At 57.5% G+C, this 56,859-nt stretch carries 52 protein-coding genes (2 of these 52 cut by a window edge); 18 read left to right on the plus strand and 34 right to left on the minus strand.

What is annotated here, in order from left to right; all coding sequences use genetic code 11:
• The 7 genes from HUV30_RS15180 to queA all read right to left on the minus strand — a co-directional run.
• On the minus strand, window positions 1–419 hold the 5' portion of the coding sequence (locus tag HUV30_RS15180; RefSeq protein WP_174406351.1) for a CheR family methyltransferase. The gene continues 418 nt to the left of window position 1, outside the view; only the first 419 of its 837 coding nucleotides appear in the window; the start codon lies at window positions 417–419; its stop codon lies off the left edge, out of view.
• Between the two features lies 1 nt (window position 420).
• A complete protein-coding gene (locus HUV30_RS15185; protein WP_174406352.1) occupies window positions 421–4,629 on the minus strand; it encodes a response regulator in 4,209 nt (1,402 codons plus the stop codon).
• Window positions 4,630–4,978: 349 nt separating this feature from the next.
• Window positions 4,979–5,533, minus strand: coding sequence for a 2-oxoacid:ferredoxin oxidoreductase subunit gamma family protein (locus HUV30_RS15190; RefSeq protein WP_174406353.1), 555 nt, complete (start codon window positions 5,531–5,533; stop codon window positions 4,979–4,981).
• Window positions 5,533–6,321 (minus strand): thiamine pyrophosphate-dependent enzyme, encoded by a 789-nt coding sequence (locus HUV30_RS15195; protein WP_174406354.1) that lies wholly within the window; start codon window positions 6,319–6,321, stop codon window positions 5,533–5,535. The genes HUV30_RS15190 and HUV30_RS15195 overlap by 1 nt, the downstream gene beginning before the upstream one ends.
• Window positions 6,322–6,324: 3 nt before the next feature.
• The gene (locus HUV30_RS15200) at window positions 6,325–7,386 is read right to left on the minus strand and encodes a 3-methyl-2-oxobutanoate dehydrogenase subunit VorB (RefSeq protein ID WP_174406355.1); all 1,062 of its coding nucleotides are present in this window, start codon (window positions 7,384–7,386) and stop codon (window positions 6,325–6,327) included.
• 2 nt (window positions 7,387–7,388) lie between these two features.
• Entirely contained in the window at window positions 7,389–7,616 is a 228-nt protein-coding gene (locus HUV30_RS15205; RefSeq protein ID WP_174406356.1) for a 4Fe-4S dicluster domain-containing protein, read from the minus strand.
• Window positions 7,617–7,922: 306 nt separating this feature from the next.
• Window positions 7,923–9,059: a tRNA preQ1(34) S-adenosylmethionine ribosyltransferase-isomerase QueA gene (queA, locus tag HUV30_RS15210; RefSeq protein ID WP_174406357.1), complete on the minus strand. Its 1,137-nt coding sequence runs from the start codon at window positions 9,057–9,059 to the stop codon at window positions 7,923–7,925.
• Between the two features lie 163 nt (window positions 9,060–9,222).
• On the opposite strand from queA, the gene HUV30_RS15215 reads away from it, so the two are divergent.
• From HUV30_RS15215 to HUV30_RS15230, 4 genes are all read left to right on the plus strand, one after another.
• Window positions 9,223–9,789: a hypothetical protein gene (locus tag HUV30_RS15215; RefSeq protein WP_174406358.1), complete on the plus strand. Its 567-nt coding sequence runs from the start codon at window positions 9,223–9,225 to the stop codon at window positions 9,787–9,789.
• On the plus strand, window positions 9,789–10,997 hold the full coding sequence (coaBC, locus tag HUV30_RS15220) for a bifunctional phosphopantothenoylcysteine decarboxylase/phosphopantothenate--cysteine ligase CoaBC (protein ID WP_174406359.1): 1,209 nt from the start codon (window positions 9,789–9,791) through the stop codon (window positions 10,995–10,997). The genes HUV30_RS15215 and coaBC overlap by 1 nt, the downstream gene beginning before the upstream one ends.
• 185 nt (window positions 10,998–11,182) lie before the next feature.
• The gene (locus HUV30_RS15225) at window positions 11,183–11,905 is read left to right on the plus strand and encodes a hypothetical protein (protein WP_174406360.1); all 723 of its coding nucleotides are present in this window, start codon (window positions 11,183–11,185) and stop codon (window positions 11,903–11,905) included.
• A gap of 45 nt (window positions 11,906–11,950) precedes the next feature.
• Window positions 11,951–12,433, plus strand: coding sequence for a YbaK/EbsC family protein (locus HUV30_RS15230; RefSeq protein ID WP_174406361.1), 483 nt, complete (start codon window positions 11,951–11,953; stop codon window positions 12,431–12,433).
• A 214-nt stretch (window positions 12,434–12,647) separates the two neighbouring features.
• On the opposite strand, the gene HUV30_RS15235 is transcribed toward HUV30_RS15230, so the two are convergent.
• From HUV30_RS15235 to HUV30_RS15245, 4 genes are all read right to left on the minus strand, one after another.
• Window positions 12,648–12,989: a DHCW motif cupin fold protein gene (locus HUV30_RS15235; RefSeq protein WP_174406362.1), complete on the minus strand. Its 342-nt coding sequence runs from the start codon at window positions 12,987–12,989 to the stop codon at window positions 12,648–12,650.
• A gap of 77 nt (window positions 12,990–13,066) precedes the next feature.
• A complete protein-coding gene (locus HUV30_RS18480; protein WP_276512320.1) occupies window positions 13,067–13,189 on the minus strand; it encodes a hypothetical protein in 123 nt (40 codons plus the stop codon).
• Window positions 13,190–13,270: 81 nt separating this feature from the next.
• Window positions 13,271–13,966 (minus strand): HNH endonuclease, encoded by a 696-nt coding sequence (locus HUV30_RS15240; RefSeq protein ID WP_174406363.1) that lies wholly within the window; start codon window positions 13,964–13,966, stop codon window positions 13,271–13,273.
• A gap of 52 nt (window positions 13,967–14,018) precedes the next feature.
• Window positions 14,019–14,858 carry a carbon-nitrogen hydrolase family protein gene (locus HUV30_RS15245; RefSeq protein WP_174406364.1) on the minus strand — a complete coding sequence of 280 codons (840 nt, stop codon included), beginning with the start codon at window positions 14,856–14,858 and terminating at the stop codon, window positions 14,019–14,021.
• 445 nt (window positions 14,859–15,303) lie between these two features.
• Here HUV30_RS15245 and HUV30_RS15250 point away from each other — a divergent pair, with 445 nt between their 5' ends.
• From HUV30_RS15250 to HUV30_RS15260, 3 genes are all read left to right on the plus strand, one after another.
• On the plus strand, window positions 15,304–16,104 hold the full coding sequence (locus tag HUV30_RS15250) for a YkgJ family cysteine cluster protein (protein ID WP_174406365.1): 801 nt from the start codon (window positions 15,304–15,306) through the stop codon (window positions 16,102–16,104).
• A 36-nt stretch (window positions 16,105–16,140) separates the two neighbouring features.
• Entirely contained in the window at window positions 16,141–16,641 is a 501-nt protein-coding gene (locus tag HUV30_RS15255) for an adenylyltransferase/cytidyltransferase family protein (RefSeq protein WP_174406936.1), read from the plus strand.
• Window positions 16,642–16,774: 133 nt separating this feature from the next.
• Window positions 16,775–17,371, plus strand: coding sequence for a SagB/ThcOx family dehydrogenase (locus HUV30_RS15260; RefSeq protein ID WP_174406366.1), 597 nt, complete (start codon window positions 16,775–16,777; stop codon window positions 17,369–17,371).
• A gap of 127 nt (window positions 17,372–17,498) precedes the next feature.
• Here the strand turns inward: HUV30_RS15260 and HUV30_RS15265 are convergent, their stop codons facing one another.
• Window positions 17,499–18,704, minus strand: coding sequence for an FprA family A-type flavoprotein (locus HUV30_RS15265; RefSeq protein WP_174406367.1), 1,206 nt, complete (start codon window positions 18,702–18,704; stop codon window positions 17,499–17,501).
• A 274-nt stretch (window positions 18,705–18,978) separates the two neighbouring features.
• On the opposite strand from HUV30_RS15265, the gene HUV30_RS15270 reads away from it, so the two are divergent.
• Window positions 18,979–20,229 (plus strand): M48 family metallopeptidase, encoded by a 1,251-nt coding sequence (locus HUV30_RS15270; protein WP_174406368.1) that lies wholly within the window; start codon window positions 18,979–18,981, stop codon window positions 20,227–20,229.
• A gap of 44 nt (window positions 20,230–20,273) precedes the next feature.
• Here HUV30_RS15270 and HUV30_RS15275 read toward each other — a convergent pair whose 3' ends face one another.
• From HUV30_RS15275 to HUV30_RS15290, 4 genes are all read right to left on the minus strand, one after another.
• Window positions 20,274–20,657, minus strand: coding sequence for a response regulator (locus HUV30_RS15275; RefSeq protein ID WP_174406369.1), 384 nt, complete (start codon window positions 20,655–20,657; stop codon window positions 20,274–20,276).
• A gap of 181 nt (window positions 20,658–20,838) precedes the next feature.
• Window positions 20,839–21,255 carry a DUF309 domain-containing protein gene (locus tag HUV30_RS15280; RefSeq protein ID WP_174406370.1) on the minus strand — a complete coding sequence of 139 codons (417 nt, stop codon included), beginning with the start codon at window positions 21,253–21,255 and terminating at the stop codon, window positions 20,839–20,841.
• A gap of 33 nt (window positions 21,256–21,288) precedes the next feature.
• Entirely contained in the window at window positions 21,289–22,116 is an 828-nt protein-coding gene (locus tag HUV30_RS15285) for a TatD family hydrolase (protein ID WP_174406371.1), read from the minus strand.
• Window positions 22,117–22,588: 472 nt separating this feature from the next.
• Window positions 22,589–23,605 carry a glycosyltransferase family protein gene (locus HUV30_RS15290; RefSeq protein WP_174406372.1) on the minus strand — a complete coding sequence of 339 codons (1,017 nt, stop codon included), beginning with the start codon at window positions 23,603–23,605 and terminating at the stop codon, window positions 22,589–22,591.
• Between the two features lie 656 nt (window positions 23,606–24,261).
• Here HUV30_RS15290 and HUV30_RS15295 point away from each other — a divergent pair.
• Both HUV30_RS15295 and HUV30_RS15300 read left to right on the plus strand, forming a co-directional pair.
• Window positions 24,262–24,981 (plus strand): anaerobic ribonucleoside-triphosphate reductase activating protein, encoded by a 720-nt coding sequence (locus tag HUV30_RS15295; RefSeq protein WP_243452212.1) that lies wholly within the window; start codon window positions 24,262–24,264, stop codon window positions 24,979–24,981.
• Entirely contained in the window at window positions 24,881–26,926 is a 2,046-nt protein-coding gene (locus tag HUV30_RS15300; RefSeq protein ID WP_174406373.1) for a ribonucleoside triphosphate reductase, read from the plus strand. The genes HUV30_RS15295 and HUV30_RS15300 overlap by 101 nt, the downstream gene beginning before the upstream one ends.
• Window positions 26,927–27,273: 347 nt before the next feature.
• Here the strand turns inward: HUV30_RS15300 and HUV30_RS15305 are convergent, their stop codons facing one another.
• Together HUV30_RS15305 and HUV30_RS15310 are read right to left on the minus strand one after the other, a co-directional pair.
• Window positions 27,274–29,307 carry a methyl-accepting chemotaxis protein gene (locus tag HUV30_RS15305; RefSeq protein WP_174406374.1) on the minus strand — a complete coding sequence of 678 codons (2,034 nt, stop codon included), beginning with the start codon at window positions 29,305–29,307 and terminating at the stop codon, window positions 27,274–27,276.
• Between the two features lie 374 nt (window positions 29,308–29,681).
• Window positions 29,682–31,502 carry an ATP-binding protein gene (locus tag HUV30_RS15310; RefSeq protein ID WP_174406375.1) on the minus strand — a complete coding sequence of 607 codons (1,821 nt, stop codon included), beginning with the start codon at window positions 31,500–31,502 and terminating at the stop codon, window positions 29,682–29,684.
• Window positions 31,503–31,677: 175 nt separating this feature from the next.
• Between HUV30_RS15310 and HUV30_RS15315 the strand changes: the two genes are divergently transcribed.
• Both HUV30_RS15315 and HUV30_RS15320 read left to right on the plus strand, forming a co-directional pair.
• On the plus strand, window positions 31,678–32,913 hold the full coding sequence (locus tag HUV30_RS15315; protein ID WP_174406376.1) for an inorganic phosphate transporter: 1,236 nt from the start codon (window positions 31,678–31,680) through the stop codon (window positions 32,911–32,913).
• A 51-nt stretch (window positions 32,914–32,964) separates the two neighbouring features.
• Window positions 32,965–33,642, plus strand: coding sequence for a DUF47 domain-containing protein (locus tag HUV30_RS15320; RefSeq protein ID WP_174406377.1), 678 nt, complete (start codon window positions 32,965–32,967; stop codon window positions 33,640–33,642).
• A gap of 111 nt (window positions 33,643–33,753) precedes the next feature.
• On the opposite strand, the gene HUV30_RS15325 is transcribed toward HUV30_RS15320, so the two are convergent.
• Window positions 33,754–34,647: a hypothetical protein gene (locus tag HUV30_RS15325; RefSeq protein ID WP_174406378.1), complete on the minus strand. Its 894-nt coding sequence runs from the start codon at window positions 34,645–34,647 to the stop codon at window positions 33,754–33,756.
• 222 nt (window positions 34,648–34,869) lie between these two features.
• On the opposite strand from HUV30_RS15325, the gene HUV30_RS15330 reads away from it, so the two are divergent.
• Window positions 34,870–35,736, plus strand: coding sequence for a LysR family transcriptional regulator (locus HUV30_RS15330; RefSeq protein ID WP_174406379.1), 867 nt, complete (start codon window positions 34,870–34,872; stop codon window positions 35,734–35,736).
• 227 nt (window positions 35,737–35,963) lie between these two features.
• Here the strand turns inward: HUV30_RS15330 and nfsB are convergent, their stop codons facing one another.
• From nfsB to HUV30_RS15375, 9 genes are all read right to left on the minus strand, one after another.
• Window positions 35,964–36,620, minus strand: coding sequence for an oxygen-insensitive NAD(P)H nitroreductase (gene nfsB / locus HUV30_RS15335; protein WP_174406380.1), 657 nt, complete (start codon window positions 36,618–36,620; stop codon window positions 35,964–35,966).
• 353 nt (window positions 36,621–36,973) lie between these two features.
• Window positions 36,974–37,780 carry a tetratricopeptide repeat protein gene (locus HUV30_RS15340; protein ID WP_174406381.1) on the minus strand — a complete coding sequence of 269 codons (807 nt, stop codon included), beginning with the start codon at window positions 37,778–37,780 and terminating at the stop codon, window positions 36,974–36,976.
• Between the two features lie 66 nt (window positions 37,781–37,846).
• Window positions 37,847–38,971 (minus strand): glutamine-hydrolyzing carbamoyl-phosphate synthase small subunit, encoded by a 1,125-nt coding sequence (gene carA, locus HUV30_RS15345; RefSeq protein WP_174406382.1) that lies wholly within the window; start codon window positions 38,969–38,971, stop codon window positions 37,847–37,849.
• Entirely contained in the window at window positions 38,968–39,729 is a 762-nt protein-coding gene (gene kdsB, locus HUV30_RS15350; protein WP_174406383.1) for a 3-deoxy-manno-octulosonate cytidylyltransferase, read from the minus strand. Before kdsB ends, carA begins: the two co-directional genes overlap by 4 nt.
• A gap of 504 nt (window positions 39,730–40,233) precedes the next feature.
• On the minus strand, window positions 40,234–41,769 hold the full coding sequence (locus tag HUV30_RS15355; RefSeq protein WP_174406384.1) for a flagellar hook protein FlgE: 1,536 nt from the start codon (window positions 41,767–41,769) through the stop codon (window positions 40,234–40,236).
• Between the two features lie 183 nt (window positions 41,770–41,952).
• Window positions 41,953–42,159: a hypothetical protein gene (locus HUV30_RS15360; RefSeq protein ID WP_174406385.1), complete on the minus strand. Its 207-nt coding sequence runs from the start codon at window positions 42,157–42,159 to the stop codon at window positions 41,953–41,955.
• Window positions 42,160–42,382: 223 nt separating this feature from the next.
• Window positions 42,383–42,919 carry a periplasmic heavy metal sensor gene (locus HUV30_RS15365; RefSeq protein ID WP_174406386.1) on the minus strand — a complete coding sequence of 179 codons (537 nt, stop codon included), beginning with the start codon at window positions 42,917–42,919 and terminating at the stop codon, window positions 42,383–42,385.
• A gap of 28 nt (window positions 42,920–42,947) precedes the next feature.
• On the minus strand, window positions 42,948–43,220 hold the full coding sequence (locus tag HUV30_RS15370; RefSeq protein ID WP_174406387.1) for a hypothetical protein: 273 nt from the start codon (window positions 43,218–43,220) through the stop codon (window positions 42,948–42,950).
• Between the two features lie 77 nt (window positions 43,221–43,297).
• Window positions 43,298–43,570, minus strand: a complete 273-nt coding sequence (locus tag HUV30_RS15375) for a hypothetical protein (protein WP_174406388.1) — start codon at window positions 43,568–43,570, stop codon at window positions 43,298–43,300.
• Window positions 43,571–43,838: 268 nt separating this feature from the next.
• Here HUV30_RS15375 and HUV30_RS15380 point away from each other — a divergent pair, with 268 nt between their 5' ends.
• From HUV30_RS15380 to bla, 3 genes are all read left to right on the plus strand, one after another.
• Window positions 43,839–45,788: an ATP-binding protein gene (locus HUV30_RS15380; protein WP_174406389.1), complete on the plus strand. Its 1,950-nt coding sequence runs from the start codon at window positions 43,839–43,841 to the stop codon at window positions 45,786–45,788.
• A 2-nt stretch (window positions 45,789–45,790) separates the two neighbouring features.
• On the plus strand, window positions 45,791–47,155 hold the full coding sequence (locus HUV30_RS15385) for a sigma-54-dependent transcriptional regulator (RefSeq protein ID WP_174406390.1): 1,365 nt from the start codon (window positions 45,791–45,793) through the stop codon (window positions 47,153–47,155).
• 113 nt (window positions 47,156–47,268) lie between these two features.
• The gene (gene bla, locus HUV30_RS15390; RefSeq protein ID WP_243452213.1) at window positions 47,269–48,144 is read left to right on the plus strand and encodes a class A beta-lactamase; all 876 of its coding nucleotides are present in this window, start codon (window positions 47,269–47,271) and stop codon (window positions 48,142–48,144) included.
• 152 nt (window positions 48,145–48,296) lie between these two features.
• Here bla and HUV30_RS15395 read toward each other — a convergent pair whose 3' ends face one another.
• The gene (locus tag HUV30_RS15395; protein WP_174406392.1) at window positions 48,297–49,094 is read right to left on the minus strand and encodes a hypothetical protein; all 798 of its coding nucleotides are present in this window, start codon (window positions 49,092–49,094) and stop codon (window positions 48,297–48,299) included.
• Window positions 49,095–49,587: 493 nt separating this feature from the next.
• Here HUV30_RS15395 and HUV30_RS15400 point away from each other — a divergent pair, with 493 nt between their 5' ends.
• On the plus strand, window positions 49,588–51,771 hold the full coding sequence (locus HUV30_RS15400) for a glutamine synthetase III family protein (protein WP_174406393.1): 2,184 nt from the start codon (window positions 49,588–49,590) through the stop codon (window positions 51,769–51,771).
• A gap of 276 nt (window positions 51,772–52,047) precedes the next feature.
• Here HUV30_RS15400 and HUV30_RS15405 read toward each other — a convergent pair whose 3' ends face one another.
• The 5 genes from HUV30_RS15405 to HUV30_RS15425 form a co-directional block, all read right to left on the minus strand.
• Entirely contained in the window at window positions 52,048–52,674 is a 627-nt protein-coding gene (locus HUV30_RS15405) for a tetratricopeptide repeat protein (protein WP_174406394.1), read from the minus strand.
• Window positions 52,664–53,053: a hypothetical protein gene (locus tag HUV30_RS15410; RefSeq protein ID WP_174406395.1), complete on the minus strand. Its 390-nt coding sequence runs from the start codon at window positions 53,051–53,053 to the stop codon at window positions 52,664–52,666. The genes HUV30_RS15405 and HUV30_RS15410 overlap by 11 nt, the downstream gene beginning before the upstream one ends.
• Window positions 53,050–53,724 (minus strand): YkgJ family cysteine cluster protein, encoded by a 675-nt coding sequence (locus tag HUV30_RS15415; RefSeq protein ID WP_174406396.1) that lies wholly within the window; start codon window positions 53,722–53,724, stop codon window positions 53,050–53,052. Before HUV30_RS15415 ends, HUV30_RS15410 begins: the two co-directional genes overlap by 4 nt.
• Window positions 53,725–54,081: 357 nt before the next feature.
• Window positions 54,082–54,270: a ferredoxin gene (locus HUV30_RS15420; protein WP_174406397.1), complete on the minus strand. Its 189-nt coding sequence runs from the start codon at window positions 54,268–54,270 to the stop codon at window positions 54,082–54,084.
• Window positions 54,271–54,481: 211 nt separating this feature from the next.
• Window positions 54,482–55,861, minus strand: coding sequence for a trypsin-like peptidase domain-containing protein (locus tag HUV30_RS15425; RefSeq protein WP_174406398.1), 1,380 nt, complete (start codon window positions 55,859–55,861; stop codon window positions 54,482–54,484).
• A 204-nt stretch (window positions 55,862–56,065) separates the two neighbouring features.
• Between HUV30_RS15425 and cobT the strand changes: the two genes are divergently transcribed.
• Window positions 56,066–56,859: the 5' portion of a nicotinate-nucleotide--dimethylbenzimidazole phosphoribosyltransferase gene (gene cobT / locus HUV30_RS15430; protein ID WP_174406399.1), read on the plus strand. It continues 286 nt past the right edge of the window; the window shows 794 of its 1,080 coding nt (coding positions 1–794); its start codon is at window positions 56,066–56,068; its stop codon lies beyond the right edge, outside the window.

The raw sequence follows: 56,859 nt of genomic DNA on the forward strand, positions 1-56,859 counted from the left end.
TCCGTAGCGTAGATCTGCACGCGCTCGCGCATGCCTTCCTCTTCCAGCAGAATGCCCATGGAATAGACTTCCTGTCCTGCGGAACAGCCGGCATGCCATACCTTGATGAAGGGGTATGTGTGCAGGTGGGGCACAACGGATTGGCGCACTTTCTTGTAGAACCACGGGTCGCGGAACATTTCCGTCACATTGATGGAAAGGTCGAGCAACACTGTTTCGAAAAAGGATTCATCATAGATGATGTGGTGCATCATCTGCGCATAGCTGCTCAGCCCTTCAAGGGCGCGCCTGTGCTCAAGCCGGCGCTTGGTGTGTGCGCAAGCATAGTTTCTGAAGTCGTACCCGTACTTGCGGTAAATGGCTTCAAGCAGAAGTTCGATTTCCAGCCGTTCGTTGTCTATCCGTTCCGGGGTGCTCATATCAGTACAACCAGACTCTCAGCATGGAGAGCAGCTTTTCCGTATCCACGGGTTTGGCCAGATAGTCGCTGGCTCCCGCCTCTATGCATTTGCTTCTGTCACCCTTCATGGCCTTGGCGGTAAGCGCAATGATGGGCAGTTTGGCAAACGCGCGCTGTTTGCGGATTTCACGCATGGCTTCATAGCCGTCCATGACGGGCATCATGATGTCCATGAGCACGACATTGGGGCGCAGTCCTTCCTTGAGCTTATCCAGACACTCCTGCCCGTTGCGGGCAATGACCACCTGCATCTGCTTTTCTTCCAGCAGGCTGGAAAGGGCAAAGACGTTGCGCATGTCGTCGTCCACCAGCAGAACGGTCTTGTTGGTCAGAACGGCTTCTTTGTCGTGCACCTGCTTGAGCATGCGCCGTTTTTCTTCCGGCAGGTTGGCTTCAACCCGGTGGAGGAAGAGGGCGGATTCGTCAAGAAGGCGCTCTGGCGATTTTACGCCCTTGATGATGATGGTCTCGGCGTAGCGGTTGAGCTGCTTTTCTTCTTCGCGGGTCAGGTCGCGGCCCGTGTAGATGATGACGGGAACACGCACGGATGTTTCGCTCTGCCTGATCTGTTCGAGCAGGTCGAAGCCGGACATGTCCTCAAGGCCGAGGTCCAGAATCATGCAGTCGTATCCGCCGTTTTCCAGTTCGCGGAAGGCTTCTGCCCCGGTGGATACGGCCGTTGTGTGCACGTCGCCGTTGCCTATGAGTTCCTGAATGCTCTTGCGCTGGATGGGATCGTCTTCCACCAGCAGAAGCTTGCTCACGGGTTTGGAGATGACATGCTCAAGCTTGGCGAAGGTCTCTTCAATCTTTTCCATGCTCACGGGCTTGGTCAGGTAGCCTATGGCCCCCATGCGCATGGCGTCGAGAGAGCTGTCTGCCGCAGACATGAAGTGCACGGGAATGTGGCGCAGGTCAGGGTTGTCCTTGAGGCGCTCCATGACGGTCCAGCCGTCTATGCCGGGCAGGCCGATGTCGAGAATTATGGCGCTGGGCTTGTAATAATCCGCATAATGCAGGCCGGTTTCGCCGTCGCCCGCCACAAGGCACTTGAAGCCGCGCTCACGCGCAAAGTCGCGCATGATGCGCGCAAATTCCAGATTATCTTCGATGATGAGCAGGCTGCGTGCTTCGGGCTTGATGTCCTTGCGGTCATCTTCCAGATACCCGCTTTCGCAGGGGGGCATGACGTGCTTGTCCGGCACCGGCTTTCCGGGGCCGCTGACGGCGATTAGATTGAGCGAGGGGTTGCATTCAAGGGACTGGGAGGCCACAGCTCGCTGCTGGGGCGCAGCCGTGTCCTTGCCTGCATCCTTGGCAGCGGTTGCCGGTGCGGAGGCCGTAGCAGGGGGCGTGGCTGCGATGGAGGCAGCCATCTCGGAGAATCCGTCTTCGGCCTGCTCGCGGTACGTTTCCGGCAGAATAACCGTGAATGTACTGCCCTTGCCCTCTTCACTGTGCAGCGAAATGGTGCCGCCGAGCAGCTTTACCAGTTCGCGGGAGATGGAAAGGCCAAGTCCCGTACCACCGTACTTGCGGCTGGTGCCGCCATCTGCCTGCTGGAATGCCTGAAAAATGGCTTCCTGCTTTTCGCGGGCAATACCGATGCCTTCGTCCCTGACAATAAAGGCAATGCGCTGTTCGTCAGAGCCTTCGCCTGCAGGTGCGGGGCGCATGATATCGAGCGAAACGGACCCCTTGTGGGTGAACTTGAAGGCATTGGTCAGCAGATTGCGCAGCACCTGCTGCAGGCGTTGCGAATCCGTGGTGATGTTCTGCGGGGCGTTGCCGGAAACGCTGATACGGAAATCCAGCCCCTTGTCTTCGGCCACATTGGTAAACAGGCGTTGCAGATCGCCTACAATGTGGTCCACGGGCACGTTTTCCACCATCAGCTCAACCTTGCCGGCCTCGATCTTGGAAAGGTCGAGAATCTCGTTGATCAGGGTGAGCAGGTCGGAACCGGCGGAATGAATGGCCTTGGCAGAGTCTATCTGGCGTTCGCTCAGGTTGCCGTCTCTGTTATTGGCGAACAGCTGCGAGAGAATGAGAATGCTGTTCAGCGGCGTGCGCAGCTCGTGCGACATGTTGGCAAGAAATTCGGATTTGTACTTGCTGGCGATTTCCAGATCTTTAGCCTTCTGCCGCACCACATCCTGCGCCTTGACCAGCTCGGTATTCTTGGTACGGATGGCGTCCTTCTGCTCCTGCAGGGCCTTGGTGCGTTCTTCCAGCTCTTCGTTGGTAACGCGCAGTTCTTCCTGCTGCGCCTGCAGTTCGGCTTCGGATTCGCGCAGGGCCTTGGTCTGCTCTTCCAGTTCCTCGTTGGTAACGCGCAGCTCTTCCTGCTGTGCCTGCAGCTCGGACTGTGATTCCTGCAGGGCATGCGTCTGTTCTTCCAGCTCTACGTTGGCAATGCGCAGTTCTTCCTGCTGGCGCTGCGCCTGTTCAAACAGTTCGCGGATGAGCTGGCGGGAGCGTGCCGCGTTGAGCATGATGGCCACGTTGGCAATATTCTGCTCCACAAACTGGCGTTGCAGAGGGGTAAACGGCTGCAGCGAGCCGATGAGAACAACACCGAGGAGCATGTCTTCAAAGACCACGGGAATGGCCATAAAGTCGGTGGGAGTCGCCTCGCCTGCACCGTAGTTGATGCCGGGAACGGGGTTTGCTTTGTCAGGCACCACGTTGGAGAAGGCAATGGTTTTCTGCTCAAGGGCGGCCTGACCGACCATGCCTTCACCAAGGGCGAAGCTGTTGAAATTGCCGTTGCGGTCGGTAAAGGCGTAGCTGGCGCGCAGCTTGAGCCTGTCGTCTTCGAGCAGGTATATGGCGCCGAGGTGGGCATCAAGATGCGAAGTGAAATAGGTAATGGCCAGCCGGGCGAGATCGTCGGTTTCGTGCTCGCCGCGCATCTCGTCATCCAGCCCTTCCTTGCCCGACTGCAGCCAGTCCATGTCGCGCAGGTTCTGCGCCATGGCGTTCAGGGCTTTGGACAATTCGCCCAGTTCGTCTTTCTGGTCCAGAGCGAGGGAGGTGTGCAGGTCGCCTTCCGATATGGCCTTGGCGAAATGTACCCCCGCGATGATGGGGCGGGTAAGCGTGCGGGAGAAGAATATGGCGCCCCCGCCTATGGACAGGGCAAGCGCTGCGGCGATGCTGCCGATGGTCCAGTAAATGGCACGCACGGGCCCCGTGACTTCGTATTCGTCAATCTTGGAGATGAGATACCAGTCGAGCCCTGCAAGCGAGAGCTTGTTGTAGGCCACGAGTACGGACTTGCCTACGCTGTCCTTGAACACGCCCTTGCCGCCGGATTCGCCGGCGCTGTGTGCGTGACGCCAGTATTCAAGCGGAGTGGTGAGGGAGTAGCCCACAACGTAGCGGCCGTCTCCCATGGTTTTGAGATTGCTGCGCAGTTCATAATTGCCGGTTTGAGCATTTACACCGAGCAGATAGGATTCGCCCGTTTCGCCCATGCCCTGTCTGGAATCGACAATGCGGGTGACGAGTTCGGGTGAAAGCTGCAAGGCGAGCACGCCGAGCTGTTTGCCGTCATTGTCGGTGATGGGGTGGGCGATAAAGGCGGCTTCCGCCCCTCTGCGGGGGCCGTAGGGCGCAAAGTCGGTGATGAATGTTGTGCGGGAGGACAGTGCTCCCTGCCATGCCTCTGCAAGGCCGGACTTCTTGTAGGAACCCACGGAAAGATCGTCACCCGGTTCAAGTTCGCCGTTCAATGCCAGCAGAATATGACCGTGTTCCGCATCAACAAGATAGAGATTCTGGTAGCCGTAGGCCCGGATATGGTTTTCGAGATTCCTGCTATAGGGCGAGACTATTGCCCGGTATCTGAGCGAGCGTTCGGCGGTGCCGAGAGCTTTTGTATGATCGCTCCTGTCAAAGTCATTCAAAAGTGCCTGAAGCTGGCGGACGCGTTCGGAGTCGGCAAGTACCTGCGTGTCGGCTACCCGTTCGTGGAAGAAGTCCTCGATCTGGCCTTTTCGGATGGTCTGTATGGTTTCCAGCTGGTCAAAGGATTTTTCCAGCAGGGAATCCCTGGTGAGCTTGGTTCCGAACAGTCCGACGACGATGAGAGGTATGAGTCCGGTCGCAACAAAAAGAAAGACCAGCTTGGGTCGTATGCGGACGTCAGCAAGAATGTGAAACATGGCAGCTCCAGCGATAAGGCGACTTTTGCAGACACCGGAAACGGGCCGGTCCTGCGGTCGCGGCACCGGAAAAAGCCCCCCCATTCCGGGCTGCGGCGATGAGCGCTCTTACTATACTTATACAGGTGCGGCAATAGGCATTACCTATGGGGGTATTGGTGAATAAGAGCTGGTATGTATAGCCTGCCGGAGGGGTGCCTCCTCCGCGATTGAAGAAATGGAAACAATCATGGGATATTGAATGCAAAACCCCCGCGAGTGATACTCGCGGGGGCTGAAAGCGTTTTTTGTGCGTCGGTCGGTCAGGTTTTGCGGTCTGACACGGCCCTTTCGCAACGGCTGCTTCGTGCTACTTCATCTGGGCGGCAACGTGGTCGGCACCGGCCTGCAGTGCGTCCGCGTTCTTGGGGATGAGGTGGCTGTAGTGCGAGCTGATGACGGAGGTGAGGGATTTCTTCACCACGTCCAGCGGCACCGCGCCCGTGGCCTGCACGTAGCCGCCGAGGGCGACCATGTTGGCCATGCGGGTGTTGCCGAGCTTGTCGGCGATTTCGTTGGCGGGCACGGCAAAGGTCTTCACGCGGGCTTCGGCAAGGGATGCGTCCACCAGCGAGGAGTTGATGATCTGCACGCCGCCGTCCTGCATGCGGGGCTGGAACTTGTCCATGGAGGGCTGGTTCATCACGATCAGCGACTTGGGGCGCTGGATGATGGGCGAACCGATGTCCTCGGAAGAGATAACCACGGTGCAGTTGGCGGTGCCGCCGCGCATTTCCGGTCCGTATACGGGGATGTAGGTCACTTCCAGACCGGCTTCCATGCCTGCGTATGCCAGCAGGTTACCGATCAGCATGACACCCTGTCCGCCGAAACCGGCGATGATGACGTCCTGATAGAGGCTCATTATTTGTCCTCCTTGCTCTCGGAGCATTCGCAGCCGCCTTCAGCGGTTACGTCTTTGTATACGCCGAGCGGGAAGTAGGGGATCATTTCGTCGGTGATGCGCTTGTTGGCGGCAACGGCATCCATGCGCCAGTTGGTGGGGCAGCCGGAAAGCAGTTCCACGAAACCGAAGCCGATACCCTGCTGCTGCACTTCAAACGCCTTGCGGATGGCCTTTTTGGCGCGGCGGATGTTCTTCACGCTGTCCAGAGAGGCGCGTTCGCAGTATGCGGTGCCGCCAAGGCCGCCGATGATCTCGCTCATGCGGATGGGCGAGCCTTCACGGTCGGCGCAGCGGCCGCCGGGGCAGGTGGTGGTCTTCTGGCCGATAAGCGTGGTGGGGGCCATCTGGCCGCCGGTCATGCCGTATACGGTGTTGTTCACGAAGACCACGGAGATGCGCTCGCCGCGGTTGGCGGCGTGCACGATTTCGGCCATGCCGATGGAGGCAAGGTCGCCGTCACCCTGATAGGTGAATACGAACTTGTCCTTGCGTGCACGCTTGAGGCCGGTGGCAACCGCTGGGGCGCGGCCATGGGGCGCTTCAACGGCGTCCACGTTCAGGTAGTTGTAGATGAACACCGAACAGCCGATGGAGCCTACGCACAGCGTTTCGTCCACAAGGCCCATTTCGGTGAGCACTTCGCCCACAAGGCGGTGTGCAATGCCGTGATGACAGCCGGGGCAGTAATGCGTAGGCCGGTCGATCATTATTTCGGGAGCTTCGAATGCGATTTGTTCTGCTGACATGGCTTACCTCCCCAGACGCGCCAGGATGGGCTCTACGAAGTCGTCGGAACCGGGCAGGTTGCCCGGCATGTGGCCGTGGAAGTCCGAGTCGCCGTACTTGCGGATGGACAGGCGGACATCTTCCACCATCTGGCCGCAGTTGTGCTCGATGGTAAGGAACTTCTTGCCAGCTTTGGCGAGATCTTCCAGTACCTTGGCGGGGAAGGGGTACAGGGTGAGGGGACGAACAAGACCCACCTTGTGGCCTTCTGCACGCAGTCTGCGGATGGAGGACTTCACGATACGGCCGATGGAGCCATAGGCCACCACGACCAGTTCGGCATCATCGCAGGCGAACACGTCGGCGCGGGCTTCTGACTGCAGAGCTTCGTACTTCTGCTGCAGGCGGATGTTCTGCTCGGCAAGGGCGCCGTCTTCAAGGAACAGGGACTTCAGCAGGCGCTTTTCACGGTTGACAGCACCGCTGAGGCACCAGTCTTCCACGCCGTAGTTGTTGATGTTTTCAGGAGTCCAGGGGGTGACCGGTTCCTTCATCTGGCCGACAATGGCATCGCCGAGCACCAGAACGGGGTTGCGGTATTTGAAGGCAAGGTCAAAGGCTTCGATCATCATGTCGTACCCTTCCTGGCAGGTGCCGGGGGCAAGCACGATGGTGCGGTAGTCGCCATGACCGCCCCCGCGGGTGGACTGGAAATAGTCGCCCTGCGAGGAGCCGATGTCGCCGAGACCGGGGCCGCCGCGGTTGATGTTCACGATGACACCGGGAAGGTCGGAGCCTGCCATGTAGGAAATGGCTTCCTGCATGAGCGAAATGCCCGGCGAGGAAGAGGTGGTCATGGCGCGGACACCGCCGGAAGCGGCACCGAGCAGCATGTTGGCGGAAGCCACTTCGGATTCTGCCTGCACAAACTCACCGCCCACGGCGGGAAGTTCGGTAGACAGGAATTCGGGAATATCGTTCTGGGGGGTGATGGGATAGCCGAAGTAGCACTTCAGACCGGCGGCCAGAGCACCTCGGGATATGGCCTCGTTCCCCTTGATGAAAATACGCTTGTTATCGGCCATGGCTATTTCTTCTCCTTCTTCTCGCGGTACACTTTGATCGCAAGATCAGGGCATATCAACGCACAGGACGTACAGCCCGTACATTTTTCCATGTCCTCTTCCTTGACCTCTGCCACCTTGTAGCCCTGCTTGTTGAAGCGGGCCGACTGGCAGATGATCTCCTTGGGGCATACGGTCGTACAGAGAAGGCACCCCTTGCACCTCTCATCTCTAAACTCTACCCGTGCCATTCGTAACACCTCTGGGTTAAGGATGTTGCCTTGCCCTGCAGGCGGGCGATACCGCGAGTTGCGGCATATTCAGGCCGTACGGTTCTACACCGTAACCGTGCCTGATTCAATCGCCTAAGCCCGCCCTGCGCACGGCGTGTTGTTACTGGAATCCCGATGGGCCAGTTCCCGTTGATCGCGCATCCGTCGTCGCTGCCTTGGCCGTGCGGCTGCGGGGCGTGCCCCGCATCAGTGTGAGCACTGTCTGTGCCACACTATCAGCAACAAAGCATCCGTCTTAGATTTGGCGGTTGCCCCGGCATCTGTCTACAGAAGCAGCATGGAATCGCCGTAGCTGAAGACCCTGAAGCCCTTGCTCAGTGCCTCGGCATATGCCTTGAGCACCCGCTCGCGACCGGCGAACGCGCTTATCATCATGAGGAGGGATGACTCCGGCAGATGAAAGTTTGTGATCACGTGGTCCGCCACCTTAAACGCAAATCCGGGATAAATAAAGATGTCAGTCCACCCTCTGAACGGGGCAATTTTGCCGGTTTGCGCAAAGGCTCCTTCCAGCACGCGGGTGGAGGTTGTGCCCACGGTCACCACGGGGCGGCCTTCGGCTTTGGCAGCGGCAATGGTGGCTGCGGCCTCCGGTGTGATCTCTATGAATTCCTTGTGCATGGAATGCTCACGGATGTCGGGGCAGCGCACGGGGCTGAAGGTGCCGTAGCCCACGTAGAGCGTGACCTCTGCCCAGCGGAAGCCGCGTTCGGCTAGGCGGGTGCGCAGGTCATCCGTGAAATGCAGGCCCGCAGTGGGGGCCGCCACGGAGCCGAGCTGTTCTTCTTTGGCGTAGACAGTCTGGTAGCGGTCTTTGTCGGCTGCGTCGTCTTCGCGCTTGATGTAGGGGGGCAGGGGCAGGTGACCCTGCGAAAGAAAATGCTGCTTCAGGTCGCCACGCCAGAAAAGCCGCACAACGCATTTGCCGAACTCGCCGGGTTCCGCCACTTCCAGCCGGAAGTCGTCGTTGAAGGTCACTTCGCCGCCCGGCTTTACCCGTTTGGACATGCGCAGCAGGCCTTCCACAACAGCGGTCTGCCAACCGGAGTCCTGTGCGGGAGCCGGTTGCGGCTCGATGAGCGGAAGCGGGGAGAGCATGAGAAATTCCACCCTGCCGCCGGAAGGGCGCGAGCCGAAGATGCGCGCAGGCAACACCTTTGAATTGTTGACCACCAGCAGGGCGTTTTCCGGCAGATAGTCGGCCAGATCGGCAAACATGGCTGCCGTGTTGCGGCCCGAAGCGCGGTTGACCACAAACAGCCGCGATGCTCCCCGCTTGTCCGCAGGGTGCTGTGCTATCTGGTTTTCCGGCAGTTCATAGGTGTATGAAGCGAGAGCAAAATCGGGCGGAATATTCGCCGCACTCTCTGCAGTGGGTGTGTTGCTGGTGTCTTGTGCCATGGTATTCGTGAGTAATAACATTGAAAAGTGTTGTAAAAAAACAAGTTGGGAATTTGCAGTTTGCTCCGCAATCCGTTAGTAAGGGCTAGCGATGATGCTGTACCTTCGGCAAGGCCGTGCGTACACCCGATTCGTTCAAGACTCAATAATAAAGGAGTTACGAATGCGAACCAAACTTCTCGCCCTGCTTATGGTGTTGGGCATCGCTGTCACCGGTTGTACCGGCTCGACGTTCTCTTCTGGTTCCGGTTCCGATCCCGTGGAAGGTACTGTGTCCGGTTCTGCCGCGCAGAAATTCCGCTATGTTGACTATGACGACATCTTCATTCCCAATGAGATGACCCTCAAAAACGATGAGTCCTTTTTCATCGGCACCGGCTCTGATAAGCTGGGACTGATGTACTTTACCGGCCGCGTTGAGTTCCGCTCGCTTGCGACCACCCTTATTGCCAACATGGGCAACGACGGCTGGACTCTGAACTTCAACTTTGTTTCTTCTCCCCGCAGTGTGCTTATCTTCAGCAAGGCGACCCGTTTCTGTGTCATGAAGATTGAAGACGGTACCACCAAGACGGCACTGTCTGTTGACGTGTATCCCATTAACGGGCAGGAGCGGACGTTCCGTCCCGTGATTCAGCCTTCCATGGGCAGCGGCGGTGGCATCAATGTGGCCCCGAGCCGTCCGTCAGGCGAATCTGCACCTCTCAAAGAAGAAGGATTAAGCCAGTAGTGCTTACCCACCTCTCGTTCAAAGGCTTTCTCGGCAGGCGTCTGCAGCTTGGCGTGTGCGGCTCCATTGCCGCCTACAAGGCGCTTGATCTGGTCCGCATGTTCCGTGACACAGGCACGGATGTGGGCGCAACCCTGACCGACTCTGCCCGTCAATTCGTGACGCCCCTGAGCTTTGAAGCGCTGGGGGCCTCTCCCGTGTTTTCCGCCATGTATCCGGTTGGTGATGATGTCTTCGGGCATCTCACCCCCGGTGAGGCGGCACACGCCATGCTCATTGCACCGGCTACCGCATCCACGCTTGCGCGTCTTGCCAACGGCCTTGCCGATGACATGCTCAGCTGTCAGGCGCTGGCCTTTCCCAAGCCGCTGGTCATTGCGCCGGCCATGAACCCGCGCATGTGGCACAATGCCGCCACGCAGGCCAACTGGGAAACTCTGAAGGCCCGTGGACATGTGTGCATAGAGCCGGGCTGCGGACGCACCGCCTGCATGGAAGAGGGCAGGGGCAGACTTGCCGATCTGAACGAGATTTTCCTCTATGGCCTGCGCGCGCTTACGCCGCAGGACATGGCGGGCCAGACCGTGATGATCACCCTTGGACCCACCCGTGAGAAGTGGGACGGGGTGCGCTTCTGGTCCAACCCGTCATCGGGTACCATGGGCGCCTGCTTTGCCGTTGCCGCATGGCTGCGCGGAGCCACCGTGCATGCGGTGACCGGTCCCGGCACGCCGTGGCTGCCCTCCATGATCAGCAGATACGACGTAACCTCTGCCAAAGAGATGTTCGAAGCGGCGGAAGGGCTGTGGCCGACGATGGATATCGGCGTGTTCACGGCGGCCGTGGCGGACTTTTCTCCCATTCCCTTCGGTGACGAGAAGTTCAAGAAGGGGGCGGAGGAACTGGTGGTGCGTTTTGCCTCCACCACGGATATTCTCAAGACCCTTGGCGCGGCAAAGAAGGAAGGGCAGCGTATTGTCGGCTTTGCCGCCGAGACCAGCTCCATGCAGGAAAACGCGCTGAAGAAGCTGCGCGCCAAGAATGCGGACATGGTTGTGGGGAATATTGTCGGCCGTGCGGATTCCGGTTTTCAATCGCCCACGAACGAGGTATTTGTCACCGACCGTAACGGGCGGCAGGAAGAATGGCCTGTGCAGCCCAAAACCGAAGTGGCTTGGAGAGTGCTCGATTGGCTCCTGCAGTTGTAACAATAGCTGAATCGCTGCGTCCGTGGCGGAACGCAGGGCTTGAGTTCGTGTTCGATGAACACGGACTTTTTGCTGCTGCGTCTGAACACGAAGCGGCTCAGCCTGCTCAGCCAGCTCAACAGGTTCAGCAGGGACGCCCGTCTTATCAGCCCTCCGGCCAGCCTTCCGGCCAAACGTCCGGCCCAATGTCCGGCCAGCAGTCGGGGCAGGCCTATGGTCAGCCACCCGCGCAATATTCGTCACAGGCGCAGCCTTCGCATGCGCAGGCCTATGCCGCACGCCAGAAGGCCGCACAGAATCAGGCTCCGCGAACCCAGTCGGCCCCCGCGCAGGGCGGTCAGGCTGCCGCACGTGGGCAGCAGCCCGCAGGCAATGTGCGGGCCATGGGCACCAGCGGGCTTGCCGTGCATCCCACCTCGCAGCCTCCGGAACAGTGGCCAGCCCAGTGGCAGGCCATGTGGGGCAAGGTGAAGTCGCCCAGTGCCGTGGTCTGGACTTACTGGAGTCTCGGCGACGACCTGAGCGGCAGAGCCAACGCTGAACGCGGCGCACTGCTGCGCAAGATCATCGGTTCGCTGCAGTTGCCTGCCGGTTCCAGCGCATTCTGGCCTGTATCTCTGCCCGAAGTCGCGGCCACTGCCGAATCGGACGCAGGCAGTGAACTCATTGCCGCGCCGGAAATCTTTCTTGCGGGTCTGCGCCGCGTGCGCCCCCGCTACTGCATCACGTTCGGGTCCAAGGCCCTGCGCACCTTTGCGCCTGATCTCGGCCTTGCCCCCTACACCTTCACCCAGTTTCTGGGACACCGCCTCATCGCCCTGCCGGATATCGACATCCTGCTCAAGAATCAGGGTACCGTTCCCGCAGTCATCGCCTTCCTGAAGACCGCCGTTACATTGCGGGGCTAGGGCGGGTCGATTTTCGCCACCTCTCTTTCGTACAGGAGTTGCGTCATGTCATCCGATCTGAAAAAGAGCGCCCAGAAGGTGCAGCAGGCACTGGATGCCTTCGGGTTTGAGCTGCGCGTAAAGGAATTTTCCGAATCCACCCGCACCTCGCAGGAGGCCGCAGACGCCATCGGCTGCACTGTGGGGCAGATTGCCAAGTCGCTGATCTTCAAAGGCAAGGATTCACAGTCGCCCATTCTGGTCATTGCCAGCGGAGCGAACAGGGTGAATGAAAAGGCTGTGAAGGCGCATCTGGGCGAGAAGCTGGAAAAGGCCGATGCAGCGTTCGTGCTGGAACACACCGGCTACGCCATTGGCGGCATTCCGCCTGTGGGGCATGCCACGGCCATTACCACCATCGTGGATGAAGATTTATTGCAGTATGAGGAAATATGGGCTGCGGCAGGTACGCCCAATTCCGTATTCCGCCTTACCCCGCAGATATTGGTGGAGATGACCAAAGGGGCAGTGCTGGAAGTGAAGAAGTAGCTAAAATCAAAGGGCAGCCTCAGGTTAATGACGAAGCTTTGTTTTCAGTAAAACCAAATTTCCGTTAAGCCGGAGCTGAAGTTCAAAAACGGATTTTCATCGCTTATACGAGGTGCAGGAACGTTAGGTTCCTGCCCGGCGGGGCCAAATTATACCAGAAATGACTTTGTAAGCAGTCTGAAAGGGCAGCCGGTGACGGCTGCCTTTTGTTGTATCAATCCACAATGAACAGCTTTGCACCCTTCTCCGTATAGGATTGGTGCGCTTCAGCCTGATCTGCCACCTGATAGCTCATGCCGGATTTCAGGATGAAAACACGGCCGTCGTCCAGCGTGGTTTCAAGCTCGCCTTCCAGACAGAGCAGAATATGCCCCTTGCTGCACCAATGGTCAGCACGATACCCCGCAGAATACTCCACCATGCGAACGCGGATTTCGTTGCCCTGTTCGCCGAAGAGACGGGTGCGCCAATAAGCAACGCCGGTGTCTCCCTTGTGTTCAGTACGTTCAGCCGAGTCCCAATCCGTTACGCCGAAAGGAATGTTCTGCATCTTCATGGTGTCACCTTGATACGGTTGCAATCCGGTTGTTGTAAAAATTAGGAGGGCCTATCCGTTGGGGGTGTGCCTTGAACCTACAGCGCCATTACTTCAACTGTAATTTTCCACCCATCCCCATCCCTTTCCGCCATTACCAACGCATCTTCCTTGGCACCTGCGGCATGGTACTGCCCGTCAGGTGTCCAGATGGCAGGCACGCCCAATTCCGTATTCCGCCTTACCCCGCAGATATTGGTGGAGATGACCAAAAGGGCAGTGTTGGAAGTGAAGAGATAAGATTATTCTATCTTGTTGCTTTTTTCTAAATTGTGTCGCGCGCAGAGTAACTGAATATTATCAGCTTTTACTGAGGTTCCCCCCTTTGAAAAGGGGACAATGTGGTCGAAATGTAGTTCGCTTGTAGCCCCACACATCACACATTTTCCTCCATCTCTTCTCCAGACTTCGAGTTTTACAGAAGATGGAATAATACGATTGGGAGTGTCATGTTCTCGAAGGGCCGAGGCGGCTTTTGTGGCTTTGTAGTCTGATAGAGCTCTGAGTTTAAACTTATAAACAGAGCGGGTTCCATCGAACTCTTTCCATGCATCAACCAAAGAGAACAGTCCGTTGTCGGACCAAATACCAGGCTTTATTTTTTCATAAACTTGAATGCGGGCGGGCTCTGTCCTTCCTTCTTTATATGCTTCTGCAGCAGCGTAAAATTTTCCATTTTCAGTGTGGCTACCAGAAGGATTGGTTAGCATCTGATCTACACGTTTAGGGTCAGGTTCGTTTGCCCGTTTGGGTACATCATGCCCTTCATAAATAAGCTCGGTACCATCTTCGGAAATTTGATCGCGATACGGTGCATTTTTTCTGACTGACATGAGAATGACGGGGTGGTTGCTACAAACGTCAAAGTTCATGCCTTTTTGCAGGCTTAGGCCTTCATTCTGGCACATCTCAATATATGAAATGATTTCCCCTCTCATTGTGCACTCTCCAGAAAAATGTAGTGTAATATCGAATTGATGGGTGGATTTCCTAAGGCAGTGGCGCCATTACTTCAACTGTAATTTTCCACCCATCCCCATCCCTTTCCGCCACCACCAACGCATCTTCCTTGGCACCTGCGGCATGATACTGCCCGTCAGGTGTCCAGATGGCGGTGCGGCCACCGGAATTCCAGCCGCCGCTCGGCTTGTTGTGGTTGGACATGAGCACCAGCAGGCCGTGTTCCTTGGCGCGGTCAGCCAGGATGGCGGCATCGGCCGCATAGCCGTTTTCTGAAACAAGCACGCTGGCAGCGTATACGGTGGCCCCCATGCCCTTGTAGGTTGCAGCGTGGGCGGGGTTGGACAGATCCGCACAGATGGTCACACCCACCTGCTCACCGTGGCAGGGTTCCAGCACGTGCTCGGAGCCGGCAGAAAAATGTGCTTCTTCCGTGGAATGCAGATGGATCTTGGCATAGACCCCTATGCTGCCGTCGGGCCGGAAGATGAAGGAGGCGATGCGGGGCTTGCCTGCTGCGCCGTCCCTTTCCGGTGTCGCTTCATCCGCCCTCGGCGACGTATCCTCACTCGACGACGTATCCTCTCTCGACAACGTATCCTCCACGCGCAGCGGAGCACCCGCCACGATGAGCATGCCGTGCTTTTGTGCGGTATTCCTGAGCGGGGCGAGGCGTGTGTCGTCCGGCATCATGGCCAGCTCTGCGGCAAGCTCCGGCTCGTATCCCGTCAGGCCCAGTTCGGGAAAGAGCAGGTAGGTAACGCCCCGCCTGCCAGCCAGTTCCGCCATGGCGGCATGGGTGGCCACATTGGCCGGAATGTCACCTTTGACAGAGCCTGTTTGTGCGGCGGCAATACGGAACACGCTCATGGAGCCTCCTGAACGGGGTGGGGTGATGGATGTCGTAACCCGATGTTCTTTTGCAAGGAATCGGGGTTCAAGGAAATCTGGATACGTTTTCCCGAAGCCTTTGTCCATGCGGGACGGGGTTGGCATCACGAGCAGGGCAGGGGGCCGGAATGGCTGGCGCGGTTTCGTGGGTGACAGACCCGCGATTGATCTTTCAGGGGGCATCAGGTAATGCCTAGCCTTTCCGCAGCGTGTCGGAAACCCTTGCGCAACGCGGCGCGGCGGTGGGAAAACACGGCCAGAGCTGTTGTTTCACCAACGCATTCCGCTGCCATCCGGCAAATATGCCGCCGCACATGCCGGCACAGATGCCGGAGGGCTGCCGATGCCTACGCACACAATCAATCCTTCGCGGATGCCCCGCCCTGAAAGAGCGGAGGGTGCCGTTCGTGATGCCGGAGAGCATATGATCAAGCGCATTGAAACAGATACCCCCGTGGATCCGGCCGCCGAAGAAACGCAGGCCTTTTTGGACAGCCTGCCGGAAATAAAGCCCGGACAGAGCTTCCGCTTTGCGTGTCATCCCCGTGTGGCCTGCTTCAATGCCTGCTGCCGCGACCTGAACATGCCGCTGGCTCCCTATGATGTGCTGCGCCTGCGGCATGAACTGGGCATGAGCAGCGAAGATTTCATCGGCTTTCACACCAAGGTGGGCCAGTATCCCAACGGCTACCCCGTGCTGTATCTGAAGATGGACAACGGCCCCGAGCGTACCTGTCCGTTCCTTTCTCCCGCCGGTTGTTCCGTGTATCCCGGCCGCTCCGCTGCCTGCCGCACCTATCCGCTCGGCCGTGCCACCCGCGAAGACGACAACGGCGCGCTGCTGGAACAGTATTTTCTCGTGCAGGAGCCGCACTGTCTGGGCTTCAGCGAGAACAAGGACTGGACCACAGACACATGGCTGCAGGATCAGGAACTGATCGAATACAACCGCCTGAGCGACCGCTACATGCACCTCATGGCCAAGCAGCAGCGCACGGGCTACCCCCTTGCCCAGAAGCACGCCACCCTGTGTACGCTGGCGTTCTATCAACTGGACCGTTTTGACGGATTCCTGCAGAGTGTAGGGGTGATGGACCGCCTCGTCATGACGGAAGAAGAAAAGCAGCGCGTGCTGGATGACGAAACCGCCCGCCTTGAATTCGCTTTCGACTGGATAGAGCTGGTGCTCTACGGCACGAACGACCGCCTCACCATCAAGGAGTAATCCATGTCCGGCAACGGCATGACCCCTTCGCCCGAAATGAACAACGGCGTGCCCGCGCACCCTGCCGTGTTCCGCGCCGACAGCTGGAACGGGCTGCTGGACGCGCTGGCTCCGCATCGTGGCAGACGCATCGTGTTCACCAACGGCTGTTACGATATTCTGCATCCCGGCCATGTGGACCTGCTCGCACGCGCCCGTGCGCAGGGCGATATTCTCGTTCTGGGGCTGAACAGCGATGCCTCCGTTCGCAGTCTGGGCAAAGGCGACGACAGGCCGGTGAATCCTTTTCCGGTCCGGGCCTATGTGCTGGCCCATCTTGCCAGCGTGGATTTTGTGGCTGAGTTCGACGAGCCCACGCCCTTTGAACTGATCAAGGCCGTGCGCCCGCAGGTGCTGGTAAAGGGCGGCGACTGGTCCGTGGACAGAATTGTGGGACGTGATATTGTGGAATCGGATGGCGGCACCGTGCTGAGTCTGCCCCTGCTGGGCGGATTCTCCACCACCGCGCTGCTGGAAAAGATTCGCGGCCGCAAGTAATAACAGTATTTGAAGATGCCTCCGGCGGGGAGGGGAGGTGATCTCCCCTCCACCCCTCGACAGCGGGTTGAACCTGCTCGTCCGGGTGTCGTATCAACTTCTTTGTATTTTATTCCCTTCAAGGAAGGATAGCATGCAGTTTCCAGAACCGATGACGGAAGGTCCGCTTTCCGTTGAAACAGCCTTGGCAAACCGTCGTTCCGTGCGTGAATACGCGGAGGAACCGCTTACCCCCGATTCCCTCGGGCAGCTTCTCTGGGCCGTGTACGGCGTGAGTGAAGAAGGCCCGTGGAACCGCCGCACCGTGCCTTCGCACGCTGCCATTTACCCCATGGAAATCTATGTGGTGGCAGGCGATGTGGAAGGGCTTGAGCCGGGCGTGTATCACTACCAGCCCCTCAGCCATTCGCTGGAAGAGGTGCAGGAAGGCGATGCCCGCGCGGAAGTGGCGGAAATATGTCTGGAACAGGACTGGATGGAGTCTGCACCGGCGATGCTGGTCATCACGGCCAGCTTTGAACGTATTCAGCAGAAATTTGGCGATCGCGGCGTGGCCTATGCCTTTTTCGAGGCTGGACATATGTCACAGAACTGCTACCTGCAGTGCGAGGCGCTCGGCCTTGGCACCACCTGCGTGGGCGGTTTCAAGGAAGAAGAGCTCATGGATATGCTCGATCTGCCCCCTGATCACCACCCCATGATGGTCATGCCCGTGGGTTGGAAGGCGTAAGCGCCGCAAGTTTGTGTTCAGAACCGGAAGCGCGAAGGTGCTTCCGGTTTTTTATGAGATGGCAATAAAAACGCCCCCGTCTGCACTGGCAGGCGGGGGCGCTTGTATTTCATTCGGATGGTGTGGCTTATTCGCCGCACTTTTCCTTCAGGGCCTTGGCGATTTCAACGCCCATGTTGTAGCAGTCCTGATAGGTGTCATGCTTGGGCACGTGCTTCACCTTCACGCCTTCAACAGGCATTTCAAAGCCCATGTCGCCGATCCACTCAGTGAGCTGCTTAACGCACTCGCCGGACCAGCCGAACGAGCCGAACGCGCCGCCGATCTTGTTCTGGGGACGCAGGCCCTTCATGTAGGTGAGCATCTTTGCCACGTTGGGCAGCAGGCCGTTGTTGTGGGTGGGCGAGCCGAAGATCACTGCGCCGCAGCGGGAAAGTTCGGTCATCACGGCGCTGTGGTGGTCGGACTTCAGCCACATGATGCGGCAGGGCACGCCTTCGGATTCCAGACCGCTTGCAACGGCATAAGCCATCTTTTCGGTGGAATGCCACATGGTGTCATATACGATTACGGCACGCTTCTTCCAGCCCTGCTCGGCGAATTCGCGGTACTTGTTCAGGCACCACTGCACGTCGTCGCCGCGGAAAATGAGGCCGTGGTCGGGAGCGAGCATGTCGATGTCGAGCTTCATCTCTGCAATCAGGTCCAGCGTCTTGATGACGATGGGCGAGAAGGGCAGCACGATGTTGTGGTAGTATTCGGTCATGGCGTGCTCAAGCACGGCGCGGTCCACTTCGTCGGCATAGCGTTCGGTGGAGGCGATGTTCTGGCCGAAGGCATCGTTGCAGATGAGCAGCTTGTCCTGCGGAATGTAGGAGACCATGGAATCCGGCCAGTGCAGCATGCGGGTTTCCACAAAGTGGATGTCGCGGGAGCCGATGTTGATGGAATCACCGGTCTTCACCACTTCCACGGGCCAGCCTTCGATATCGAAGTGGGCTTCCATGGAACGCTTGCCCATGGGCGAGCAGTAAATCTTTTCGGGCTTGCACAGCTTGATGAGCTCGGGCAGGCAGCCTGCATGGTCAGGTTCAAGGTGGTTGCAGACGATGTAGTCAATCTTCTCGGGCTCGACCACCTGAGACAGGCGGCACAGCAGGGTGGAAAGGAAGCCTTCTTTCACGTTGTCGAAAAGAACGGTCTTTTCGTCCTTGACCACATAGGCGTTGTAGGTGGTTCCCTGGGGGGAAAGGGAGTAGCCGTGGAAGTCGCGGCTGACGTAGTCTACGGCTCCCACCCAGAAAATATTTTTTTTGATTTCTACGGGTTTCATGAACTATCCTCGTATCGCTGGAGTTTGATGCAGAGGGAATGTGTGGGTATCCCTGTCTGCTGCGCGGTAATAATTATTTCTTTGAACTGAGTGATCAGACATAAGAAAAAAAAGCATTATGGGCAAGCCGCGACTCTTCTGATTTCATTCCGTATTCGTACGGAGCTGGCATCCTGCCGGTGTCTGTGGCAGAATCGCAAGTGTTGGCGGGAAGATGCGGCGATGCAGCTCCTGCTGCTATTTATTGTACCGGAATGACAAGGTGGTTCAACCGATGAATATATGCCTGATTCTTGTGTTGGTGTTCCTGTTGCTGGCGTGGGGGCTTGAGGCGGTTGCCTCGCTGCTTACCCTGCGCAAGCTGAACTCTCCGGCTGCCGCGTTGCCTGCGGAATTCAAGGGGGTGGCCGATGAAGAAGCCTATGCACGGTCGCAGGCATATACCCGCGCCAATGTCCGCTTTGACATGATAACGGAAACAGCGGGTGCCGTGGTGCTTGTCGCAGCCATTCTTGCCGGCGCCTTCAACTGGCTGGATGTTGCAGCCATGCGTGTTACGGAGCATCCCATACTGCAGGGGCTGGTGTTCTTCGGCCTGCTCGGGCTGGTCAATTCCCTTGTTTCCATGCCTGCAGCGGTATACCGGACCTTTGTGCTTGAAGAGCGCTTCGGTTTCAACCGCACCACACCCGCCCTGTTCATCCGTGACAGGATAAAGGGTGCCGTGCTTGCCGTGTGCATTGGCGCGCCGCTGCTGGCCGGAGTTCTGTGGTTCTTCGGCGCGCTGGGCAGCTGGGCATGGCTCACTGCCTGGGTGTTTACCGTGGCTGTTATGCTGGTGGTGCAGTATGTGGCCCCCGTGCTCATTCTGCCGCTGTTCAACAAGTTCACTCCGCTGCCGGAGGGTTCGCTGCGCAGCGCCATTGAAGAATATGTGCGTTCGGCGGGCTTTGCCGTATCCGGCCTGTTTGTGATGGACGGTTCCAAGCGCTCCGGCAAGGGCAATGCCTTTTTCACGGGCTTTGGCAAAAAGAAGCGCATTGCTCTGTTCGACACGCTTGTGGATTCCATGACGGAAGAAGAGATCGTGGGCGTGGTGGCACACGAGGTGGGGCATTGCAAGCTGCGCCATGTGCACCGCATGATGGTGGCGGGCATACTCCGTACCGGCGTGACCTTTCTGCTGCTTTCCTTCGTGCTTGGCTACGGCCCCATGTTCGATGCCTTCGGCATGGACAGAATGAGCACGCATGCGGGCATTGTGTTCTTCGGTTTTCTGTATACGCCCGTCTCTCTGCTGATGGGGCTGTGGGCCAACGTACGTTCGCGGGCCTATGAATTTGAGGCGGACGCCTTTGCCGCGCAGACCACGAAAAAGGCGGAAGCTCTGGCCTCCGCCCTGAAGCGTCTTTCCGTATCCAATCTTTCCAATCTCACGCCGCATCCGTTTGCGGTGTTTCTGCACTATTCACACCCGCCGGTTGTGGAGCGCATCAGAAGGCTGAAAGAACTGGCAGCCAGTTGATTTTCGCCAGTTGATTTACGCCGGGTGATTTACGTCGGTCGATTTCAGACGAAATGCGGCACAGAGAGTGCCTTCCTGATGTTCTCGCTCAGGTCATCGGGGTCAATGGGCTTGGCAAGAAAGCGGCTTGCGCCGTTTTTGAGCAGTTCCGAGATGTCCTTCACGCCCACCACCCCGGACATGATGATTATGGGAAAACCGGAAAACTGCTCCATTTTACGCAGTCTGGCGATGAGCTCAATGCCGTCCATACCGGGCATGCGCACGTCCGTGATGAGCAGGTCAGCGCCTTCGGGGTTGTTGCTGAGCGCCTCGAAGACAGAAATGCCGTCTTCAAAAGACGTGACAGCATAGCCGAATGATTTCACCTGCTCAGATATAAGTGTGCGCGTGACAATATCGTCTTCAGCGATGAATATTCTCTTCATTATCTTCTCCCGCGTAAGAATAAGCGAATTCGAGCGATGTATTCCATATATAACACGTCTGCAGTGTGCAGCTAATTATAACTTGCTGATCGCCTGATATGTTTTGCTGTTTTTTCAGTGGGGCATTGCTGCGCGGGCGTGTGGCTGGCGGTTCGGGCAAACGCAGCAGGGTGCACGTTCGCTACAGGCGTTTCAGTCTGAAAGGCGGGGGAGACGTCGTCGTATTGGCTTCATTTACGATGTGGACGACGCTCTGCAGCCAGTGCAGGGCCGGAACAAGGTCAATGCCGATGGCCGCATCGGCACTCGTCGTGCGCATTTGCAGCAGGTGACATGCCCTGTTGAAGAGTCGTGCCGCGCCGGTGTTGTTGCCGCGCTCTGCGTGGTGCATTGCGGCTGCCATCTGTATCAGAGCCTTGTACACGTCCCTGTGCTGTTCGGTTTCCGCCATCCACAGGGCTTCAAATGCTTCATGGCAGGCAAACCACGCGCCTTGGTTCCACAGGCGTATTCCTTCATCCGTCAGCAAATGCCTTTCCGCCTCCGAAAGTGGGGCGGAAAGGTGTGCATGTTTTGCTGTGCGGCCTGCGGCAGTCATGGGTGCTCCCTGCGTGCGGGGACGACGGGCTGGTTAGAGCCCGAAAAAGCGCGCGGCGTTTTCCCCGCAGCGAGTCCAGAGTTCTTCCACGGGCAGGCCCAGTTCCTGCGCAACGGTCTGCGCCGTGAAGACGATGTAGGCCGGTTCGTTGCGCTTGCCGCGATACGGCTGGGGCGAGAGATAGGGGCAGTCCGTTTCCAGCAGCAGGCGGTCTTCAGGAATGACGGAAAGTGCCTCGCGCAGTTCTACGTTTTTGGGGTAGCTCACGGGGCCGGGGATGGAGATGTGCCAGCCGTTGGCGATAATGCGTTCGGCAAGGCCCATATCTGCGCCGAAGCAGTGCCACAGCAGGGGATAGCCCTTGAAGCCGCGTTCTTCCAGGATGCGGATGACATCGTCATTGGAATCGCGGGAATGGATGACCACGGGGCGTTCCAGCTCGCGGGCCATGGAAAGCTGCATGCAGAAGGTGTGCTGCTGCAGTTCGCGCGGATGATCGTCCCAATAATAGTCGAGGCCGATTTCGCCCACGGCCTTGAGGCGCGGGTCGTTCAGAAAGGCTTCCTTCATGGCGGCTACGGCATCGGGCGTGCATTTGTCCGCATCACAGGGGTGCAGGCCGAGCAGAAAGAATACGTCATCGCTGCCCGTAAACAGGTCGCGCTTGGCGTAATAGGCTTCCGGCCCGAGGAACACGTTGCCCATGTGACGCAGGCCTGATCTGCGGGCGCGGTCAAGCACCTGCTGCAGGTCTTCGGCGTAGGCGTCCAGATCAAGGTGCGCGTGGGATTCCACGCCGGTGTGTGGCAGGTTAAGGGATTCAGGTTCCGGAGCCGGAGTAGTGTTCTTTTTTTTGGACATGGTTGTATAGGTTGTGAGTCAGAGTAAGATGGTTGGTTATTTGCTTGGTAGAATCGTCACCGACTACATTGCGTTCTAATTAGTTCGGCCCGTTGCCGCTTCCGGACCTTTAGCCGTTAAGTGAGTCTTCGAACTCCATGTTTTGTAAACAAACTTGTGGTGCGTAATTACCTGATTTCCTCGAAGATTTCTTTCAGCAAAGTGTAGGATGCAGGGGAAACCTCAACTGATACTCTCTTGAGGCCGATTGAATGCGCTTCGCATTCACGGCAGGATCAAACCGTCATGTAGCGGTAAGCAGGGGCGAGGCAGGGGAGTCCAGAGGGGCCTTGCTGAGGGGCGGCACGCCCCGGCTGAGGCCTCTCTGGCCGCCGGAGGCAGCAACGGGTAAACCAAGCAAGCACGTAATATGGTCCGATGGACGGCCGCCCAAGATAGAACTCGTCATTATGCCAAGTTCTATCCTTCATCCCTAAAATATCGTCCCCCTCTCAATCTCCCGCCACAACGCCATCACCGCCTCCCGCTGCTTTTCCACAGTATACTCCGCAACCGTTGCGGCACTGTTCTTCCGCAGCGCTGCCAGCTCGGGGGAGCCGGTCTCAAGCCATGCGGCTGCAAGCTCCAGCGCGTTGGCTGCGGCGGGTACATCGGCATCGGCTACGACCAGCGAATTGCCCTGCCACGGCACCTCGCGTTGCGGCCACCACGGGGCATGGCCCCCAAGCTCTGCGGGCATGGCCTGCCGCATGTAATCCCAGCCGCCCATGCCGGAGAATCCGGTCACTATGCAGCCGGAGGCAAGTGCCTCAAGCGGGGGCAGGGGGCAGCCTTCGGGAAAGCCGGTCGCAAGAAATATATGGGCATTGCGAAGGGCTTCGGCAACCTGCTGCGGCGACATGCCGTGAATTTCCACCCAGCGGGCGGGCTGCTTGCCGAGCAGGGCTCTGCGGGCCTCGAATGTCTCGCGTATGCGCACCGCCAGCGCCTTGTTCTTGCGGGGCATCCACGCAATGGTCGGCACGGGCGTTATTCCTGCTTCGTTCCCCTCATTCGGGGTAAACAGGGTGGTATCAATGCCGGGGCGCAGCACAGGGCCGCTGCGGCCCGTAACCTGCTGCGTGAACCACGCCACCGGTTCGGAGACATTGAGAAAGGAGACATCAAGCTGCGGCCAGTGCACACCTTCCGGCAGGGCAGAGAGCAGATACGACCAGTTCTGCACATACACCACGTTGCGGGCCTTGGCCTGCAATCCGGGCATGAGCGCGTTGACCCAGCCTTCCGGCACCATCCACACATCGTCCTGTGTCAGGGCAAGGTCCTGCCACTGACAGACGGGTACCCCATCCGGCAAAGGTGTGGCTGCCTCGCGGGGGACAACCTGCACGTCAAAGCCGCCGGAAAAGAGATGCCGTGCCACCTGATGCAGAACAGCTACGCCGCCGGTCATGCTCTTGAGCGGGGGCAGAAATATATATGTGCGCATGGCGACTCCATTCTGTCGTTATCCGGTCCGGTTCCCGAAGGTTCGGATCTGTGCGGCACTATCCGTTAATGGGGAAAGACTGCACAGGCAGGGACCCCTGATGCCGTTTTTCTGTGTACCCTGTGCAAAGGCGTTTGACAAACTCTGCCTGCCGCACAGAAGGCTTACAGCTTGTGTAAAAAAGCACAGACTATTCCACAGCGCATTTACGAAAAAGAATTTTGCCCACTGCTGTTTTGCACAGTGTATCTCGCTGAATTTTAATTGTTTTATTTTATCACAAAAGCCACTTTTGCCATAGGGCGCCAGTGCATGGGAGGTTGGGGAGTTTTCCACAGTTTTTTCCCTGTGAAAAGGAGGCAAAAGGGCATTCAGGCATCGCTGCGGGAATTTTTTTTCCTGATGTTTCTTCTGGTGTTCCGGCCCTCCGCGGGTGTCAAGAAGGCAATGTTGTCAGACTGGGACTGTACAAAAAATACTCCATTGGCTAGAGTCCATTGCTAGTGGGATTTGGGAATTTAAATTTTTGCTAGATAATATCTAAGAAAAAATCGCCAGTAATTCAAAAGGGTTGATAGAGCGTGTAGCCGGCTGTAACAAGTCGGCCCTGTTATTGAAATGCGCCCGCAACCCATTCAGGCAACAAGGAAAACACTGTGTCGGCATCTGCATGGGATTCTATTTTCGGCTTTGAACGAGTGAGTCTTTGCGACTGGCCCGGCATGAACTCCAGTGTGATTTTCCTCGGCGGCTGCAACATGCGCTGCCCCACCTGCCACAACTACATGCTCGCCTGGCATTCCGAATCCATGCCCGTGTATCCCCGCAAGGATATCGAGGGGTACCTCAAGGCACGCCAACGCTGGATTGACGGCGTTGTCATTACCGGTGGCGAGGCTACCACCGTTGCCGGTCTCGACGGTCTTATCCGTGACCTGAGCGCCTTGAACATGCCCGTCAAACTCGACACCAACGGTATGCACCCCGAGGTGGTGGAGTCGCTGCTCGCACAGAATCTTGTGGACCTCTTCGCGGTGGACGTGAAGGGGCCCTATCGCAAATATCCCCAGCTTACCGGCGGCACCACGCAACCGGATGAGGCAAAACGCAATCTGGAGGCCATCTTTGCCATGGCAAAGGAGCATCCACAGGCGTTTTTGTTCCGTCTTACCCGCGTACCGATCCTTACGGACGAGGACGTGGAAGAGGCGAGAAGCTATGTGCCCGAAGGGTTTACTTTGAAGTTGCAGAGCTACGTACCACCGAGGAGATCCCATGCCGAAACAGATATTGAAACGGGACGGGTGTCTGGAAACCTGGTCCATAGACCGGATTTCGCAAGCCATTCTGAAAGCCCTGAAGGCCAGCGGCATTAAGGATCCGCTCCTTGCCCGCCGCATGGCCCGCAAGGTGGAGCAGAAGCTTGCAGACACGGAAATAGCACCGCAGGAACAGGTGCAGGACATGGTAGAACAGGTGCTCATGGAGTCCCGCCTCTACCATGTGGCCAAGCGGTATATCATATACCGTGAACAGCGCCGCCAGCTGCGCGAGCAGACCGCCGCCTATCTCGATATCAGGGAAACCATCGACAACTACCTGGACAAGGCCGACTGGCGCGTTCACGAGAACGCGAACATGACGCATTCCTTCCAGGGGTTGATGCTGCACCTTTCCGGCACCCTGCAGGCCAAGTACGCCCTTGAAAAGTACCCTGTGGAAATCCGCCAGGCGCACGAGCACGGCTATTTCCACATCCACGACCTTTCCTTCGGTCTGGCCGGGTATTGTGCCGGCTGGAGCCTGCGCGACCTGCTGCTTGAAGGCTTCAATCTTGACGGACGCGCAAGCGCCGGGCCTGCCAAGCACATGGATACCGCGCTGGGGCAGATGATAAACTTCCTTGGTACGCTGCAGAACGAATGGGCCGGTGCTCAGGCGTTCAATAACGTGGATACCTACCTTGCCCCCTTTGTGCGCAACGACGGCCTCAACTACAAGCAGGTGCGTCAGGCCATTCAGAAGTTCATCTTCAACCTGAACACCACGTCGCGCTGGGGCGGGCAGAGTCCCTTCACCAACCTGACGCTGGACCTTGTTGCGCCCAAGCATATCGCCACCGAACCCGTCATCATAGGCGGCAAGTATCTGGATTCTACCTACGGCGAATACGGCGAAGAAATGGCCATGATCAACAAGGCCTTCCTCGAAGTGATGCTGGCGGGTGACCATGACGGCCGCATATTCTCCTTCCCCATTCCTACGTACAACGTGACCAAGGATTTTCCGTGGGATTCGGAGATTGGCGACCTGCTCATGCAGCTCACCGCAAAGTACGGGGTTCCCTACTTCCAGAACTTCATCAACTCCGACCTTAATCCGGAAGATGTGCGTTCCATGTGCTGCCGACTGCAGATGGACCTGCGCGAGCTGCGCAAGAAGACCGGCGGCCTGTTCGGCGCGGGTGACCTGACCGGCTCCATAGGCGTGGTCACGCTCAACCTGCCCAAGCTGGCCTATCTTTCCGAAGGGGAAGAGGACTTCCTTGATTTGATCACCGAATACGCTGAACTTGCCAAGGAATCCTTGGAGTTCAAGCGCAAGATGATTCAGGAAAACCTTGATCGCGGCATGTTCCCGTGGTCTGCCCGCTACCTGAAGAACGGCTTCCGCGCCCACTTCTCCACCATAGGTCTTGTGGGCGGGCACGAAGCCTGTCTCAACCTGCTGGGCAAGGGCATAGACACCGAGTCCGGCATCCGCCTCATGCAGCGCATGCTGAACCATCTGCGCGACCTCACTTCCCGCTATCAGGAAGAAACCGGCAACCTCTACAACCTCGAAGCCACGCCTGCGGAAGGCACCAGCTACCGCCTTGCCCGCATCGACAAGAAACTCTACGAGGACATCAAGGCTTCCGGTAACGGCACGCCCTATTACACCAACTCCACCGCGCTGCCCGTGGGTAACACCAACGACGTGTTCTCCGCGCTGGAACATCAGGACAAGCTGCAGCCACTTTATACCGGCGGCACCGTGTTCCACACCTATCTCGGCGAAGCCGTGGCAGACCACAAGGCGCTGAAAAAGTTCATCGTAAAGGCCTTCTCCAAGACCAAGATGCCCTACATCTCCATCACGCCCACCTTCTCCATCTGCAAGGACCACGGGTACCTGCAGGGCGAGCAGGAAAAATGCCCCACCTGCGGCAACGAAGCGGAAGTATACACCCGAATCGTGGGCTACTACCGCCCCGTTTCTCAGTGGAACAAGGGCAAGCAGATGGAATATGACGATCGCGTCTGCTACAACGGCATGTAGGCTGAGTTGTGGAGAGGGAAGAAAGAGAAGAGTAAGAATGCTCCGCAGGCCAAAGGGGGTAACCCCCTTTGGAAACCCTGAAAGGGTGTGGTATAATGCTGCGGGGATATATCGAAAGTATAAGGCCGGAAGCGTGAGCTTCCGGCCTTAGTTATGTCGTATCAAGTGTCACAGTAAGCCGAGGCTGTTGTTTTAAAACGAGAGTTACTCGCTTACACGGGTGCAGGGGGATTATCCCCCTGCCGGGTGGAGGGCAGAGCCCTCCCCGCCGGAGGCTCCCTCGACGTCAAAAAGGCCGGAAGCGCATGCTTCCGGCCTTTTTGTATTCATGGCAAGCAGCGCCGCTGCTAGCTGTTTTCCTGCTGTATCTGCTCGATGATGCCCTTGAGGTGCTGTGCCTGCGAGGCAAGCTCCACAACGGCCTGAGCGGACTGGTTCATGGCGCTGTTGGTTTCGCCGGAGATGGTGTTCACCTCTTCCACTGCGCGGTTGATCTGCTCGGATGCGGCAGACTGTTCTTCGCAGGCGGTGGCAATGCCGTTCACCTGATCGGAGACATTGTCCACAAGCGAGACAATGGTGGAAAGGGCGGCTCCGGCGTTCTGGGCCTTGTCCGCCACGTTGCCGAACTGCACCACGGTGTCGGAAAGCTGGGCCATGTTGTGGCGGGTTCCCTGCTGGATGCCGGAAATGGTCTGTCCCACTTCCTTGGTGGCGTGCATGGTCTTTTCCGCCAGCTTGCGCACTTCGTCCGCAACCACGGCGAATCCGCGACCGGCATCGCCTGCGCGGGCCGCTTCAATGGCGGCGTTCAGGGCGAGCAGGTTGGTCTGGTCGGCAATGTCGGAGATCACGTCCATGATGGCGCCGATTTTCTCCGCACTGGTGCCGAGCACATTCATGCCTGCTTCCAGTTCCTGCGACTGGGCGCGCACCTCGGCAATGGCCTTAAGCACGGAATCCATGGCCTGCGTGCCGCTCAGGGCGTTCTCTCGCGCTTCCTTGGCTGTGCTGGCCGCCTGACCTGCGCTGCGGGCCACCTCCAGCACGGATGCGTTCATTTGCTCCATGGCTGCGGCGGTTTCGCCTGTGCGCTGGCTCTGTATTCTGCTGCCGTTTGACGACTGCTCTATCTGGGCAGAAAGCTGTTCGGATGCGGACGAAAGCGAAACCGCTATGCCCTCAAGGTTGCCTGCTGCCTGCAGCATGCCTTCGCGCTTGGCCATATCGGCCTGACGCTGTGCTTCTTCGGCCTTCTGCATGGCAAGGTGTGCCTTCTGGGTTTCCTCTTCCGCATGGCGCGATTCTTCCTGCGCCTCCTGTATCTTGGACTTGAGCGCTACCACCATTGTGCGCAGGGCTTCCGCAAGGGTGCCAATTTCGTCGTTGGTGCGTACATCAAGGGTTTTGCTCAGGTCGCCTTCCGCAACGGCCGAGGCGAACGAGGTGGTGGCGGTAAGCGGCCTGGATATGCTGCGCGCCATGATCCAGCCCAGAAGCAGCACAAGGGGCACAAGGATGCCGATGACGATGAGCGACGAGCTGGTCACGGACTGCTCCGTGGCGATGATTACGTTCATGGGCGCGGCAATGGCCCACATGCCGATGGTGTCGCCCTTGGTGTTGAGAATGGGCCAGTAGGCACCCTGATACTGTGTTCCGAGAACATTGAGCTGATCAAGATACAGCTCGCCGTTGTCGAATACGGTGTGCAGCACCTTGGGGTTATCCATGGGGGTGCCGATGGCCCGTCTGCCGTTCTGGCTGATGGTGGTCATGAAGCGGGTGTTGCCCTTGAAGACGGTGACTTCAAGGTCGGTAAACTTCTTGATGTTGTCCACAAAGTGCTCAGAGGCAAGCGATTCGCCTATGGATATGGTTCCTATGACCCTGCCTTGATGCATAACGGGAGCTGTTCCCCGCATGGTGAAGGGGATGACGTTGCCCTCTATGATGCCGACGGAGCTTTCGCCCTTAAGGGCGCTGCGCACGGTATCCTGCCCCGCGGCGGAGTCTCCGGATTTGTCCGAATGCCCGCGGGCGAGGACAATGCCGTTTGCATCGGTGAGGGTGGCAAAATCAGCGCCGACATCCTTCATGAAGTCACGCAGAAGTGCCAGCGTTGTATCGTGAGAGCCATTTTCGATTGCGTTAATGAGAACTTCTTCCTTTGCAATCAACTGTGCTTCTTGCAGCGTTGTATCAAGAGATTCGTTGATGGTGTGGTCAACCACCTTTTTCATTATACCAATGTTCTTGACCGCCTCTTCTTCAAACCCTCTATGCATATATGTCTGGATTGTGAAGAAAATAGAGGCTGTTACGACAATGGTGCTGCCCAGAACCAGTGCCAACAGTTTTTGACCGATTGTAAGTTTCATCTGCCTGTTTCTCTTTTAGTTACAAGTGTGCGTGCTCACTCAATAGATGTGTAATTCTCTAGCTATTTTCTATTATAACGGCAACGTTATTATAAATGAAAGTAATTTTCTATAAACATGGCTCGTTCAAGAAAAGCTGTAAGGTTGCATGCACGCACCTGTTTGAAGGGGAGTGCGGCAAGCATAGAAATAGGGCGGGCCGATCACCGGCCCGCCCTGACGATTCTGTGAAATGCTATGCTTGAATGTGTTGCCTGGTATCTGGATATGAATTTGGGGGAAACAGCAAGGTAATCAGCTTGTCCGCGGCCTGTCAGCTGTCCGGCACGGTGCGCAGGTCTCAGCATGCGCGGCAAATAATGGCTGCGCTGCGGCTACTCCGGCTTGTCTGCATTCTGCCGTTCGGCCGTCTGCAGCGTTGCAAAGAAGGCTGCTCCGGTGCCTGTTGCGGGATCAAGGGGGGATTCTACCCATATGTCACCGCCATGGGATTTGATGATGCGGCGGCATATGGCAAGGCCGAGTCCGGCGCTCCCGTTCTTGGCGGCAGGTTCGGACGGATGTTCTATGCGGTAGAAGCGTTCGAATATGCGATCTTTTGCTTTTTCCGGTATGCCGGGTCCCTGATCGCGAACGCACAGGGCCATCTTGCCTTCATGCGGCCGTGCGGTAACGCTGACCGATGATCCGGCCGGACTGTATTTTATGGCGTTATCCAGCAGGTTGCGGAAGACCTCCATAAGTCCGTCCCGATCACCGAGTACGGAAAGCGGGCCTTCGGGCAGCATGTCCTCAAGTGTGATGTTCTTGGCCTGCGCCGTGTGCGAAAGGTCACGCAGCGACTGCCGTATAACCTCATGCGCATCAACGGGCGCAAGGTCGGTCATTTCGCCCTTGTGCTGGGTTCTGGCGAGCACCAGCAGCGAGTTGACCATCTTGGTCATGTGGTTGGCGTTTTTGAGAATGGTCTTGAGGAACGTGGCGGTCTGTTCCGGCTTGGCAGGCGGAGATTCGATAAGGGTTTCCGCAAAGCCTTTTATGCTGGTGAGGGGCGTTTTCAGTTCATGCGAAACGTTGGCCACGAAATCGCGGCGAACCTTCTCGAGCCGTTCGCGCTCGCTTATGTCATAAAACACGGCCACAACGCGTCGTGCGCCTGCGGGGTCCTTGAAGGGAACAAGGTTCACTTCAAAGAACCGGCTGTCGGAAAGTTCCATCTGCGTGCGCACGCCGGATTCGTCTTCGCCCTGTTCGATAAGGTCTATGACCATGCGGTGCAGTTCGGGCTTCATGGTCGCCTCAATCGGCGTTGCGCCGATTTTCTGCTCGATGCCGGGAAAGATGGTGGTCAGCGCCTTGTTGAAGGAATGTATGCGCCCCGCCGAATCGAACACCATGACGCCTTCGTTCATGCCGTTGAATACGGCTTCCAGCCTGCCTTTCTGGTCAACGAGCATGGAAAGGTGCTGCTCAATATTGTGCGCCATGCCGTTGATGGCGTCCACAAGCGGCTTGAACTCGGTGCCGGGGTATTCGCGTATGCGCCTGTTGTAGTGTCCCTGCCCGATGCTCTGGGCCGTGCTCGCCAGTTCTATTATGGAACGAAGCAGCGGCCTTGTGGAAAAATAGGCGATGAGCGAACTGGCCAGAATGACGACGAGGAACATCCATGTCATGCCTGATTCCAGCCTGTCGAGCCGCTCCTTGGCCACGGAAACGGGAATGGCCACGCGCAGCACGCCATCCTGCAGGCCGTTTGCCCCATGCACCGTGCGGGCAACATAAATAAGATACTTCTTGAGGGTGGTGGAGTAGCGGATTTCAAGGCCGGTTTCTCCATCCAGTGCCTGCCGTACTTCCGGCCTGCCACCGTGCGGGTCGAGCGAGGGAATATCTTCGATAGGAACATTGGAGTCGGCAACGACGATGCCGTCGACAATGTAGGTGATGCGCATGCCCATGCGTTCGCCAAGGCGTGTAAGGCGTGCATCCAGTTCGTTGCTGTCTGCTGGCAGGGCATATTCCTTGAGAATATGTTCAACAGTATCAAGCCCTTTTACCGCCCTGTCCTCTGCGTCGTTCATGATGTCGCCGCGAAGGGTGTTGTCGAAATAGTAGAAGGGCGGCAGCAGGGTGACCAAAAGCAGCAGCGCGGTGCCGATAAGAAGTCTGTTCCGGATCGAGAAGTTTTTCATATGCTTGGAGTAGATCGTAACATTGTGGCGACTTTGTCACAGAACTGTTACAATTGTATGGTAGCTCTGTTTCGGTTTTTTGACATAGAGGGCCTTTTGCATTTAGTACTCCTCCAGCTTTAGTCGTGCAACACGGCTGTTCACCATAACCAAATCGGGAACTATCGGACAACACATGGATATGTACACCGTTTTCCTGGCTCTATCAGTGGTTGCGGGCTTCCTCATGGCCTTCAACCTGGGGGCCAATGATGTTGCCAACTCCATGGCATCTGCCGTAGGCGCCAAGGCTATCACGTGCAAACAGGCCGTGATGATTGCAGGCATCCTGAATTTTGTGGGTGCCGTTTTTCTGGGCGCTCATGTTACCAAAACGATTTCAAAGGGGATAATCAATCCCGACATGATAGCAGACCACAGGCTGCTCATGATCGGCATGTTTGCGGCGCTTCTTTCGGCGTCGTTGTGGGTTCTGGTGGCTACGCTCACGGCTCTGCCCGTTTCTTCCACGCACTCCATCGTCGGTTCCATTCTCGGGTTCGGTCTGGTTGCCGGCGGGCCGGAAGTGGTCAACTGGAGCCAGCTCGGGTTCGTGGTGCTTTCGTGGATCATTTCTCCCTTGTTTGGTGCGGCCATTGCGTATTTGGTATTCTGGCAGATACGCCGGTTCATCCTGTTCAAGTCGGACATGATCCGGGCGGCGCGCAAGTGGGCTCCGTTCTGGATTGCCGTGACCATTGTGCTGGTTATGCTTTCGTTTGTGCTGAAAACCCCGTTCGGGGAAAGCCTGCATCTGTCCACAATGGGTGTGGTCGGGCTCGCGCTGGCTGTCATGGCCGGCAGCTGGGCCATTTCCCGTGCGTTCATCAGCAGGATTATTCCCGATGTGGATGAACAGCCCGAGGCGGTGGAGGGGTTGTTTCGTTCCATGCAGATAGGAACGAGCTGTTATGTGGCCATATCACAGGGTGCCAATGATGTTGCCAACGCCATCGGCCCTGTTGCTGCCATCTACATGATCGCGCGTGATCATAAGATGATGGCCAGTGCGGAAGTGCCGATATGGCTGCTGGTGATGGGCGGCGTGGGTATTGCCGTGGGTATTGCACTGCTGGGCCACAAGGTTATGGCCACGGTCGGTGAAAAAATAACCCAGCTGACGAATACCCGCGGTTTCGCAGTGGATTTTGGTGCCGCGACCACGGTTCTCATGGCTTCCAACCTTGGCATGCCGGTTTCCACCACCCATGCGGCAGTGGGTTCCATTGTGGGTGTCGGCCTTGCAAGGGGCTTCGGCGCGGTAGACTTCCGCGTCCTGTTCAAGATAGTAATCTATTGGGTGCTGACTGTGCCGATTGCGGCCTTCAGCAGCATTGTGATTTTTCAGCTTCTGCGCTGGGCCACGCTGTAGCCTTGCCTGACGGCGCTGACGCCAACCATATTTTTGTATCGGAGGACGTTTATGACATTCAAAGTACCGTTTTTCGGCTTACTTTCCGAGCGTAGCCCCATGGGCGGCCTGCTGGAACACTATGCGCAGATAGGTAAGGGAATGGGGCTTATCCGCGAGTCGCTGGAATGCTACATTACCGGCGGCCAGTGCCGCGAGTTCAATTCTCTGCAGGAAGAGGTGAACGAGGTTGAGGACAAGGCGGACAAGATCAAGCGCAATATCCGCAACCATCTGCCCCGCGGTCTGTTCATGGCCGTGGATAAGACTCTGTTCCTCAACTACACCCGCAGTCAGGACAACATTCTCGATGCCGGACAGGATGCCCTGAACTGGCTGGCCATGCGCCGCGTCGAGGTGCCGGAAATGTTCCACAAGCAGTTCCTCGATTACATGGACGCCGTGGACAAGACCCTTGAACTGCTCGGACCCGCCCTTGAAGCAACCATCGGCCTTGTGCAGGGTGTGGGCAAGCTGGACCGTGAAGGCGTGAAAAACACCTTCCGCGCCATCCGCTACCACCACAAGGATGTGTTCCGTTACAAGCAGCAGCTCATATCCGCCATTTACAATTCGGATATGGAGTTCAAGGACATTTACCAGCTGCTCCACTTTGTGGAGTGCCTGAACGAAATGTCGCACAACGCAGAGAACTGCGCAGACATGCTGCGGGCGATGATCGCACGCTAGCAGAAACTGCTGATAAGAGAATGAAGAAGCCGGAGGCAATGCCTCCGGCTTTTTTTATGGGGACGGTGGCCTGTACAGAACTGGACAGAGCTGAGCAGGTCAGACGTGCCGCTAGGCGGGCGGATAGGCGATGCCGTACGTATCGTGCAGCACCTGCCGCGCTTCTTCTTCACGCAGGCGGTAGAGGTTTGCGTCAGTCATGGCGGCATGACCTCGTCCGTGTTGCACATGGCTGTATATTGGCACATGGCGGCAGCGGAACCCCATGTTGGAAATGTCGCGGAACCAGGCAACCCCCACATCGGTAATGAAGCCGCGCTGCTTGTCGTATGCCCCGAACGGGGCGGCAGGGCCGTTGGGCATGGTCACCCGCCGCGCCTTGCGCAGATTGATGAGGGCAGACCATTCATTGACGCGGCAGACAGGCAGCGGCCACGGACGGGAACGTAAATCCGAAGAGAAGTCAGATAGGGGCGCCGCAAGGCTGCTTGCCGCTTGCTCGTACAGTGCTTTCAGTTCTCCGAAGTTCGGGCGGTAGTTCCAGTAGCGGAAGGAATCGCACTTGCCCGCACGGTGTGCGGGGCAGGTCCAGCACATGCCTATGTGTCCTGCGGCCATGTCATGACCGATATGCTCATTGAGCAGGCCGATGATATCACCTGTGTAGTGGCAGTCGTTATGCGTGGTGAAGAGCAGGTCTTTTTCGGACTGCTCGAATCCATATTGATAGCGCAGGGATAAACGGGCGGTGTCGTCCTTCCAATGTCTGCGGGCTATGGCGCCCACATAGAACCAGCGGGGAGGAACATACCGCACGATGCGGTCGTGGTAGCGGGAGAGGATGAACTCGTGTGAGCCGAAATCGTGCCCGCTCTCAGCGGTGTTTTCCTCGATGAAGAATATGCGGTCGATATGCTGGCCGGAATGTTCCATGAGCGAAGTGATGGCAAGCGCCGTCTGCACGGGCTTGCCACATACGTTTATTACGCAGTCAACGTTGCTCATTCTCTTAACCTTCCGGATGCATGAAGGAGTTTGTTCGTGGATATTCAAAGTGTTACGTCAGTATGCGGAGTATGTCCAGCAGAAGGCTGAGAGAAACCGGCTGTTACAGAGAAAGGCGCTGCACCGGCCTGCAACCACCTTGCCTCCGCTCCCTTGGAAGATTATTCATCAGGTAAGAGAATTAATCAGACGTATTTTATTACGAAATGAAGTGGTGAAGCCATGCTGGAAATAGATCTGCTCCGTTGTTTTGTGGCTGTTGTGGACTGTGGCGGGTTCACACATGCGGGCAGCCGCATCGGTCTCAGCCAGTCTGCCGTGAGCCAGCGTATACGCAGGCTGGAAGAGCGGATAGGGGCGCGTCTTTTCGTGCGCACCACCCGTGCCTTTGAGCTGAGTGCGGAAGGGGAGATACTTTTAGGCTATGCGCGCCGCATTGCCGACCTGCACGAAGAAGCGCTTGAGCGGCTCAAGGCCCCGCGCATGAAGGGAACATTGCGTGTGGGATTTGTGGACTATTTCGGGCCGGATGTGCTGCCGGAGACCATCCGCAGGTTTTCGCGCACCTACCCTGATGTGCACCTTGAAATGCATGCGGGAATGGGCATGGACCTGCGACCGCTCTATGACAACGGGCAGCTTGATCTGCTCATCTCCGGTGACGATGGCTCCGGTACTGGGCGTCTGGTGGCGCGCGATGCGCTGGTGTGGGCCTGTGGTCAGGACTATGCGGCTGCCCTGCCGTGTGCAGGTGCAGAGAGAATCCCCCTTGTGGCCTTGCCGCAGCCCTGCGTGTTCCGCATAACGGCCATGGAGGCGCTGGATGCCTTGCAGGCAGGCTGGGAGGTAGTGTTCACAGGCACAGGCATGGCCAGTGTGCTGGCAGCGCTGCGGGCAGGGCTTGGTATTTCCGTGCTGCCTGCCAGTGCCGTTGCACCGGGGCTGAAGGTGCTGGATGCGGAGGCAGGATTCCCCGCCCTGCCGGACTTTGCCACCTATGTGTATTCATCCGGCGGAGTGGCAGAGGAATTGAAGGAATTGTTTATTGCCTGTCTTGAGCAGCAGTTTGCGCCGCTGTGCAGGTTGTAAAAGAGGATGCCTTGCGTCAGGAAGGCGTCCGGACAAAGTTTGTTTGAGTTTAGTCTGCCTCCGGCGGGCAGGGGGATAATCCTCCTGCACCCTATGTAAGCGATATCATTTTCCTATTTGGCTTCAGGTTCGGCTTGACGGGGGGCGGTTTTACTGCAAACAAGAGGTTGTCATAAAACTGAGAGGATACCTTGCGTCAGGAAGGCATCCTCTCTTGTTGGCGCAGGCTACATTTCAGTGATGATGGTGCCGAGCGGCCAGCGGGATTTCGGGGTAATGGCGTTGAAATCATCTGCGGCACCGTAGCCCAGCGAGACGATGACCGAGGGATAGAAGCCCTTGTCGCTCAGGCCCAGTTCCCTGTTCAGCACTTCGTAGTCGAATCCTTCCATGGGGCATGCGTGAATGCCGAGATGGGCCGCGCCGATGAGCAGGTTGCCCAGTGCGATGAAGGTCTGCTTTTCCATCCAGTGGCGGGCATCCTTCAGTTCGGTCCTGTGCAGGTTGGTGAAGTATTCGCGGCCCTTCTTGTTCATGGCCATGACCTCGTCAGAGGGGAAGCGGCCATCAAGGCGTTCCTGCTCCACAATGGCGTCGGTGTAGGCGGTGTCTATGTCGGTTTTGGTGCACAGCACCACCACGTGCGAGGCGTTGCGGATTTTGGGGGCGTTGAACTCGTAGAAGCCGTGGGCGGAACGGGCTATGCGCTCCTTGCCTTCTTCCGTGCCTGCAATGACAAAATGCCACGGCTGGGAGTTGGTGGAAGACGGACTGAGCTGGAGTATCTGCTTTACGGCAGCGATGGTGGCTTCGGGGATTCTGCGGGTGGGGTCGAATTTCTTGGTGGTGTGCCGCGTTGCCAGCAGGGAAATGTAATCAGACATGGTTGTGCTCCTTATATGATGGGCGTGCTGTTGTGGTTCATTCTTGAGCATATAGTGCGCATGGAGCCTGCTTTTGTAAAATTAATATTTCCCTGTTGATTTATCTGCACTGCTAATGAATAGCTGGATACCCGTTCGTACAAAACAAAACAGCCCCTTGCGGGGCCGTTTTCAGGGTAATGACAAACCTTCGTTTTCAGGAAAACCTCATTCCCGTTAAGCCGGGGCTGAGATCCAAAAAACGGATTTTCATCGCTAATACGAGGGGAGCCCAAAAAAATACCAGAAATGGCGTTATCAGCAGCCTGAAACAGCCCCTTGCGGGGCTGTTTTGTATTCTGTGTGAAAGGAGGTTATTCCTTTCCCATTTTTTTGTTGGCGAAGAGGAGCATTTTTTTGGCTTCCTCAAAGTCCGGACTGAGCTTTATGGCCATGCAGGCGGCCTTGGCACACTTGTCCCAGCGTTTCCAGTCCACATACAGCCGGCCGAGGTTGAAGAAGAGATGGGGGTCTCTTCCCGCAAACTTTACGGCCCTTGCAAAGTACTTCTCCGCCACATCAAACTTGCCGAGCTTGCGCAGGGCAATGCCTATGCGGTTGTAGAAGTGTATTGATTCCGGGCTCTCGTCAATGGCGGCTGCAAGGTACTCATAAGCTTCTTCATACCTTCCTGCCTTGATGAACTTGTCACCGATGTTCCCCTTCAATTCAGGGTCGTTGGAAAACTCGGTAACCAGAGCCTTGAAGACGGCGCTGGCCTCGGTGTACTGGCGTGCATCCAGAAGCTGCTGGCCGCGCTCAAGCTCATCCTGCTTGCGCTTGTCCATCATGCTCATGATCAGCTGTGCCTCGTTGGCAGCAGAGTTCATGAGCTCCTGCAGCAGCTCCTTGATGATGTCCAGAATATCGCGCTCTTTGCCGGGCGCGTATTGTATCATGAGCGGAAAGACCTTGCGCAGTTCCTTGTCGTTATTCAGGTGGTGCGCGTTATCTTCCAGCAGGCGCTGAAACTCTTCTTTCTCCGCCTTCATCAGCGGATTTTTAAGAAAGGTCAGCAGCGCATCATGATACGCCTGCGCAGCAGGCTGGTACTTGCCCTGCTTGAGCAGTGAGCGGATCTGGTTAAGCTGTTGCCTGGCCCTTGTCAGTTCGGCGGACATGTATGCTCCGGTGTATTCTGGTTGTCCGGAGGAGCCACAGCAGGGCTGCGGTTCCGGGGCGCACTGCTATGCGCCGGTATGCTCCTGCATCATATCACGGAAGCGCTTGAAGAAATAGTGGCTATCGTTAGGGCCGGGGCACGCTTCAGGGTGGTGCTGCACGGAAATGACCTTCTTGGTCTTGTGTGCAATGCCTTCCACGGTGTTGTCGTTCAGGTTCAGGTGGGTGACTTCCACATCGTCGCCGCTCAGTTCCACACAGAAGCCGTGGTTCTGGGAAGAGATTTCGATGCGGCCGGTCTGCAGATCCTTTACGGGGTGGTTGCAGCCGTGGTGCCCGAACTTGAGCTTGCTCGTGGTGCCGCCAAGCGCATGGCCGAGCAGCTGGTGGCCGAGGCATATGCCTGCCACGGGCAGCATGTCGACCAGCTTGGTGATCTGGGCGATTTCATCCTTGAGCGTTGCGGGGTCGCCGGGGCCGTTGGAGAGGAACACGCCGTCGGCCTTGACCGTGGCAACCTGTTCTGCCGTGAAGCTGGGGGGAACAACGAGCATGTCGAAGCCCTGTTCCGCAAGCAGGCGCAGAATGTTCCACTTGATACCGAAGTCATAGACCACGATTTTGGGGCCGGTGCCCTTCCATGCGTGCTCGCCGTTGACCAGCGTAACAGGCTGCGGCTTTTCGCCGTCCCACACATAGGGGCCTTCGGGGGCCACAACGTCAACAAGGTTCTGGCCTTCCATGGAAGGCAGCTGGCGCGCGCGCTCCACGAGCTTGGCAGGATCAAGTTCCTCGGTGGAGATGAGACCGCGCATGGCTCCGTTGATGCGGATGTGGCGGGTCAGGGCGCGGGTGTCGATACCTTCGATGCCGAGCACGCCGTACCGCTTGAGGTATTCGGGCAGGCTTTCCACGGAGCGCCAGTTGGAGGGCTCTTTGCAGCACTCCTTCACGATCAGCGCGGCGCAATGCACCTTGCCGGATTCGAGGTCTTCCTTGGTAATGCCGTAGTTGCCGATGAGCGGATAGGTCATGCAGACCATCTGGCCGGTATACGAGGGGTCGGTCAGGATTTCCTGATAGCCGGTCATGCCGGTATTGAAGATAACTTCGCCGCCCGCCTCACCGGCACCGGTGAACGAACGTCCTTCAAGTACGAAGCCGTCTTCAAGGGCTAAAATGGCTTTCATCGGGCTGTCTCCCGTAGCATGTTGAGGATTATGGAAATATCTTCGGGTCTGTCCACGCCGTGCGTTTTGTGGCCGGTCATGACAACCCGGATGGGAATGTTGTTTTCCAGAAGGCGCAGTTGCTCCAGCTTTTCCGTCTGCTCCAGCGAAGAGGGAGCAAGCCCGGTGAATCGTCGCAGCGCGCCGAAACGAAATGCATACAGTCCTATGTGGCCGCAGTAACCGCGTGCGGGTTCGCCGTCGCGGCAGAAGGGAATGGCGGCACGGGAAAAATACAGGGCGTCGCCGTTGGCAGACGGCACCACCTTGACGATGTCCGGACTCAGGGCATCGGCTGCCGTTATGGACTGCGCCAGCGTGGAAACCTGCACGGCGGCATCGTCCAAGAACGGAGAGACCAGCTCGGTCAGCATCATGGGATTGAGGGCCGGCTCATCTCCCTGAATGTTCACCACCACGGCATGTTCTTCCACGCCCATGGCACAGGCTGCCTCATAGACCCTGTCCGTGCCGCTGGCATGGTCGGGGCTGGTCATGACGTATTCCACGCCATGCTCACGTGCAGCCGCGGCAATGCGTTCGTCATCAGTGGCCAGCACAACGCGCGAAATGTGCGGGCACATGCAGGCGCGGTTGTAGACATGCCAGAACATGGGCTTGCCGAGAATGTCCGCAAGCGGTTTTCCCGGAAAGCGTGAAGAGGCATATCGTGCGGGAATGATGCCGTAACAGGGGATAGTATGCACGGTATCGCTCATGCCTTCTTTATGCGTTTCTGTTGCGCACGGCCGAGTACCGTTGAATGTGGCTGCTGCCATAATCTGTGTTCGCCCTCCGAAGGTGTTCGCCGCCGTGGAACGCGTTGTGTTCCTCACTCCGTGCTCTGTGCGCGGTTGCGGCCTGAATCGTCTGTGACCGTAGGGCAACTCTGTGGGCATTGGCGCTGCGAAAAGGCAGCGGAAATGCCACCTAACCCGAAATCGACGGACTATAGCCGGAAATGACGTGATTGAAAATATGAAAATGTCATCTTCAGGGCGTGGTTTCTAGTGCGCTGAAATAAATGGGTATCCATAGATTGTCCGCGGTGGGGGGGGATTCGTATGTTGTGCAGGGGGCGGGGTTGGGGCTGGCCCCGTGGCAGGCGGCTGCCTGCCGAAACGGTTCTGAAGCGGGGAGGGGCAGATGATGGAAATGACAAACCGCCGCCTGTGAGAGGCAGCGGTTTGTGAATAGCGTTGTCAGCGGCAGGGCCGGACGAGTTACCGTTTCATCTGAATGGCGTTCTGGATGAGCTGGTCCTGCGTGGTGATGATTTTGCTGTTGGACTGGAAGCCGCGCTGGGTCGTTATCATGGTGACGAACTCGCGGGCCATGTCCACGTTGGACTGTTCAAGCGCATTGGAGACGATAAAGCCATAGTTTTCCGTATCCGGCTTGCCTTCCTGCGCCACGTTGGATTCCTTGGTGGCGGAGAAATGGTTGTTACCTTCGCGCTTCAGGCCGAAATCGCTGTTGAACCGGAACAGGGAGATGCGGAAAAGGTCATCGCTTTCTCCGTTGCTGTACTTGCCGGTAATGATGCCGTCGCGTCCGATTTCCAGATTCATCAGGTAGCCTTCGGAGTAGCCGTCCTGCTTCATCAGCAGGGTCGAAGAGGAACCCGAATAGGCTGTGGTGGCCGAGGCTGACGTGGCTGGTGTGGTCATGCCTATAAGGTTGGCCGCATTGTTGCCGATGTCCGTTGCCTTGGTGGCGGAACCGTTCCAAGCCGCGGCTGAATCGCTGATGCCGAAATCCAGCGTGAGGGTCTGCGACGGGGCGCCGGTAAAGGTGGCGGAGAGCTGGGGAAGCCCCCCTGCTCCGATGCTTGCTGGCGTCCAGTTGCTGAGCATGGAAGGATCGCTGCCCGGAACGAATGCAGACATGTTTTCAAGCTCGTTCCCGGCACCGAAGGTCAGTGTGCCTGACATGAGCAGGCCCTTTCCTGCGCCCGAGACCGAACGGCCGTCCTGCGAAGGGGGTGCCGTGACAATGAACTCGAAATGGCGTTTGGAACCTGCATTGCTGGCCCCTTGAACCGCGTCGAAATAGACATTGAGTTCGTGCGCACCGCCGTTGGCATCATACACGCGCATGGTGGTGGAATAGGAATAGGCTCCTTCTCCAAGCGGCGGGGTCTGGGTGCCGTCCCATTTCTGGGCAAGGGCGAAGAAGGGGTTGTCCGTATCTGTGGAATTGTCGGTGGCGGAGCCGAGGTTTGTGATCAGGCGCACGGATTCCGTGGCCTGCGGGGGCATTACGATAAGGCCGTTGGCGTCTGTGGCAAGCTGTATGTCGCCTGCTGTGGAGCTTTCCGTGTCGTTGGAGAAGGCTCGCCCCTGCAGACGGAAGCCGTGCGGATCAACAAGGTAGCCGCTCTTGTCGAAGCGGAAGTTGCCCGCACGTGTGTAATGGTTCACGCCGTCTTTGGAGACGCCGAAGAAGCCGTCGCCGCCGATGCCTATGTCGGTTGTCTCATTGGCAAGGTCAAAGGCCCCCTGCTCGTGGATGGTTCGCACTTCTGCAAGGGTGACGCCCATGCCCAGCTGGGCATAGCCCACTGCGGCACCGTCCGCCCGCCCGCCGCCGTTGACCGACGCGGAAGCAACGCCCACGGATTTGAGATCCTGATAGATCGCCATCTGCTGCTTGAAGCCCAACGTGTTGACGTTGGCAAGGTTGTTACCCACAACCTGCATGCCCCTCGAAAGGGTCTTCATGCCGCCGGCGCCTGTGTATAATGCCGTAAGGCCCATGATCGACTCCTGCCGTATCTGCCGGTTCCATACCCGAAAGGAACAGACGATCCCGAAAGCGTAGGGAAAAGATTTCCTTACGGTTCTTAATAAAGCATGGGCCGTGCCAAAGATTTCTGAAAAGAGATGAAGAGAGCTGTGTTGTTCTGAACAGCCTGAAAACAGCGGCGAAAAATGAAAGGATCAGGCGGAGAGAGAAATGGGGGATTCGTTTTCTTCCTGCCGTGAGCAGGCAAGAATTGCTGCATCGCTGCCGGGATGATCGTTTCTGCGGGCAAGCAGCAGGGTGCGGGTTGCCTGTATCACGGTGGAGCGCTCTATGCCCCTGCTGCGCAGGGCCCTGAAGATGGTTTCCAGCTTTTCAAGTAAAGGAGAGTGCGCGGTTTCCATTGATTCTCCGGCTCCTTCTTTCCTGCAGGCGGAATAGACAGTTTAAAACAACCTTTTCAGGGGATTATGTCCTAATGGATGGAGGAGAGCAAGTGGTACTTGCATTTTGTGAGCAGCGCTTTGCAAAAGGAAACGCCCCGCCGGACCGTGAGGTCCAGCGGGGCAGCCATGAGGAAGGTGTGAAGGTACCTTGTCGTTGGCCTGGTTTCTGCCGATGCCGTTGTTAATTTGCAGGAGCTGCGGGAGCTGCGGGGGCAACGCCGTCAGCGTAAGGGCAATTGGGGTTGCGACCGTATCCGCGGCGGAAATCCTTGATGCCTACTTCCTTTTCAACCTGGGTTTCAAAGGCTTCGCGTTCTGCGCGCATCTTGGTGCCGATTTCCTTCATGTCCTGAACGAGCTGGGTGATGTACTTGGGGTCAACCTTGTCGTTGCCGGAAAGGGCTTCAAGTTCGGTGTGCTTGGCCCACATGTCGGTGCGCAGGGCTTCAGTCTTCTTGTAGTAGGCGTCCTGCAGGGCAATGAACTTGGTCTGCTGCTCGGGGGTAAGGTTGGCAGGCACGTAGTTGCCCATCATGCCGTGGCCCATACCGCCGCCCATGCCGCCACCCATGCCGCCGCAGTTGCTCATCATACCCTGGCCGTTACCCGGACCGTGACCACCGCCGTGGCCGCCGCCGTGCATGCCGGCGAAAGAAACAGAAGCGATGGCAAGAATTGCAAGAGCGAGGGTGGAAATCATGATGTTACGGGTTTTCATTATATTCTCCTTGTAAAATGGTAAGAAATTAACGGTTGTTGCCTTCAATCAGGAGATGCGCGTTGCCGGAACGGTTGTGCTGGCCCTGCATGGTCATGCCGTCGCGGTTGTGGCCGGACTTCATGTTGTGACGGTTCTTCATGGTGCCGTCTTCGTTCATGTTGGGGCAGCCGTTGTTCATCATCATGTGCTGGCCGGAGTTGTTCATGGTTCCGTGCTGCATGGGGCCGGCAAAGGCGGCGGTTGCGAGAGCGAGGGAAGCAAGGATGCCAAGGCCGAGAACGATGTTGGGAAGCTTCATTGTAATATCTCCTGAGGGTATATGTGTTCGTGAAATTGGTTTCACGTTACGTTTGTTCGGTCTGTTGTGTGCGTTGACTAACGGTCGTTGCCCTTAATCAGGTTATGCATGTTACCGGAACGGTTGTGCTGGCCCTGCATGTTCATGCCGTCGCGGTTGTGGCCCGGCTTCATGTCGTTACGATTCTTCATGGTGCCGTCTTCGTTCATGTTGGGGCAGCCGTTGTTCATCATCATGTGCTGGCCGGAGTTGTTCATGGTTCCGTGCTGCATGGGGCCGGCAAAGGCGGCGGTTGCGAGAGCGAGGGAAGCAAGGATGCCAAGGCCGAGAACGATGTTGGAAAACTTCATTGTGATATCTCCTGATACTTATATTGGTACGTGAAGTTGGTTCACGTTTTGCTTGTCTGGTATATAGCAATGGGTGTGCCAACAGTTGAAAGTGTTACGCATCAATTTGAAATTAAATGCAAAAATTCATAATGAAGCTTGTGAGTCCGGAGAGAAAGAAAACACACATGTGTATAATAGCTGTACAGTCCCCGAATGAGGGGTGTATAAAAAGTGAGCATGTGTATACTTTTCGACGGGAGACGGGCGGATCATGGAACTGACGACAATGAAATTACATAGAGAACAACGCCTGCCCGGGCCTTTTGCCTCTCCGTGGTTAGTTATCAGCGGGGCGGTTATTCTTGGCATTATCATAGTTGCCATGACGTTGCGGAACTTCGACCGTGACGGCACGCAGATGGCCACCATCCTGGAAGAAAAGGGAGCCTCGCTCATCAAGGCTCTGGAGGCCGGTGCGCGTACCGGCATCCGCAATCCTCAGGGGGCGGAAATGCGCATGCAGGTGCTTGTTGAGGAAATGGCTGACCAGCCTGATATCCTCTTTATCATGGTGACGGACCATACAGGCAGGGTGCTTGCGCACAGCGAGCCGGAAAAGCAGGGCGAGGTGGTGTTCTCTCCCGAGGATATGTCACAGCTCGAACCTGCCAAGGGTGTAAGCTGGCGCATCATGACCAAGGAGAACAACCGTGCCTTTGTGGTCTACCGGCAGTTCATGCCCCTGCAGGGGCGCGACGGCTGGTGGGGACGGGTGCACGGCGATGACCAGCAGGGCGGAACCATGCAGCAGGGCGGGGCCGGGGATTCTGGACATTCCTCCATGATGAACGGGCGTGGGCGCGGCATGGGCCGTATGCGTCATGACGGCCACAGCCGGGAGCTGATGAGTTTCTTCTCCACCCCCGACATGCCGCCCCCCATTATATATGTTGGTATGGACGTCACCCCTTTTGAACAGGCCAGAGACCGGGATGCCCGCCATGCCATGGTCATGGCAGGTATGCTGCTTCTGCTGGGGCTTGCAGGACTCATCTCGCTGATATGGGCGCAGAGTGTGCGGCGTTCGCGCCAGATGCTGCGTGATTCGCAGGCCTTTTCCGCCGAGATTATCGCCAGCCTGCCGGAAGGGCTTGTGCTGGTGGATGGTGATGGCCGGGTGGCGCTTGTAAACGGCAAGGCCGAGGAACAGCTCGGCGTGACGTATGACACCGTTCGCGGCAAGCGGCCGGAAGACGTGCTGCCCCGCGCCATGACGGAAGCCCTTTCGGTGCTGTCGCGGGAAGGACGCATGCATGAAGCGGAAACGGAGTGCCTCATCAATGGCGGTGCCGTCATTCCCATGAGCATCAGCGGTGCGCGGGTGTTTGGTCAGGAAGGAAATGAAGGCGGTGCAGATGCCGAGCATCTGGCTGATATCCTGATTCTGCGCGACCTGCGCGAGGTGCGGCGGTTGCAGCAGGAAGTGCGCCGCAAGGAAAAGCTGGCTGCGGTGGGCTCGCTTGCCGCAGGCGTGGCGCATGAGATTCGCAATCCGCTCAGTTCCATCAAGGGCTATGCCACCTATTTCGGCACCCGTTTTCCTGAAGGCAGCGAAGACCGTGCCGCCGCATGCATCATGGTGCAGGAGGTGGACAGACTGAACCGCGTCATCACGGACCTTATCGGTATTTCAAGGCCCTCGGACATCAAACGGATCGAGGCGGATATTTGCGAGCTTGCCCGCCACTGCGTGCGTCTGCTCGGGCCGGACGCTGCCGCACAGGGCATTGCCGTTTCGTGCGATTGTGCAGAAGGGGTGCCCCACCTGTTTGTCGATCCTGACAGGCTCTCGCAGGCGTTGCTGAACATCTGTCTGAACGGGATGGAAGCCATGGCAGACGGCGGCGAGTTGAACATGGCCATTGATGTCGAGGACGACGAGTATCTGCGCATCCGTATTTCAGATACGGGCCACGGCATAACGCCGGACGCGCTGGCACGCATATTCGATCCCTACTTTACGACCAAGAGCCAGGGGACAGGGCTGGGGCTGGCCATTGTGCACAAGATCATTGAAGCGCACGGCGGCGTAATCAGCGTTGTTTCCCGGACTGCAGATACCTGCGCTGCCGCTTCCGGCTCTGCTCCTGACGAGGCAAACGGCGCTCCGGCAGGAGCGCAGGGCGGAACCACCTTCACCATACTGCTGCCGCTCGATGCGCAGCAGGACGCTTGAGGATGACCATGAGTACCATTCTGATTGTAGACGACGATACCGCGCACCGCACCATGCTGCGCACGCTGATCAAGGGGTGGAATTACAACGTGGAGGAGGCAGACGACGGCACTGTCGCCGTGGAGAAGGTGCGCCTTACCCCTTATGATGCCGTGCTCATGGACATTCGTATGGTGAAGATGAGCGGCATTGAAGCGCTTCGCGAGATCAAGGCATTCAATCCGGCCATTCCCGTGCTGATAATGACGGCCTATTCGTCTGTGGAAACAGCGGTTGAGGCCCTGAAGATCGGAGCATATGACTATCTGACCAAGCCGCTGGACTTTGATGTGCTCAGGTTCACGCTGGACAGGATGCTCGACCATACCCGCCTTGCGGTGGAAAACCGCACCCTGCGTGAACGGCTTGAAGGCCGGGGGGCGCAGGGCATGATAGGCAAGAGTGCGCCCATGCTGGAGCTGACGGAAATGATCCTCACCGTTGCGCCCACGGACGCCACAGTGCTTATCAGCGGTGAATCCGGTACCGGCAAGGAGCTGGTCGCAAACGCCATTCATGTGGGGAGCGAGCGGTCGGGCAAGCCCTTTGTGGCAGTGAACTGTGCGGCCCTTACTGAGACGCTGCTCGAATCCGAGCTCTTTGGCCATGAAAAGGGGGCCTTTACAGGAGCTGACAAGCGGCGAGAAGGGCGCTTCATGCAGGCTGATGGCGGAACCCTGTTCCTTGACGAGATAGGCGAGATTCCACTGGCCCTGCAATCCAAGCTGCTGCGTGCTCTGCAGCAGGGTGAAGTGCAGCGAGTGGGCAGCGACACGGTTCTTCACGTGAATGTGCGCGTTATTGCGGCCACAAACCGCGATCTGTACGAAGAGGTGCAGGCGGGCAAGTTCCGTGAAGACCTGTATTACAGGCTGAACGTGATCGGGCTGCGCGTGCCTGCACTTCGCGAGCGGCGCGATGATATCCCGCTGCTTGCGGATTTCTTTCTGCGCCGGTTTGCGGAAAAGAACCGCAAGGCCGTGAAGGGGGCAACCCCGCAGGCCATGGACGCGCTTGTGCGGCATGACTGGCCGGGCAACGTGCGTGAGCTGGAAAATGCCATGGAGCGGGCCGTGATCATGACAACCGGCGAGTACGTCACCCTTCGCGAGTTGCCGCGCAATCTTTCTGATGCCCAGATCAACGATGTGCCCATTACGGCGGACGGAGAACCGGCCCTTGCGGGCTTGTCGCTGGATGAACTGGAGCGGCGTGCCATAATGGCCACGCTCAAGGAATGCGCCGACAACAAGAGCGAAGCAGCGCGACGTCTCGGCATTACCCGCGCCACCCTGCATAACAAGCTCAAGCGCTACGGCATGGAGTAGGGCGAGCCCTGTGTCCGGGCGAGACTGTCTCTGAGATTGCCGCACTGCGCATGTTCTTTTCCCTGCCTGCTGTAAAGGTGAAGTCGGGAGCAAAACCGAGTTGGAGGTTGGTTGTGAATCGAATTTTTCACGCGGGTCTCGTGGCGGTGGCGGTGTGTCTCGTTCTGCTGCGGGTGAATGCGTATGCCTTTGATTCCGGCACGCTGCGTGATGCAGTCATGATGGAAGAAAAGCGCCTTGGTGCGCGGATAGGCGTTGCTGTACTTGATACAAGCGACGGTTCCGGCTTCGAGTACAAAGGCAGCGAGCGTTTCCCCATCAACAGCACCCACAAGGCATTTCTTTGCGGGGCCTTGTTGCAGCAGGTGGATAGCCGTATTCTGTCCCTTGCCGATACCGCCGTGATTCATGAAGGCGACCTCGTGACCTATTCGCCGGTTACAGAAAAATATCTGGCCCCCAGGGCGATTGCCTACAGCGAGCTGTGTAAGGCGGCAGTGAGTTACAGCGACAATACCGCTGCCAATGTGGTTGTTGACAGAATAGGCGGGGTGGCGGCTTTTAATCGCTTCATGCAGTCGCTTGGCGATAGTGTGACCCGTATGGACCGGAAGGAACCGGAGATTAATGAGGGTATTCCCGGAGATCTGCGGGATACCACCACGCCTTCGGCAGCGGCTGCAAGTTTGCACGCCATGCTCTTCGGAAAGGTTCTGTCGGAGGATTCTGCAGAGCTTCTTGCGGAGTGGATGAAGGGAGACGCCGTTGCAAATGCGCTGTTGCGCAAGTCGCTGCCAACCGGTTGGAGCATTGCCGACAAGACCGGCGCGGGAGGCAACGGTTCCCGTTCCATCATCGCGGTGGTATATCCCCCCGCGAAATCCCCTTGGATTGTATCCATCTATATTGCCGAAACAAAGGCAACCATGGCCGAACGCAATGAATCCATCGCACGGCTGGGGCAGGTGCTGTTTCCTGTGATGCAGTAGCCGGATGTGCTGTGCCTGCGGGGGAAGTGCGAGGCAGGAATTGTCTTGCGTTCCTTTTGTAATGCAGCATAGTCTGGGGTAAGGTTACGTAAAGCACAAAGGCCGGACAGAGATTCTGTCCGGCCTTGTATTGTATTCGAAATGGCGTGAAACTATACGGTGATGTTGAGCAGGGTACCCACCTGCGGCTCTACGGCCGAGGCACCCAGTCCCACGTTCTGGGCGAGGATGGCGGTAAACGGGGTGTTGCCCTGTTCCGCAAGAAGCTTGTCGGCTTCTTCCAGCGCCAGCTTGAGGGACTGCTCGGGGTTGTTGGTGTCTTCCATGGCTTTTTCAAGGATGGAAAGAACATTGTCGGCGGCATCCTGTCCGGCAGTTTCCGTCACCTTGCCAAGGGCGGTGGAGAAAGACTGCGACAAAGAGGTCATGCCCGGTGTTGCGGCGAAGAAGCGTTCTTCAAGGCCGTTGTCGAAGAAGTCGTTCATCTCGGCATTCAGGTCGTCGTTGAGGAAGTTCATGAGATTGTCGCCCTCGGCCATGCCGAAATTGCGGTCAATGAACTTCACGCTGTCGAGCAGTCCTGCGCCGAGTGATTCTTCCGTCACCTCACCGTTGCCTATCCTATTATATACCATGCCCATGACGGCGGTGGCGGCGTGTTTGCCATACCGTTCCTGCACGAACTCCACGGTGCGTTGCAGGGAGCCTGCAAGATCGCCGGTGTCGTCGCCGAACTGCTGCTGAAGCTGCTCAATGGCTGCGGGGTCCTGCAGGTCTTCCGGCTTGGGTGGCGTGATGCGGGAAACAACATCGGCCGCAAACGTGGCCGACGTGTCTTTGCCTCCCTGAATGGAGGCAGAAAGGTGCCCGTTGCCCATGATGCGACCAAGCCCCCCTTCGTGTTCGAAGAGGTTGCCGAATCCGTATCCGTTTGACTGGATGCTGTTCATGGTTCGTAGCTCCTGCGCGGCCTTCGCCTCTGCCTGATCTGCGGGGCAGCCGGACTCGGGCGCGTGTATCGTTGCCTTTCCCCTGCGCAACTCGCGGCGAAGATGCGCGCGGCGCGGGGTGTGTATGTTCCACTAAAGCATATCGTCACGGGTGCAAAACTCTTTAGAGTCTGATACTCTTCCACCCATGGAATATAACAGGCGATGCGGATTTACAAAATTGTCATATATTGGACGTCGCGCCATCAGGGGTTTGTTGTCTATTTCACAAAATTGTTATCAACTAAAGCTTGATTGACGTTCATTTTTTAACTATTTTGTAAAAACTAGCCTCAAAAAAGAGTGGCCTCAAGCGTTTCTGCCTGATAAGGTCCTGTTTTATATGCACTGGCACTGTACGTGCTATGCGGGATAAAGCCCGCTTGGGCTGGTCATACAAAGAAAATCCCCGTGGTCGGGAGTTGCATCAAACTTCTTGTAAGGAGCTGTAGACATGAGCGGATCCCAGGCTCGGCTGAACGCCACCACTGCCGTCAACAACTTCAGGGCTACCAACAAGCCCTTGAACTTCATGGATGAGAAGCCTACCGATCTCTTCGGTTGTAACGTCTTCAATGACAAGGTCATGAAGGAACGTCTGCCCAAGAACGTGTACAAGTCTCTGAAGCGTACCATCGACATGGGCGACAAGATGGACCCCTCCATTGCCGATACCGTTGCCAGCGCCATGAAGGACTGGGCGGTTTCCAAGGGTGCCACTCACTACACCCACGTATTTTACCCCCTGACCGGCCTGACCGCAGAGAAGCATGACGGCTTCCTCGTTCCCGACGGCAAGGGCGGCGCTCTTGCGGAGTTTTCCGGCAAGCTGCTGATTCAGGGCGAGCCTGACGCATCCAGCTTCCCCAGCGGCGGCCTGCGCACCACCTTTGAAGCCCGCGGCTACACCTGCTGGGATGTGACCAACCCCGCCTACATTCTTGAAAACCCCAACGGCACCACCCTGTGCATTCCCACCGCGTTCGTTTCCTGGACCGGCGAAGCACTGGACAAGAAGACCCCTCTGCTGCGTTCGCAGCAGGCCCTGAACAAGCAGGCCCAGCGCGTGCTCAAGTTCTTCGGCAAGGCTTCTGATGAGCGCGTTGTTTCCTTCTGCGGACCCGAGCAGGAATACTTCCTCGTCGACCGCAACTTCGTTCTGAACCGTCCCGACCTGCAGATCTGCGGCCGCACCCTGTTCGGTGCCCCTTCTGCCAAGGGGCAGGAGATGGAAGACCACTACTTCGGCGCCATTCCGCCCCGCGTTCTTTCCTTCATGATGGAAGTTGAGCGCGAACTCTACAAGCTTGGCGTGCCTGTGAAGACCCGCCATAACGAAGTGGCTCCCGGTCAGTTCGAAATCGCCCCCATTTTTGAAACGTCCAACCTTGCCACCGACCACAACCAGATGGTGATGACCACCCTCAAGGAAGTGGCTCTGCGTTACGGCATGGTTTGTCTGCTGCACGAAAAGCCCTTTGCCGGCATCAACGGCTCCGGCAAGCACGTGAACTACTCCGTGGGTAACGCCACCCTCGGCAGCCTGTTCGATCCCGGCGACACCCCGCACGAGAACATGCAGTTCCTCGTGTTCTGCGCTGCCGCCATCCGTGCTGTGCACAAGTACGGCGCACTGCTGCGTGCAACCGTTGCTTCCGCAAGCAACGACCACCGTCTGGGTGCCAACGAAGCTCCGCCCGCCATCATGTCCGTGTACCTTGGCGAACAGCTGACGGACATCTTTGAACAGCTCAAGAAAGGCGGTGCCAAGTCCTCCAAGACCAAGGGCGACCTGCGCGTGGGTGTAGACACCCTGCCGCCTCTGCCCATGGACGCCGGCGACCGTAACCGTACCAGCCCCTTTGCCTTCACCGGCAACCGCTTCGAATTCCGCGCCGTGGGCTCCAACATGTCCATTGCCGGTCCTCAGGTAGCGCTGAACTCCATGCTCTCCGAGTCGCTGGACTACATCGCAACGTCTCTTGAGAATTGCGTAAAGCCCGACCTCTCCAACCTGAACGAGTGTGTGAGCAAGCTGCTGCAGGATATCGTGAAGAAGCACGAAGCTGTTGTCTTCAACGGCGACGGCTACTCCGAAGCATGGCACAAGGAAGCAGTGGAAAAGCACGGCCTCGAAAACCTGCGCACCACCCCTGAAGCCCTGCCCGTGCTGGCCCGCAAGGAAGTGAAGGACCTGTTCGTCAAGTACGAAGTGTTCACCGAGCGCGAGCTGGACAGCCGCCAGAACATCTACCTTGAGCAGTATGTAAAGACCGTCATGACCGAAGCGCAGCTGGTTATCCGCATGGCCCGCACCATGATCTTCCCCGGTGCTGTGCGCTACCAGAATGAACTGGCCGAAACCTGCGCCAACCTGCGCGCCATCGGCAAGGACTGCGTCATGACTTCTCTGGACGACCTTACCGCCAAGCTGCGCGGTCTGCAGAAGGCTGCCAACGATCTGGAAGAACTGCTCGGACAGCACTTTGACGACCTGCAGGCCGAAGCCACCTTCCTGTGCGAAAAGGTTCTGCCCAAGATGCTGGAAGTACGTTCCTTCGCAGACGCTCTTGAAGTTGTGGTTGCAGACGACCTGTGGAATCTGCCCACCTATCAGGAAATGCTCTTCATCAAGTAGGGCAACGCAGCTTCATCCCTGCCGCTTCCCTCGTGATAGAATGATAAGGCCCGCCGTAAGGCGGGCCTTTTTTTGTTGGTCGGAGATTGGGTCAGAGTCGGAGTGGTGAGGAGCGTTTCGATCTGGAGCTGTCTGAAATGAGAGCGTGGGCTGGGGAGGGCAGGCTGAGTGAGGTACAGGCGCGTTTGCGCTGTGCAACACGCGCTGAAGCTGCAAATGGAAAAGGCCGACCGGATTATCCGGTCGGCCTTTGTAATCGTACTGTATCAGATGCGCTTACTTGCGGTGGGGAGCCAGCTCTTCGAGGAAGCGGGGGTCCACTTCAAAGCCCAGTTCAACGGCCTTGTCCACATTTTCGATGGCAGCATCGAAATCGCCGCGTTCCAGCGCAACCAGAGCGAGGTTGTTGTATGCCGGAGCAAATCCGGGATACATGGCAATGGCCTTCATGCTCACCTTCTCGCTCTCGTCAAGCTCGCCCATCATGTACAGGGCGCTGGCCATGGTGGCCTGAGCCTGAACAAAGTTCTCGTCCCATTTAAGGGCCTTCTTGGCGCATTTGAGCGCTTCTTCGGCTTCGCCGCGCTGCAGGTGCACAAAGGCCATGTTTGCCCACGGCACAGGGAATTTTGCGCGACACTGTGCAGCTTCCTGATTGTAGCGCAGGCAGCCGTCAAGGTCGCCACGCTGCAGGCAGATGCCGCCGAGCTGAATCAGGGCTTCCGCAAAGCGGGGAGAGTTACGCAGGGTTTCGAGGAAAGAAGCTTCGGCACCTGCCCAGTCGCGCTTGGAAAGCAGCGCCACGCCGAGATTGTAGTGGTGGTTGGCGCATTCTGCATTCTGTTCGATGGAGGCGCGCAGGTCGGCAATATACTCGTCGATGTTGTCGTAGCTAGCTTTCATAGTCGGTGTACCCCTCGTCTATCAGAAGATTGTAGTACCAGACGCAGAAGTCGAAGACGCCTCGAACCTTCTCGTCTCTGTTGATTATGCCCACGGCTGTTTCCAGAGCGCCGCGTCCATAGTCATTGCTGTATTGGCCTTTGTGGTTCTGCAGGAACTCGCGCACCAGCTGCTGCGTTGTGCGCTTGGAGATGTCCATGCGCAGTTCCATGGGATCGTTGGGTTTCTGGAAAGGATCCCATTTATCGTATCCGATGCGGTCGACATACTTGCGACGGCGCGGATTCATCTGCTCATAGATTATACGCTTCTGTTCCTCTTCCTCGGGTGTGAGGAGTCGATCGGAACCGTCGCGGTACATGGTGGCGGAAATACTCATTTCTCTGCGTCCTTCTTGGGCGTGCGGACACCCAGATACTGTTCATCGTATACGGTGAGCAGCGCCATGGAAACGGGTACGAACACGCCGGAAAGTTCGCTGAATTTGGACTGGACCCTGTCTGCAATTTCCTGACTCAGGGCGATCAGACGGTCCTGTATCTTGTCCATATGCACGGTGGGGTAGGGCTTGCCCTTTTCAAAGGCAGCCTTGCCGCAAGTGTGCGCCTTGCCGCCGATGGCGGTGGGAATGCCGTAAAGACGGCAGGTGATGGGGCGGTGCTGGTACAGCTCGCAGGATTCGCCTGTACCCAGCAGGGGGCAGCGCAGGCGTTCGCGGGCCATGTTTTCGAGAATGGTCTGTGTGTCGACTCCGGCCTGCGAGTCGCGGTAGGCCTGCCGCTTGAGCTTGTACGACTTGCGGTCTGCTTCGTTGGCTCGGATGATGATGTTTGAGCGGCCCTCGCCGTCGCCGAAATTCTCTATGAAGCTTTTGTTCAGGTACATGGCTTCAACGAGACTGAGGTCAAAGAGGGCATGGCAGCAGTCGCTGCAGCCTTTTTCACAGGTCACACATTTGGGATGCTGTTCGGCAACTTTGGCGAACACGGTATCCACTTCGGCAACCAGTGCTTCATATCTGTCGAAAATATCAGAAAAATCCGGTAACATTCACACGCTCCTTACCCGTAGCCCCGCAGGCGAGTACTATCGGCAACTGATCATGAACAGGAAAAGCGGCCCCATACGCGGGTGATACGGACGCCGAACACCGCCACATGAATAGGGACGATTTTTGCCGCTGGCAAGGGCAATGGTTTAAAAGCGCGCTTTTCCCGCGGTGGCGGCACAGGCAGAATCCCGGAAGCGGGAAAAGGACCGGACGGTCGGAGAGAGACGGGATGCAGCCTTTCTCGCGGGTAAGGCCCTGTTTACTGCAGGCCGCCAGATACTGAAAACGGACGGTGGAAAAGCAATTTCCACCGCCCGGCTCAGATCAAGTGCGTAATAGGTAATTACGACTGATACTTAAACTTCTTCAATGGTGATGGCGTCGGACTCGCACACTTCGATGCAAGATTCGCAGCCCAGACATTCTTCTTCGTTCACCGGAACAGCCTTGCCGTCCTGCAGTTCGTAAACTTCAACGGGACATACGTCTACGCATTCGCCGTCGCCGGTGCACTTGTCGTGATCAACAGTTACGTTCCAACCCATGGTATTCCTCCAGGTTTATTTTGATTCCTTACGGGAATCTTCTAAATTCAGGTCCCGTGCTCCGAGAGCTTCGGAAATCGGGGACATTGGACTCATCGATTTTGCAGATAGCTGTCAGCTTAGCGGGTGTCAAGGCTTGAAGCGTATTATCAGAAGACATTTGAAAGCCGTGCCGGAAAAAATACGCTGAGCATTCATTAACACACATATATTATTGCATTTTCATGCGGACGTAATAACCGCGTCCTTCGCGGGCAACAAGCATGAGAACAGTGGCATCCAGCCGGTGCTTGGTGAAGGCATACAGGTAGTTTCCGTATGTCTGCATGGCTATGCCGCCTATTTTGACTATGATGTCACCTTGTTGCAGGCCCAGCTGGGCTGCCGGACTGCCTGCGCGGATAGACTGGACAGTGAGCCCGTTCTTCGCTGCGACGGCCACAAAGCCCCATCGCTGCTCGGCAAGCTTGCGGGCAAGGTCGGGCGCAAGGGCCACGGTGCGCAGGTTGAGCGTCATGTCCCTGCCGTCGCGCTGCATGCCCAGCCGCACCAGTTCGTTTTGGGTGTGGTTGCGCAGCAGCTGCAGGTAGTGGTCGTTATCCTCAACAGTTATGCCGTTCAGGCTGAGCAGAACATCGCCCGGGCGAATGCCCGCGCGTGCCGCAGGCGTATCGTCATACACTTCCGTCACCAGCATGCCGCGGGTGGATTTCATGCGCAGCCACGAGGCCATGCGCTGATCGATATTCTGGCCTGCAACGCCGAGCCAGACGGGGGAAACGCTGCCCGTATCAAGCAGTTCGGCCACGGCGCGCTTTGCCTTGTCGATGGGAATGGCAAAGCCTATGCCCTCTGCCTTGGCGAAGATGGCCGTGTTCACGCCGATGAGCTGGCCTTCAATATTGAGCAGGGGGCCGCCGCTGTTGCCGGGATTGATGGCCGCATCGGTCTGGATGAAGTCTGTGAAGACGCCCTGTTCTGTCTTGATGGAACGGTTGAGGGCCGAGACAACCCCCGTGGTTACCGTATGCCCGAATCCGAAAGGGTTGCCGATGGCAATGACGGTTTCTCCGGGCATGATATCTGCCGAGCTGGCCATGGGGGCTTCCGGCAGGTCGGTGGCATTTTTGAGACGGAGCACGGCAAGGTCGAAGTCCGGGTCGGAGCCGACCATATCTGCATCAAACGAGCGGCCGTCCTGCAGCAGAACCTGAATGGCGGTGGCACCCTCTATGACATGGGCGTTGGTCAACACCAGTTGCTGCTTGCCGTCAATAATGACGCCGGAGCCGAGGCTCTGCTGCATCTGCTGGGTGGGAATGCCGCTTCTGCCCAGAAATTCGCGGAAGAATTCATCCTGAAATATGTCCCCGAAGGGCGATGCGCGTCGTTCCACCATGCGCTGGGTGGTGATGTTGACAACGGCGGGGGCCACCTTCTGCACTGCCCGGACAACCGGCGTGATGCGCTGGCTTTGGCTGGCTTCCAGCGCTTCATAGGCAGTGGCGTTCATGGCGTGTGCGGGAAGCACGCAGAAGGCGAGCAAGGCGGTCATGATGGTGAAAAGCGTGTATGCAGTCGGACGGCTCATGGAATATCCTTTTCTCGTCGGGCCGGTGGCCTCGAGTTGTATTTCATCTTCGGACGCTAGCACGCATGGGGGTGGGCATTCAAGAAAAGATGCAGTCCCTTTCATTACATTCTACCATACCATGCGGCCGCTTGCCATACAGAGGCATTGTGCGTAGCGTGTCGGCCACTGGAAATCCAAGAGAATCAACGGAGATCATGAGTCATGGAACAGCTTTTTGCCAGTGCCGTGCAGGCCATTGCCCCTGTAGACAGAAATTTCGAGGCAGCCGGTCAGGCGCACCTGGATGATTTGACCAAACCCAAGGGCAGCCTTGGCCGTCTGGAAGAAATTGCCCTCAGATTATATTGCATTCAGCGCGGCGTGCGTCCGCTTTCCGCAGACCCCGCGCGTATTTATACCGTTGCCGGTGACCACGGCGTGACCGCCGAAGGCGTATCCCTGTTTCCGCAGGAAGTCACCCGACAGATGGTGCTTAATTTTCTCTCCGGCGGAGCGGGCATAAACGTGCTCGCCCAGACCGTGGGAGCTGATCTCATGGTTGTGGACGCGGGCAGCTGCGGCGGGGAGTATCCCGAGCATGCCAAGCTGCTGCAGCGCAAGGTGGCACAGGGCACCGACAACTTCGTGAACGGCCCTGCCATGAGCCGCGAGAATTGCCTCAAGGCCCTTATGCTCGGCATAGAGCTGGCCGACTTGGCCGCTGCGGACGGATGCCGCACTGTGGCGACCGGTGAAATGGGCATTTCGAACACCACTCCGGCCACGGCACTGTATAGCGCCTACCTCGGTATTGATCCGGCGGATATCACCGGTGCGGGTACCGGACTGGACGCCAAGGGCATAGTGCACAAGACCCGCGTGATCGTCCGTGCGCTGCAGGCGAACAAGGCAGCCATTCAGACCGGCGATCCCGTGAACGTGCTGGCCGCTCTGGGCGGGTATGAAATTGCCGCGCTCGCTGGGCTTATCCTTGGTGCCGCCAAGAATGAACAGGT

Source organism: Desulfovibrio subterraneus (assembly GCF_013340285.1).
In the GTDB taxonomy this organism is placed as follows: Bacteria; Desulfobacterota; Desulfovibrionia; order Desulfovibrionales; family Desulfovibrionaceae; genus Halodesulfovibrio; species Halodesulfovibrio subterraneus.

Bases quoted from the DNA above. Each gene is read 5' to 3' on its own strand.
- HUV30_RS15225 (WP_174406360.1), top strand. From the start codon at position 11,183: ATGTCCGGCCAGCAGTCGGGGCAGGCCTATGGTCAGCCACCCGCGCAA.
- HUV30_RS15270 (WP_174406368.1), top strand. From the start codon at position 18,979: ATGAATATATGCCTGATTCTTGTGTTGGTGTTCCTGTTGCTGGCGTGG.
- HUV30_RS15405 (WP_174406394.1), bottom strand. From the start codon at position 52,674: ATGAAAGCTAGCTACGACAACATCGACGAGTATATTGCCGACCTGCGC.
- HUV30_RS15255 (WP_174406936.1), top strand. From the start codon at position 16,141: ATGAACAACGGCGTGCCCGCGCACCCTGCCGTGTTCCGCGCCGACAGC.
- queA (WP_174406357.1), bottom strand. From the start codon at position 9,059: ATGGCACAAGACACCAGCAACACACCCACTGCAGAGAGTGCGGCGAAT.
- HUV30_RS15410 (WP_174406395.1), bottom strand. From the start codon at position 53,053: ATGAGTATTTCCGCCACCATGTACCGCGACGGTTCCGATCGACTCCTC.
- HUV30_RS15245 (WP_174406364.1), bottom strand. From the start codon at position 14,858: ATGAGCGTGTTCCGTATTGCCGCCGCACAAACAGGCTCTGTCAAAGGT.
- HUV30_RS15340 (WP_174406381.1), bottom strand. From the start codon at position 37,780: ATGTCCGCCGAACTGACAAGGGCCAGGCAACAGCTTAACCAGATCCGC.
- nfsB (WP_174406380.1), bottom strand. From the start codon at position 36,620: ATGTCTGATTACATTTCCCTGCTGGCAACGCGGCACACCACCAAGAAA.
- HUV30_RS15195 (WP_174406354.1), bottom strand. From the start codon at position 6,321: ATGTCAGCAGAACAAATCGCATTCGAAGCTCCCGAAATAATGATCGAC.
- HUV30_RS15300 (WP_174406373.1), top strand. From the start codon at position 24,881: ATGCCGAAACAGATATTGAAACGGGACGGGTGTCTGGAAACCTGGTCC.
- HUV30_RS15285 (WP_174406371.1), bottom strand. From the start codon at position 22,116: ATGTCCAAAAAAAAGAACACTACTCCGGCTCCGGAACCTGAATCCCTT.
- HUV30_RS15275 (WP_174406369.1), bottom strand. From the start codon at position 20,657: ATGAAGAGAATATTCATCGCTGAAGACGATATTGTCACGCGCACACTT.
- HUV30_RS15375 (WP_174406388.1), bottom strand. From the start codon at position 43,570: ATGAAGTTTTCCAACATCGTTCTCGGCCTTGGCATCCTTGCTTCCCTC.
- HUV30_RS15420 (WP_174406397.1), bottom strand. From the start codon at position 54,270: ATGGGTTGGAACGTAACTGTTGATCACGACAAGTGCACCGGCGACGGC.
- HUV30_RS15355 (WP_174406384.1), bottom strand. From the start codon at position 41,769: ATGGGCCTTACGGCATTATACACAGGCGCCGGCGGCATGAAGACCCTT.
- HUV30_RS15250 (WP_174406365.1), top strand. From the start codon at position 15,304: ATGATCAAGCGCATTGAAACAGATACCCCCGTGGATCCGGCCGCCGAA.
- HUV30_RS15425 (WP_174406398.1), bottom strand. From the start codon at position 55,861: ATGAGCCGTCCGACTGCATACACGCTTTTCACCATCATGACCGCCTTG.
- HUV30_RS15235 (WP_174406362.1), bottom strand. From the start codon at position 12,989: ATGAAGATGCAGAACATTCCTTTCGGCGTAACGGATTGGGACTCGGCT.
- HUV30_RS15185 (WP_174406352.1), bottom strand. From the start codon at position 4,629: ATGTTTCACATTCTTGCTGACGTCCGCATACGACCCAAGCTGGTCTTT.
- HUV30_RS15415 (WP_174406396.1), bottom strand. From the start codon at position 53,724: ATGTTACCGGATTTTTCTGATATTTTCGACAGATATGAAGCACTGGTT.
- HUV30_RS15365 (WP_174406386.1), bottom strand. From the start codon at position 42,919: ATGAAAACCCGTAACATCATGATTTCCACCCTCGCTCTTGCAATTCTT.
- HUV30_RS15360 (WP_174406385.1), bottom strand. From the start codon at position 42,159: ATGGAAACCGCGCACTCTCCTTTACTTGAAAAGCTGGAAACCATCTTC.
- HUV30_RS15370 (WP_174406387.1), bottom strand. From the start codon at position 43,220: ATGAAGCTTCCCAACATCGTTCTCGGCCTTGGCATCCTTGCTTCCCTC.
- HUV30_RS15325 (WP_174406378.1), bottom strand. From the start codon at position 34,647: ATGAGCAACGTTGACTGCGTAATAAACGTATGTGGCAAGCCCGTGCAG.
- carA (WP_174406382.1), bottom strand. From the start codon at position 38,971: ATGAAAGCCATTTTAGCCCTTGAAGACGGCTTCGTACTTGAAGGACGT.
- HUV30_RS15190 (WP_174406353.1), bottom strand. From the start codon at position 5,533: ATGAGCCTCTATCAGGACGTCATCATCGCCGGTTTCGGCGGACAGGGT.
- HUV30_RS15395 (WP_174406392.1), bottom strand. From the start codon at position 49,094: ATGAACAGCATCCAGTCAAACGGATACGGATTCGGCAACCTCTTCGAA.
- HUV30_RS15205 (WP_174406356.1), bottom strand. From the start codon at position 7,616: ATGGCACGGGTAGAGTTTAGAGATGAGAGGTGCAAGGGGTGCCTTCTC.
- HUV30_RS15200 (WP_174406355.1), bottom strand. From the start codon at position 7,386: ATGGCCGATAACAAGCGTATTTTCATCAAGGGGAACGAGGCCATATCC.
- HUV30_RS15385 (WP_174406390.1), top strand. From the start codon at position 45,791: ATGACCATGAGTACCATTCTGATTGTAGACGACGATACCGCGCACCGC.
- kdsB (WP_174406383.1), bottom strand. From the start codon at position 39,729: ATGAGCGATACCGTGCATACTATCCCCTGTTACGGCATCATTCCCGCA.
- HUV30_RS15315 (WP_174406376.1), top strand. From the start codon at position 31,678: ATGGATATGTACACCGTTTTCCTGGCTCTATCAGTGGTTGCGGGCTTC.
- HUV30_RS15310 (WP_174406375.1), bottom strand. From the start codon at position 31,502: ATGAAAAACTTCTCGATCCGGAACAGACTTCTTATCGGCACCGCGCTG.
- HUV30_RS15305 (WP_174406374.1), bottom strand. From the start codon at position 29,307: ATGAAACTTACAATCGGTCAAAAACTGTTGGCACTGGTTCTGGGCAGC.
- HUV30_RS15290 (WP_174406372.1), bottom strand. From the start codon at position 23,605: ATGCGCACATATATATTTCTGCCCCCGCTCAAGAGCATGACCGGCGGC.
- HUV30_RS15265 (WP_174406367.1), bottom strand. From the start codon at position 18,704: ATGAAACCCGTAGAAATCAAAAAAAATATTTTCTGGGTGGGAGCCGTA.
- HUV30_RS15280 (WP_174406370.1), bottom strand. From the start codon at position 21,255: ATGACTGCCGCAGGCCGCACAGCAAAACATGCACACCTTTCCGCCCCA.
- HUV30_RS15400 (WP_174406393.1), top strand. From the start codon at position 49,588: ATGAGCGGATCCCAGGCTCGGCTGAACGCCACCACTGCCGTCAACAAC.
- HUV30_RS15260 (WP_174406366.1), top strand. From the start codon at position 16,775: ATGCAGTTTCCAGAACCGATGACGGAAGGTCCGCTTTCCGTTGAAACA.
- HUV30_RS15230 (WP_174406361.1), top strand. From the start codon at position 11,951: ATGTCATCCGATCTGAAAAAGAGCGCCCAGAAGGTGCAGCAGGCACTG.
- HUV30_RS15320 (WP_174406377.1), top strand. From the start codon at position 32,965: ATGACATTCAAAGTACCGTTTTTCGGCTTACTTTCCGAGCGTAGCCCC.
- HUV30_RS15330 (WP_174406379.1), top strand. From the start codon at position 34,870: ATGCTGGAAATAGATCTGCTCCGTTGTTTTGTGGCTGTTGTGGACTGT.
- HUV30_RS15380 (WP_174406389.1), top strand. From the start codon at position 43,839: ATGAAATTACATAGAGAACAACGCCTGCCCGGGCCTTTTGCCTCTCCG.
- HUV30_RS15215 (WP_174406358.1), top strand. From the start codon at position 9,223: ATGCGAACCAAACTTCTCGCCCTGCTTATGGTGTTGGGCATCGCTGTC.
- HUV30_RS15240 (WP_174406363.1), bottom strand. From the start codon at position 13,966: ATGAGAGGGGAAATCATTTCATATATTGAGATGTGCCAGAATGAAGGC.